Raw genomic sequence first — 57,671 nt, 5'->3', positions numbered from 1 at the left:
GGTTCCCTGCCGGAATGCGATCACTGAAAAATTCTTATCACTCATCTGTATAACTGCCTGCTCACCCTGCAGTTTAGATATTCCGTAGGGATAGTTAGAGACAGCCGGTGAAGATTCATCATACAATTCATTGACCGTATATCCATACACCGAGCAGGAACCTGCATAAATGAAACGCTTGACGCCCGCCCTCTTGGCGATATAGGCAAGATAAGCCGGAGAAGAAGCATTGCTTACAAAATTCCTTGCAGGCGAGAATTCAGCCATCGGGTCATTTGACAGACCGGCGAGAAACACCACCTGATCGTAACCTTCTAGCTCCTTTTCATGCAGATCAAAAATATCCTTCTGAATTACTTTCACCTCTTTAGGCAAATTGTTTCCAAACCAAAGCAAATCCACTACATCCACTTCGTAGCCTCTGTCAAGAACTTTCGGAATAAGCGCAGAGCCAATGTAACCGGCGCCTCCAGCAATGAGTATTTTCATTTTACTTGTTTTTTATGGGTTATCTGATATTGATTTATTGGTAATCTGTATCTTTCAGTTGCACCTCAATCGTCTTCACTAAACCTGCTGAAATGACCTTATCCAGGACATTCCTGTTAAGCCGGAGCTCATTTAATATTTGAAGAAATCGGATTCAGGGCGTGCATTCCATTCGGCCAATGTCTGTGCGATTTCATCCTTCTTCGACAGTATGGGGTTTTTCACCGGCCACTCAATGCCGATGGCCGGATCGTTCCAGCGGATGCCACTTTCAGCTTTGTTATTGTACATGCCGGTGCAGATGTATTGTATCTCAGCATAATCGCTCAAAACGGCAAAGCCACGGGCAAAGCTGGGCGGCGCATAGATCATCAGCTTATTCTCGGCTGAAACTTCGCGTCCATACCATTTGCCATAGGTAGGAGAACCTTTACGGATATCCACTGCTACGAGGAAAGCGGTGCCGACCGGAACACGCATGAGCTTGCCCATACCTGGTTCCCACTGAAAGTGAAGCCCACGAACCACATCTTTAACTGAGCCGCTGTGGTTATGTTGCACAAAATCGGTTGGTAACCCCATCTCTTTGAACTGATCCAAACGGAAAGTTTCCATAAAGAAACCCCGCTCATCCTTAAACACTTCAGGTTTTAAAACCACCACCCCATCACTGAGGTGTTTTGATTCAATTTCTATCTTCATGCGTATGTTATTAAGGGCTTTTTTTAAGACGGCGCAAAGATAAACGAATCGATAAGAAATCCGAATGACAGTATATTTTCGCAATGCCAAATTACAAACAGGCCGCTGTTAGCCGTATATGGCTGACAATGGAGACATGATTGCTTTGCAGTGGATGGTTGATTTTAGAAATATGGCGCCTGCATGCTGGTTCATTCAGTAGTTCGTAACAACTTAGTTACAGCCGAATGCTGGCATTCATCTGCTGATATATCGAAGGTGTCTTAATGCATTCCAATCGCTGACAGGTAGCGCTCTGCATCGAGTGCAGCCATGCAGCCTGATCCTGCCGCTGTTACTGCCTGGCGATAGATTTTATCCTGCACATCACCTGCAGCGAATACACCGGGAATATTTGTTTTTGTGCTTCCGGAAATTGTTTTGATATAACCCTGTTCATCTGTTTCCACGAAGTCTTTGAAAGAAGCAGAATTCGGCTGATGGCCAATGGCAACGAAGAATCCTTTAACCGGAATATCAAATATTTCACCGCTGGTTTTATTTTTCACTTTCACGCCCTCCACCATCTTTTCACCGAGAACTTCTACGGTTTCGGTGTTCCAGTAAACTTTTATTTTCGGGTTGATTAAGACCCGTTCCTGCATCACGGCAGAAGCACGCATTTTTTCGCTTCTCACCAGCATATGAACCATTGGCGAAAGATTAGCGAGGTACAATGCTTCTTCGCAAGCGGTATCGCCCGCACCAACAATGGCCAATTCCTGGCCTTTGTAAAAAAAACCATCACATACTGCGCAGGCAGAGACACCACTGCCATTGAGCCTTTGTTCTGATGGCAGTCCCAGCCACCTCGCAGTTGCGCCGGTTGCTATGATCACCGTGTACGCCTTTATCTCTTCACCTGAATCAAGATATAATTTATGCACAGGCCCTTTGAAATTCACGCTGCTGATGAAGCCAAACCGTATATCAGTTCCCATCCGCGCAGCCTGTTGCCTGAATTCCTCCATCATTTCCGGGCCTTGAATGCCTTTCGGATAGCCCGGATAGTTTTCAACTTCGGTGGTAAGCATTAACTGCCCGCCCGGTTCAATCCCCTGGTAAAGTACGGGATACAGGTTAGCACGTGAAGCATAAATAGCGGCTGTATAGCCGGCGGGGCCGGAACCTACAATCACGCAAGGGTGAATTTTTGAATCAATCATCTTCAGCCAATAGATTAGTCAACGATTAAAACCGGAATGAAGACAAAAATGCTTAAATAAAAGTTTCAATGCAGGATGCGCAAAGAAAAAGAATCCACATGTCATTGGCAGCTATACGCATTTTCAGTTATCGCCCCACAAATTGAATGGCTGCCGGCAACAATGAAGCTGTCCGTTCGCTTTACAATTTCCTACTTCGGCACAATGAGTGTTTTGAAGGAAGGAGAATAACCACCCCAAATACCTTGTCCACCGGATATGTTGGATTGAATAATTACCGGTGATGCGAACGGACTGCCCTGCCCGCCCAATTCAAATTCAACAGTGCGCCAGAAATTGTAATGAGCCTCATCAATTGCCGACCATTTTACGGTAATAGTATCACCTTTTCTGAACAGACCATAGTTATCATAGGAGCTGGTGTCGTTTCTGTTCACGCCCCTGTCGAGCGGGAAATCAAAAGTGGTACCATTGATAAATCCGTCTTCAAACACCGAATTATAGCCGGGGAAATAACCGCCACTATTAACGCTTGTGAAATACCTGATGTATTGCCCCAACTGAGGCGGATCTGAGTAGCGGCAGATGAGTTTTACCAGTGTATCATTGGAGGCATCAGCACCCGTTTCATACCATATAGAATCGAGCGGAAGTGGTTCGGGAATGGAGGTCACGGCCGTCAGGGTTTTCCCTCCCGCTTCAACCGTAAGCGTATAGGACTTGCCTGCTTCACCCACCATACCAAATCCTACATAAGCGGAAATAAGAGTGCCGGCAGTATCGATGGTGAATTCACTTAAAGTAATTGTCTTGTCGCCATCAGATACTTTTACAACTGCATCGTGTACAAACAGTGCGTTCAGTGAATCGAGATAAAAAGTGGAATAATAATCTGAAGTTTTTGTCAACAAAAGATATGGAGGCAGGCCAGTTTCAATGTAACCTTCTACAACCAGTTGCTCTTCAGAGGAGGGTAAATTGATATCAATATTCTGCTCGCAGGAAGTCATGAGCAATATGATGAAACTAAATGCGCACAACCACCACTGCCATGTGACAGCAGCTAAAACATTAAACATCTTGCAAGGTTTTTTTACGCTTGTATGTTGCTTTCCGCAGGACATATTTTGTCTTTTAAAAAATTTAAAATTTAAAATTCCAGGTGACGGAAGGAATAATGGGAAAGAGGCTGACCTGTTTGGCCTGCACCGTAATCTGAGGGTCCTGTAAAAAAGTACCCTCATATACCGTATAGATGAAATAGGGGTTTTTGCGGTTATAAACATTATAGATAGAAAAACTCCAGCCCGACTGAAACCTCCTGTCTTTCGTTCCTTCGTAGGTTGCTGCTATATCGAGCCGGTTATATGCCGGCAGACGGATGGAATTCAGATTGCCATAATGGGTGAGTATATTTCCTTCAATAAAATATTTTGAATCAGGCAGTGTGAATGCAATGCCGGTTTGAAATACGAAGGTGGCAGCCAGGGTCCAGCGTTCTGTAAGCTTATATGAACCAACCACCGAGACATTGTGCCTCCGGTCGTAACGGTACGGAAACGTAGCTCCGTTGTTCAGGTCGGGAAATGTACGATTGGTAAAGGCGAGTGTATATCCTATCCATCCTGTAAAGTCGCCGACTTTCTTATTAACAAAAAATTCGATACCATAGGAACTCCCTTTTCCAAAAACGAAGCTCTCCTCAATATTTTCATTGGGAGAAGGTGTATAGCCTTCTTTATATTCTATCTGGTTCTTCAGGTCCTTGTAATAAACCTCAACAGAGGTTTCGAACGTATTGTCTTTGAAGTTTTTAAAATAGCCCAGTGAATACTGATATCCGATCTGAGGCTTTACAAGCGCGGTGCTGGGCACCCAGATATCTGTAGGCAATGTGGTTCCGTTGTTGGAGACGAGGTGGACATACTGATTGTTGATGGTAAATGCCGCTTTCAGGGATGATGAGCCGGTGAGTGACATTCTTGCCATCAGACGCGGTTCTATGCCGCCATATGTTTTGATATGCTGACCGGATTTATATTCGATGCTGTCTTCCGGGAGTCCGGTAAAATCGTTATAGATAATCTTCTTGTATGGTCCGACCTGCTCAAAAAATGATAAGCGAAGGCCGCCAATAACCTGTATTTTTTCCGTGAGGTCATACTGATCCTGCACATAGGCAGCACCTTCATGTGCATACAGATGCTGAATGCCTTCCGGATTAAACTCGACGTCGCCGCTTCTTCCTGAAATACTGCTGGGCTGAAAGACATGATAGATATAATTCACACCAAATTTCACCTGGTGTCGGACGCTGGGAAAATAGTCGAAATCAATTTTGGTGTTGAAATCCTGAATGCCTGAAAAGAGTGAGAATTCATAGATATCCTGATTTGCGGACAACTCGAACTGATAGTCCTGGTAGATAGCGGAAGCATTCATGAACAGTTTGTTGCTGAAGAGGTGATTCCAGCGAAGGGTGGCCGTGGCGTTACCCCATGGTATGGAGAGGTTGATATCATCATTGTGGAAGGAGAAAACATCACGCCCGAAATAACCGCTCAGGTATAACCGGTCTTTGTCGGAAAAATTGTAGTTGACTTTGGCATTCAGGTCATAAAAATAATAGGCTGAACCGGCGAAGTCGCTGTTATTGATAAACGGTTTGGCAAGTACATCAATATAAGTTCTTCTTCCGGAAACAATGAATGAGCTTTTATTTTTTACGATAGGGCCTTCGAGTGTTAACCGTGAAGCGATAAGGCCAATTCCCCCTGAACCATGAAAGGACTGGTTGTTACCGTCTTTCATAGAAATATCGAGTACCGATGAAATACGGCCACCATATTCAGCAGGCATACCTTCCTTAAATAAAACAGTGTTGTGAATGGCATCAGCATTAAACACAGAGAAAAAACCAAAGAGGTGCGATGCATTGTAAACGGTAGCTTCATCGAGTAAAATCAGGTTTTGATCCGGACCGCCACCCCTTACATAAAAGCCTGAGGAGCCTTCGCCGCCACCCTGAATACCCGGCAATAATTGTATCGTCTTCAATATATCCTGCTCACCAAAAATGACGGGAAGCGTTTTGATTTTCTCCATGGACAGGTCAAATTTTCCCATCTGACTGCTGCGTATATTTTCATCCTTTGTATCGGCTGCTTCCACCGTGATCTCCTGAATCTCATTTACTGCGGTGGTCATATTGATATTTAACCGTACATCCTGCGATAGCACAAGTGCGGTGTCCACTTCCTTAAAACCAAGAAAGGAAAAAACCAAGGTATAGGTGCCGGGAACAACGGAGAGCGAGTAGAAGCCGTAATCGTTGCTGGAAGATCCGATAGTTGTTCCCTTCACTCCCACTGTAGCACCGATCATACTTTCGCCAGTGGCAGCTTCCTTAATAAAACCGCTTACGGTTATCTTTTGCTGTGCAATGGCTGCCTGAGAAAAAAGTAAGCAGAGAACAATCAGCAGCAAAAGGCCAGTTCCAACACGGATGAAAGGCAGATGGTAACGCACTACTGAAAACCTTACATCAGGCATAATTATAACAGGCTGACTGCTTTTAAATTGAGGATTGTGGTGATATATACAATAGAAAAACTGCAAATGTAATGCTGATATATTGATTGATAACGTGAGATTGTTTTAAGAAATTGTCATTCATATACTAAGATCAGTATTGTTTCAGTCGTGTTCAATCGTCGGGCAGGCTGAGCTGACATTCAACGCAAACCGTTGTTGAGGATTATGTTTAATGAGATAAATTTCAACATTGTACAGAAAGCTTTCTCTTAATAAAGTTCTCACTATCTGCATTTCAGACTAAAGAAAGTCCTTTTGATTCCTGCATAAATAGTGTCATTGCATTCTTCATTTCATCCGTCAGCCGGAATTGCACTTTGTTTTTGAGATAATCATACACATCGATACCCGGATAATAGTCTTTGTTCTGCGTGGCCACTTCCGGTATATGCTCCATGCCAAAGCTTAATGCTGCATTGAATGCATGAATAAATTCCTCTTTCAGCGGCTTATTGGCGACCCAGCAGGCAAAGATGAAAGGCAGCCCCGCATAATTTTTCCAGGCAAGCCCCAGGTCATAGCAAAATTTGAATTCCTTTTTCAGCTGCAATGCCCTGTCGCCAATAATAAGTCCGGCCGTGTTGTCCTTAATCGAAGACTCATAACCAGCGACCGATGATTTGAACTCCGGATTAGTTTTCCAGTAATTGCGGATTAAAATTTTTGCCAATTCCACTGAAGTGCGTGACTGATAGTCAAGCAGCAGCGTGGTTACTTGCTCGATAGGAACCGCTGCATAGATGCAAACGGAAGCTACTTCTCCGTAAGCCGCAATGCCAAAATCGCTGATGATGTGTGCATCAGACAATGCAGGAATTACCGCTACCGGAACAAGACCGATATCAGCATTGCCAGACAGCAGGCTTTCGGCGACGCCGGCAGGTATTTCCTTGAAAAGATTTATCTGGTGCCGGATGCTGCTGTGTTCCAATCCATAGAGGAAAGGCCTGGTGTTCAGATAAGAAACGGCCGTTACATTTATTTTTTCCATGCTTGCTGTTAACAAAATTTCACGTATTCAGTGATGATCAGTTAATGAATGCAAATGATCCATATTATTAAATAGTTCAATGGCGAAACGATTATTGCTGAGATTAAGCTTATAGAGCGTAAGATTGTGATGAGGAAACTGATCCATTGTCAGCAAGGATTGCTGCAGTAATGTGGGCAGGAAAATCCGCATTGCCCTTCCATGCATGCAGAGCAAAGTTTTCTTAGCCGGATGTTGTAGAAAAAACTCCAGGAAGCGAATTTGTCTTAGCTGAACTTCTTTTGGGCTTTCACCACCGGGCGCTTTCCTATCCATTTCACCTTTTAGCCAGTTTTCGAGTAAGGAACGGTAGAGCGCTTTAAAATCTGCGGAAGCACGCTTACCTTCAAAAATGCCCCAGCTTATTTCATCAAGCTCCTTAAATTGATGCCAGGGAATGCCATCCGCAATAAACCGGCTCACGGATTCGTGGGTGCGGCGCAGCGAAGAAGTGAACACAGCATCAAAGGACTCCGCTTTGTAATGCTCATAAAACAGGTCGGCCTGCTTTCTGCCGGTTTCGTTTAAGGAAGGATCGACTCCTCTTCCCTGCACTATGCCCTGCAGATTTAATTCAGTTTCTCCGTGCCGGATAATAAATAGCTGCCTGCTCAAATTGATAATATTTTTTCCTGCGATTTATTTACTGCTGAATGGCAGGCGATGGCTGATAGGGAGGTTTTTCCTCCGCGAACATGGTGTCCTGATAATCTTTAACGATGTTGTACAAGGTATCCCGTTCCACCGGATGCCTTCCTGCCTGTTTAATCAATTCCACCAACTGCTGTGTGGAAAGTGAAGGGTGCTGATCTTCCGCTCCGGCCATTGCGTAAATCTTTGTAGAGTCATCAATGGTACCATCCACATCATCCACTCCAAAGTTCAGGAGCAGTTGCGTGGTATTTCTGCCAATCATCGGCCAGTATGCTTTGAGATGTGGGATGTTATCCAAGAAGATACGGGCCACAGCGTAACATCGCAGATCTTCTATCACCGCAACTTCGCGGATATGCGACATCTCATTGTCTTTATTCCGGAATTTTAGTGGGATGAAAGTATTGAATCCATGTGTTTTGTCCTGTAATTCGCGCAACCGGTTCATGTGATCAATCCGGTGAGCGTAATTTTCAATATGTCCGTACAACATAGTGGCATTGGAAGGCAACCCAAGCCGGTGAGCAGTTTCATGAATGGAAAGCCAGGTGGCAGATGAGGCCTTGTCTTTACAGATAATGTTGCGGATCTCTTCATCAAAAATTTCAGCTCCGCCGCCGGGAATGGAATCCATTCCATGCGCTTTCAGCGTCTTCAATCCTTCTTCAGTACTCACTTTCGCCTTGCGGAACATATAGTCTAACTCAACAGCGGTGAATGCCTTTACATGAATATCAGGTCGAATTTCCTTGATCTTGCTGATTAATCCGGCGAAAAAATGCAGGTTCATTTTAGGGTGAACGCCACCTACAATATGCACTTCGGTAACAGGAATATCCTGGTACTTGCGAACGATATGCAGCATCTGCTCTTCACTCAATTCCCAGGCATCCTGTTCCTGCTGCACCAATCTTGAATACGAACAGAATTTGCAATCAAAAACACATTTGTTGGTTGGCTCTATATGAAAATTGCGGTTGAAATAGGTAAAGTCGCCGTTTTTCCTTTCCCGGACATAGTTGGCCAGCGTACCCAACAATCCGAGTTCCGCTTCTTCATATAAGGTCAACGCTTCCTCCGTGGAGATTCGTTCCAGTCTATCCACTTTGTCCACGATAATGCGCAGTTTCTCCGGCAGGTTTAACTGGTTCCGCAATAGTTCAGATGATACTTTTGATTCCATCCTGATTAAATTTTCAAACGCTGCTGAAATCACCCTGTCAACTTACAGCTTCTTCTATCTGCATCTCTAAACCAATTGCTTCCTCATAAATTTCTTTCCAGCTATCGATTGCACCCCAGTTTTGCTGATCAACAATCACAGACTGCGCAGTGACTTCGCCCAACAAATTAAAATCAACATGCAGTTGCATCAATTGTTCAATAAATTCATCCTGCTTCTCCGGAGCAACGGACACCACTACCCTGCTTTGCCGTTCGCCAAAGAGGAATGCATCCTTGCGAAAAGCAGTATCAGTGGAAATATCAAACCCCATATTTTCCGGCATTGCTGATTCCAGCAGCGTTACAAACAGTCCGCCATCAGAGCAATCGTGCGCTGATTCAATCAACCGGTGTTTGATCAGGATTTGAATAGCCTGCTGCACAGCCACTTCTTCATCAAGGTCAAAATACGGGGCCGGAGAATATTTGATACCACATATACCGGCAAGATATTCGGATGAGCCAATATCATCACCTGATTCGCCAAGCAGGTAAATCAGGTGACCACTTTCTTTGAATGAAAGGCTCATACGGTCATCGATATCATCGAGAATTCCAACCATCCCGATAGTGGGCGTTGGGAATACCGGACCGTCATCGGTTGATTGATTATAAAAGCTCACATTACCGCCGGTAACGGGTGTGTCCAGCTTTTTGCATGCTTCACCCATTCCTTTTATCGCATGCACAAACTGCCAGTACACCTCGGGGTTATACGGATTTCCAAAGTTGAGGCAGTTGGTTACTGCGACCGGCTTGCCGCCAGAGCACACAATGTTACGGGCCGATTCACACACTGCAATGGCAGCGCCTTTTTCAGGGTCAGCAAACAGATAACGTGCATTGCAATCTACCTTGAGTGCAAGTGCCTTGCGCGAATCGCTGATTCTTACAATGGCAGCGTCGGATGGTGCATTGGTGGAAGTATTGCCGATGCCCACCATGGAATCGTATTGATCGTAAATCCATTTTTTAGATGCAATGTTGGGGCGGGCAATCAATTGCCTGGCGATGGCCTCCATATCTTCCGGTACATCAATATCATCAGGGTTGAATGATGCTATTTCACCTAAGTAAGCGGGAGCAGCGTATGAACGGTTGTAGACGGGTGCCCCGCCGCCAAGCACCAGTGAATCTGCATTTACATCTGCCACCAGAGTGTCGTTCATGTAATAGTGCAACCGACTACCTGCAGTTACCTCACCAATCTGAACACAATGAAGATCCCATTTTTCATAAATACCGAAAACTTCTTCTTCGCGCCCTTTTTCCAATACGAGCAACATGCGTTCCTGTGATTCAGAGAGCAGTATTTCAAATGGCTTCATATTGGCCTGTCGCATAGGAACCTTGTCAAGCTGAATTTTCATTCCGTGCCTGCCCTTTGCCGACATCTCAGCCGTAGAACAGATAATTCCGGCTGCACCCATATCCTGCATACCAATAATGGCACCGGTTTGAATAGCTTCCAGTGTTGCTTCTAACAACAATTTCTCCTGGAACGGGTCACCGACCTGCACACTTGGAAGATCTTCATGCGAATCTTCAGTAATATCCTGTGAAGCGAAGCTTGCGCCGTGTATTCCGTCTTTGCCGGTAGCCGAACCGACAATGATTACCGGGTTGCCTGCACCATAAGCAATAGCGGAAACCGTTTGCCCTATGCGTACTATGCCTACGCTCATGGCATTCACCAGCGGATTAGTATTGTAACAGGCATCAAAAAACACTTCGCCGCCAACTGTCGCAACACCAAATGCATTTCCGTAATCACCGATTCCTTTTACTACACCGCGCAACAGGTGCTTTGTTTTTTCTTCTTTCAAGTCGCCAAATCTCAAGGAGTTTAAAGCAGCAACAGGCCTGGCACCCATGGTGAATATATCGCGGTGTATGCCGCCTACGCCGGTAGCTGCGCCCTGGTAAGGTTCAATAGCGGAAGGATGGTTATGTGATTCAATCTTAAATGCACAGGCCCAGCCATTGCCGATATCGATCAGGCCGGCATTTTCCTCGCCTGCTTTCGCAAGTAATCCGGAACCTTCCCGTGGCAGGGTTTTCAGCCATTTGATAGAGTTCTTGTATGAACAATGTTCGCTCCACATGACAGCGTAGATGCTTATCTCTGTAAAGTTGGGCGTACGCCCCAGAATTTCATTAATGCGTTCAAATTCTTCCGGAAGCAGCCCGAGCTCACTTGCTATTTCAACGGTTACCTCCGGATCTTTCGCTGTTACATTCATAACTTTAAATTGCGCAGCAAAATTAGGCAATGAACAGTTACCTGTTGTCTAAAAATGTACACATGCCAATACACGGAATTCGGGTTATGCCAGACGTATCGGTACGTCTGCTTGACTGCAGCCTTCCTGATGTCCGGGGAATTCATCTTTAGTGCTATTGCAGTATCTCCGCAAGGATGGTAAATCAAGGCGTTCTGAACAGATTACCTGTTGATCAATGATTAGCTATATTTTTTGACTGGCTCATGCTGCAGATAACATTAAAAAAACTGTTCCCGTATTGCGCGACCTGTCTGCCTATTTCTATTCCTTAAAAACTTTTATGCCAGGCTGCTATGATGGTAAAACCACTTATTTTCAACTAAATCTTCTCCGACAATATTTAGCTTTGGCCGGCATAAACAGTCATCACTTATAAACTATAGCAACTTATTTGAGCAACACTTTAATTCCCGGCCATCCTGCTGTGCAAACGTTGATTCCATTGGAAGACTTCTTTCGTAATCCGGAGCGTACCCGTTATCAGCTGTCTCCGGATGGCAACTTTCTCGCTTACATGGCGCCATGGAAAAGCAGGCTGAATATTTATACCTGTAACCTGGAAACCAATGAAACATTCCAGGTAACAATGGAAGAGGAAAGAAATGTGTCCGGTTACTTCTGGGGCAGCAGCAACAAAATTGTTTTCCTGAAAGATAAAGGCGGTGATGAAAATTTTCATCTTTTCTCCGTAAACATTGACGGAAGCGATGTAAAGGATCTTACTCCATTTGATGGAGTAACCGTGCAGGTGATCGATGATCTTCCTGAGAGCGATGATGAATTGGTGATTGGCCTTAACCGGCGCAACAAAGAAGTTTTTGATGCTTACCGGCTCAATATTCACAGCGGGCAGCTCACCCTCGAAGCGGAAAACCCCGGCAACATAACCGAGTGGGTTACTGATCATCAGGGGCACATCAGGCTGGCGCTCACTACCGATGGTGTAAGTCAGAGTTTGTTGTATCGTCAGCGTGCAGCGGATGACTTCCGCATTGTTCAAACCACAAGCTTCCGCGAAACACTGCAGCCCTTGTTTTTCACTTTCGACAATGAGGCAGTATATGCATTGTCGAATATCGGCCGCGACAGAATGGCCATCGTGATTTATGATCCGCTAACGGGAAAGGAAAAAGAAGAATTGTTTCTGCATGGAGCAATGGATTTAAGCGGATTGAATTATTCACCCCGGCGAAAAGTACTCACCAGCTATAGCTATACTGACTGGAAGCGGGTAACCATCTTTCTTGATCCGGATACTGAAACTGTTTACCGGCGCATAGAACGTGAAGTGGACAATGAAGAAATAGCCATCGTTTCCCATAGTAAAGCAGAAACGCGTTTCCTGGTGAGAACACACAGTGATAAAACGCTTGGTGCATATTATCTCTACGATACAACTACGGAAAAGGTAACCCTGCTTGCAGAAGTTAGTCCATGGCTTAATAAAGATGCGCTGGCGGCTATGAAACCGGTATCTTATCAATCCCGTGACGGGTTGACCATTCACGGTTATTTAACGCTTCCCATTGACTCAGTTGGCAAGAAAGTGCCTGTTGTAATAAATCCGCATGGAGGGCCCTGGGTACGTGATACCTGGGGGTTCAATCCTGAAGTACAGTTTCTTGCAAACCGCGGTTACGGCGTGCTGCAGGTGAATTACAGGGGATCAACAGGCTATGGCAGAAAATTCTGGGAAGCGTCCTTTAAGCAATGGGGCAGGAAAATGCAGGATGATCTTACTGATGGTGTTGACTGGCTGATTGCTGAAGGCATTGCCGATCCGCGGCGAATAGCTATTTATGGCGGCAGCTATGGCGGATATGCAACGCTTGCCGGACTTGCTTTTACGCCGGATAAGTATGCCTGCGGTATTGATTATGTCGGTGTTTCCAATCTTTTCACTTTCATGAATACCATTCCACCTTACTGGAAACCTTACCTGACGATGATGCATGAAATGGTCGGCAATCCCGGCACTGAGGAGCAATTATTGCATGATGCTTCGCCGGTCTTTCATGCGGATAAAATCAAAGTGCCTTTAATGGTTGTGCAGGGCAGAAATGATCCGCGTGTCAATATCAATGAATCCAATCAGATAGTGGCCGCATTGCGAAAAAAGGGAGTGACCGTCAATTACATAGTGAAGGATAATGAAGGCCATGGATTTCACAATGAAGAAAACCGGTTTGAGTTTTACCGCGCCATGGAAAATTTTCTCCGATTATACCTGCAGCAAGCTGAATAAAGGAAAGCGAATACGTTTCTTTTGCCGCGCGGCATCTTTGAAGCAGCGGGAGTTTAACCGGATGCCTGTTTGAAAATAGATTCTATTCAATAAAAAAGCGAACCGACAAACAGTTCGCTTTTTTATTGCAAAGGCAACGAAAATCAGCTGAGATGCTTGTTGATGAGTTTCGTCATTTCAAACATGTTAACGGTTTTCTTGCCGCCAAAAACTTTTTGCAGTGCTGCATCCGCATTGATGTTGCGCCTTTCTTTGGCATCCTGCAGATTGTTCTTCTTAATGTAAGCCCAAACTTTCTTGGTGACTTCAGTACGGGGAAGTGGTTTTCCGCCCACGATGGGCTGAAGTGCATCGCTGATGTTCATGGCTTTCATGAAGGCAGCATTAGGCGTTCTTTTCGCCTTTGACTTTGGAGCTGCTTTTTTAGCTGCTTTTTTAGGAGCTGCTTTTTTCTTGGGTGCTGCTTTTTTAGCAGCTTTCTTTTTTGTTGCCACTGTTAGGTAATTTTAGGTTAACAAATAAAATTTGAGAGTGAAAAATTAGGTACAGCACTGATACTTTAAGAGTAAAGCGCATAAAAGTTATCAACAGGCAATTGTAAATTTCATAGGAGAAATTGATAAAATGGCGTTTGCTGTTCAAAGGATAAACGGGATAACAGCCTTTCTTTCCGCAGGATATTCAGGAAATTTTTCGTGGTACCAGCGATGATGTGCAATTGCACGGGGCAGCAGGTTTGCCACTGTCCAGATAAAGAATGACCATGCAGGAAGATTGCGGCACATCAGCGCAAACCCAAGCCACTCAAGCATTTCACCAAGATGGTTCGGACAACTGATCCAGCGGAAAAGCATTCCATGCGGTATGCGGTAGCCGCTTTCGGCGACTTTTCGAAGTTGAATCAGCGAGGTGTCGGCAGTCAGATTAATGAAGGCACCGGTAACGAAAACAACAAGTCCCAAGATGAAGCCGGGATCTGTTAACCAGGTGTCCTCATAGTGTGCGAAATTCCGGAAAAAGTACCCGATAAAAAATCCATTGATGAGATTGAAAACGATGGCAGAGAGCATAATTACCACAGGCATACGCTTTCCCTTTGTATGTATCCGCAACGGGAAAATCAGGCTGCGGTGAATATAATGCGCGCAAAACAATCCGGACAACACCATCACTGGTAATGCCACACCGGCATTGTTCACGAATGTCAATGTAAAAACAATAAGCAAAACCGGGACTTCCATCAGGAACCATGCAAGCCGGTTGCTGATCATAGGCCCCCAGCTTGTTTTGCTGAAACGTCCATAGGGCGCATTAATTCTGAGCAAAAACAGGAACGTCAGGACGCCAAGTCCGATCCAGATAATGTTTAACAAACAAAACAAATCGAAACTGATTACCGGTAATTTCATAACACAAGAAACTTATTTTTTTATACAGTCATGATCAATAAACCACTTGTACAAATCCTGCAGTGTTACGAATAAAGGCCTTGGCATAAACCCGAGTTCAGTCTTTGCCTTAGCAGCATCAATCTGCCTGTTCCCTTCGCTAAGCGCATCAATGGATTCACTGGTATACAAGGGAGGTTTGCCAGACAGGAACGAGGCAACCTTCATGAACGGCAGGCCTGTTCTTGCCAGCCAGGCAGGAATCAGAGGCGGATGAATGCTGCGTCCGGAAATTTCACCCAGCATTCCGGTTATCTCCACTATGGAATGCCATTTCCCCGACAATAAATAACACTCGCCCCTCCTGCCCTTTTGCAACGCACCGGTAATTCCTTTTACAACATCGCGCACATCCACAAAGTCGAACCCTCCCGGAATCAGGGCAGGTACTTTGCCGTTGCATAAATCGATGATTGCTTTCCCCATTAGCGATGGCCGGATATCAGGAGGTCCTACTACACTCGTCGGATTTACAACAGTAACATTTAATCCCTTCTCAGCAAAGGCAAGTGCAAGCAACTGCCCGTCGCGCTTCGACTGATCATAAGCAGGCGACTGCGCCGAAGTAAGCGTGCGCGATTCATTCAATACCTTGTCTGAAGGACGCTGCTGAAAAGCATGAATGGAACTTACCTGCACAAATTTCTTAACCCGGTGGTGAAGTGCAGCTTCCAGCATCAGCCCAACGCCATCTACATTTACCCTCCGCATCCTTCCGTCTTTATCACCGCTGATAGAAATAACAGCCGCTGTGTGGATGACAGCATCTGCTCCCGCCATCAATTGATCAACCGATGCCCGGTCAAGCACATCACCAGTCACTATTCTTAACGGCAAATGATCATGCAGGATATTGTGATTGTGTTGCAAGGCTGTTACTTCATACCCTTGTTCCAGCAAATCATGCATCAGCACATTGCCGATGTGCCCGGATGCGCCGGTAATTGCGACTCTCATTATTGAAATAATTTTATGACCAGGTCAGACTGAAAAAAAGTAATTATTGAAATTGCATATCCTGCCGGTTGCACGGATTCTTCATCAAAAAAAAACTACGTGAAGCAGGATGCAACCAGTATAGACAAATGTAACAATCGGGATTTTCATCCGCGTTTCATAAAATTGTTGCATGAAAAAGAAGTGAACGCTATTTTTGAAAATCAAAATTGAATAAAAAACTTTCAAACATATGAAGCGCCTCATCCAAAAGAAAGACGGTCTAAAAATCAAATCATTGATCGTTTGCCTGCTGGCTCTTTTTCTTGCTACAGATACAAGCGCTCAGCCGGCGAAAAAGGAAAAAAATGCTGCTAACACGGAAGCAGTGCGTAAACTAATTGAAAGCCGGCATTATACCTGTACGATGCGATCGGTAACACCTTCAGGTGGAAGAATGAAACAGTTATCGCCCGGTTATTCGGTTACGGTTGCCGGCGATTCATTGATCAGTAACCTGCCTTATTTCGGAACCTCACACATTCCAAGCACATCTTCCGGTGATGGTTATATGTTTACATCGGCAGCTATTGAATACGAAATAAGCAACAGGAAGAAAGGCGGATGGGACGTACGCATCAAAACGAAAGATCAGCAGGAGAACCCTGAATTCAGGATGACCATTTTTGAGGGCGGAAGTGCCTCTGTTTATGTAACAAGCATCAGCCGCAGTTCCATCTCCTATTCAGGCGAAATAGTGGCAAAATAGCATATAGCCATTGCGTTAGCATGGCTGCATATTCAGTCTGGCATCTTAATCAGCACGGCAGGAATTTTAGCATCTTCCACCATCTTGTTGAATGCCGGAATTTTTTCATTAAAGACTGAATTCATCTTGTCAAGCTGAACATCAATACGCCGCGAGATATCCTGAAATGCTTCTACCGAAGATTTTGTAGGCCTTACGTCGGCCGCCGCCACACCGGATGCGATGCCGGCGAGTTTATCATTTAACATCAGCGGGTTGGCAAGAATGTCCTGCGGAGCGCTTGCTTTGTATTGATACAACTGGCCTTTGATGGCTGTCAGTGAATCCACCAACGGTGCAGTATACTTTTTGAACTTTGCCGCCAGTGCGGTATCCTTGACACTTTCTGTGTAGGAGTTGATACTCTTGATTGCCCCGTTTATTTTATTGATGGATTCATGCGTAACTGAAAGCTTTTTATTGATCTTCAGCAGCAAGGCGAGTTGTTCTTCATATTCGGCATCGGTGATGGTAAGCCTTGGATCTTTGATGATCGAAAATGCCTGTTCACTCACCATGGAATCACCGATAAGCATCTTCACTGTATAGTTTCCCGGAATTGCCATTGGTCCGATCACACTGCCCGCCCACATCACATTCGTTCCTTCCACTTTGGTGGCATCAGGATAGCGCATATCCCAGGTAAACAGGTTCATACCGGAGTCAACCGGTAATACACCGGGACGCTTGATTTTCTTATCAGGAAAAAATTCCTTCGATATCCTGATAGGTTCACCTGATTTGTCTTTGGTGCTCGAATAGGTAATGATACTGTCGCCTGCCGCAGTGGTAAACTGCAACTTCAATTCCTTCGAAGGTTTATTCTTAAGATAATAATGTATCATCACGCCGGTCGGCGCGTTTTCACCGGTTTGCATATCGGCGGCATAGTAGCTTCCGCCTCCCACTTTGTACGTATCGCGCGGCTTAAGGAGCATTGCAGTTTTTTGTTTCACTTCATCATTCAACTGGTAAAGCGGTGAAAGATCATCCAGGATCCAGAATGACCTTCCATGTGTAGCCACCACAAGGTCTTTATCGCGTTTCTGCACCTGTATATCATGCACCGGTGAGTTGGGCAGATTGAGTTGCAGCGATTGCCAGTGATCACCATTGTCAAATGAAACATAAATTCCTGTTTCCGTACCGGCATAGAGTAATCCCTGCCTGTTCGGATCTTCGCGTATACATCTTGTATAACTGTGCTCGGCGATGCCCTGCACAATCAGTTTCCAGGTTTTCCCGTAGTCTGTGGTCCTGAAAAGATATGGATGTGTATCATCACTCTTGTATCTTGTTGCAGCTACAAAAGCAGTTGCCGCATCAAAATGCGAGGGTTCAATAATTGAGATCAATGCCCAGTCTGCCAGTTGTGACGATGGAACAGTTACATTGTTCCAATGCTGTCCGTCATCCGTAGAAACATGTATCAGCCCGTCATCGCTTCCTGCCCACAGCACCCCTTGCTTCATATACGATTCGGCAAAGGCAAAAATATCGGCATACACTTCGGCGCCGGTATTATCTTTGGTAATAGGCCCACCGCTCAGTGCAATGGTATGAGGGGCATGCCTTGTTAGATCAGGTGATATGATTTCCCAGCTATGGCCTGCATCAAAACTGCGATGCACATATTGCGAGGTTACAAATAATTCCTGTGGATTATGCGGTGAAGCGGTGATGGGGAACGTCCAGTTAAACCGGTATTGTTTGCTGGCGGCACTGCTGCCAATCCATGCTTCAGGATAAACAGAGATCACCTGGTACTGGTTGTTTTTTTTGTTATAGCGGCTCAGCTGTCCGTCATACTCACCGCCGTAGGTTATATCAGGATTTAAAGGATCAGGAACAATATAACCTGCTTCACCACCTGCAACCGGATACCAGTCGCTTTCACTGATACTATAATCATCTGACCTGCTCTTGATTTTAATGGAAGAGTTATCCTGCTGCGCGCCGTAAACGCCATATGGAAAATCATTGTCCAGGTTAACATGATAAAATTGTGCAGTAGGAAAATCAAGTTCCGAGAATGATTGTCCGCCATCGAATGTCACTTCGCCTCCACCATCATCGGCCTGTATCCAGTTGTTGCTGTTCTTCGGGTTCCACCACAGTTCATGATTATCTCCATGATGATTGCTGATCTGTGAAAACGTCACTCCCCCATCCTTCGATATCCACGCACTCACATTCAGTACGATTATGCCATCCGGGTTCAGCGGATCGGCATAGATCTGCGAAAAATACCAGGGTCTTTGACGGAGATTCTTGTCTTTGTTTATCAGCGACCAGTGTTCACCGGCATCGTCGCTTCTGAATAAACCTCCGTTTTCATTTTCCACCATGGCATACACCCGGTTCGGGTTGGTGGGAGATACAGCCACCGTAATCTTACCGAGCAGTCCTACCGGCATGCCCGGATTTTCTGAAATCAGGGTCCAGTGATCGCCGCCGTCATATGATTTGTACAATCCACTGCCTTTACCACCGCTGCTCAGTGAGTACGGTGTGCGGTGAGCCTGCCACAGTGAAGCATAAACAATGAGCGGATTAGACGGATCAAATTTTACATCATTACAACCGGTACTGTCATCTTTGGAGAGGATCTGCTGCCACGTGGCGCCACCATCCTTTGAGCGGTAAACGCCACGTTCCTTATTGGCGCCGAAAATTTTACCCATACAGGAAGCATACAACAGCTCCGGATGCTGCGGATGCACAATAATATTCTGGATAGCTCCTGATTTTTCAAGCCCAGAGTGCTTCCAGGTTTTGCCCGCATCCGTTGATTTATATATGCCATCTCCGAATGAGATATTTCCACGCATTTCCGCTTCTCCCATGCCGACATAAATAATATTGGGATCAGAAGGAGCCACGGCAATCGCTCCGACGGAACTTGATTTAAAAGTAGTGTCTGAAATACAAAGCCAGGTTTGTCCGCCGTCGGTGGTTTTCCAAACGCCTCCGCCTACTGCTCCAAAATAATAAAGCTGCGGATTATCAGCAACACCACAGACAGCCAGCGAACGTCCGCCACGCCATGGCCCAATCGACCGCCAGCGCATGCCTTGCATCATTATGGGATCGTAACCTCCCGGGTATTTGTCAGTAATCGCAGCAGATTTTCCTTTGGATTTTTGCGCAGTAAGGCGCGAGGAAATGAAGGTTAAAGACAACAACACTGCAAAAAAAATCAGCATTCTGGTCATACGGCGAAAGTATTTTATCGTAAATGTAGGAATGAAATGGAAAGACACAACGGTTATAGACCAAATAAGGAATTGCTGCGACAAAACAATATCAGATCTATGCCATAGTCATTCATATCTCCATGAATTCTATCATGAAAAGAATTGTCCGGCACAAAAAAATCAACAGACCGCTAAAACTATGCTGCTGAAGTTCATGATATGGCATAAGATTCGCGACAACTGATTTTTTCTCAGCCGGAGTAATAGCAGATCCGGCAATAAACATGACAATGGGATCATTATGTTGCAAATGAAGCGCTGCCTCCTTGCCTCCTTCCTGCTGTTGATCTGCACGCTGAAAGGAGTATCCGGGCCTCATAACGTCACTCAACTTTCCGCTTTTTACCGAAGCGGACAGGTATTCATCACCTGGCAGAATCTTCCGGATACACTTAATTATTATAATGTTTACCGGTCGGAATATGCCATCACTTCACCGCAACAGCTTAGCAAAGCAGAATACCTGGGTTACACCGGTTTTGCATCGGCCAAAGACCATCAGTTATCGCATCATGATGGTTATGATGAATATCTTTCTATTGACTCGGGAATGTCAACACTTGCGCCGGGCACCGGACTTTTTGTTGCCACCACATTAAAGGAAGGGAAATACTTCTATGCCGTCACCGTGATGAAAAACGGCATGGAAGAAAACCTGATTATTCCTGGGGTGAACAGTCTTAGTTCTGCCGTTACAGAAAAAGTTGCCAGCGCCCGGCCTGTTTACCAGCAATCACGCGCGATGCCTTATGGTACGGTGGAGATCTATACGCTCTTCACCAGTATGAAATACAGTGTAGACCAACCGCCAATGAACCGAGCCGGTTATTTTACCACCGACATTGCAGTAAACAGGAATCCGCATGCCGGACTTCAGCCGCTTCGCATAAAATTTCATGCAGGTGGCAGCGACTTCCTGACCACCGGGCTGGTGCCTGCTGCGGATGAGATTGTATTAAGTCCTGAAGACTTCTTTCCTTCCGTCAATAATGCTGCGTGGTGGGGCAGCAATGAAAATTTTGATCTGTTCAACGATGCAAATAATCAACTGCCTCCGCAATCCGGAGTCGATTACAACTATATGCAACAAAGCATAAACATCATACTGGATTGGGTGGAAATGACAATGCCTGTTGATACCAACAGGATATATCTTGAGGGGACATCCTTCGGCGCAATCGGTGCCTTCTTCTTTGCCATGACCTATCCTGAACGCATTGCAGCAGTGAAACTGACAGTAGGTTGTTTTAACCTTGCCTTTCAAAATGATTCAAACAAAGTATGCACCCTGAATACCGGCAATGGCAACCGGACTACAGGCGATAACCGCATGGGAACAGTGAGTGCCGGCCTGATGAGCAACCTTGGCTATCCTGTGTACAATTTGCTCGACGGCGGCTGGCTGGCGCATAATTTTGAGGCAAAAAGCTTTCCCGTCATTTATAGTATTAATGGAAAGCGTGATACGATGGTGGGCTGGACAGAAAAAACAATGTTTTACGATTCCGTGAATGCCTATCACCTGGGCGGCTACTTTTTTTTTGATAACCGGACCCATAGCGGGAACGGCTCAACCTGGAATGACAGCAACTTTGATATTTTCAGATATAGAAAAAACGCATCTTATCCCGCGTTCTCCGATTGCAGTATCAATGAAGACGCTGGAAATGGCAGCGCAGCAAGTGGTGCATTATTCGGCTCGGTGAACGGTTTTCTTGATTGGAAGGATGCAGTCACGGAATCTGCTACACAATGGTCTGCTACTGTATTTATTCGGGACCTGAAAAAATCTTCGGGTGAGATAGTGAAAGCGCCATCGTCCTGTAACGTCGGAATCACTCCGAGGAGGCTTCAGTTATTTTCACCCGAAGCAGGAGATGAAATCGCCTGGACTGTTTCGCATGGAGAACAGATTATCCAATCAGGGATGTTGTATTATGCAGGTGGATCAATTACTATTCCTGATGTAACGGTCTTTAAGGATTCGGTAAAAATTTCCATCGTCAATCTTACTCAGCAGGATGCAATCGGGTTTGACACAGCATCAATGCTGATTTATCCTAATCCGTTTTCCAGCACAACCAGCATTCGCTGGGAACAGACAACAGCAGGCAAATGCACCATCCGTATTTTTGATATCGGAGGCCGGTGGGTAAGTACTTTAGTGGATCAGGAAGTAGATACCGGTGCACACCAGGTTAATTGGAATGGTTATGACTATAGTAGCCGCATAATAGCCAACGGTATCTATTTTGTAAAAATGGAAACACAGGGTGTATCGCTTGTCAGGAAACTTATTGTACAACGGTAATAAAAAGTCTCATGCTGCAGGGATCAGCGTAACGTTACTGCGATGCACTATAAAGAATTCGCAGCAAGGTCTTAATTATATTGTTTATTCCATGGTAATTCCGGCCAGCTTCATTACATCCAATGCATGTTTTTTTTCTGTCTCTCCATGTTGCAGCCATCCCGGCAAAAGGATTGGCCTTTTACGTTCCCTGCCGTCTGCAGCAGTAAAAGTTACCAGGAAATAGGCCCTGGTAATAGCAGGTAATGAATTGATGAATCGGACTTTCAGAATATTCTTCCGCAGAATTACCGTATCGGAGACATAGCCATAACTTCGGATAAAGCTGAGCATAAGTAATATTGCGAGGGCAAGGTATATGACGGCTGTAATCGTATTGTTTCTTTCATATTCAAGATAGATGAGCCATAAGAAAAGTCCGATAAACAATAATGACCGGATACGATACATCAGGTTATTCAGGTTACCGAGAATAGACAGCAGCACAAAACTGACAGGAACAGCATATATCCAGAGATACTGCAAGCTTAAAAGCCCGGAAATAAATTGCTGGTAGAGAAAAAAGGCAGCAATGGCAAACAGCAATGCTATGCGGATGATAAAGGATCCTGATACCAGAAAGGTTCCTGTTTCACTTAAACTCCTGATCAGTTCAATTTTATCCTCACTGATCCTGCAGAGACCGTTTGTCGTTCGGAATGTAAGATAGCTGGGAGTTATGCCTGTGTCCAGAATTTCATCATGATCATTCATGCACCGGCAATATTCGGGAATTTGATGCGCTCCGCATACATCCGAGAACAGATTGCATAATGTGATTTCCTCCGGAATGCATCTTCCTGTTGCATTAACACAATTAAAATGGAAGAGCAGTGATGTTATTCCTGCTCTTCCATGGCGCCTCTTCAGGCTGTTGCATTGCTTTGCCGTGAACGGTTATCGTTGCTTTAATTGTTCACCTTTTCCGATTTGCGGAATTTCCTGCCATGTCTCGTTCATGGAATAGCCTTCCGGCAGAACGAACCTGATCAGCTCATCATCTGCAGCTCTGTGTTGCTTTTTTTTCAACTCATAGTCGTTTTTGATGGGAGCAGCTGTTACTTGCCATGCAGGCAGTGAATCGACCAGCAAGGATGCAGTTCCAAAAGGTTTAATATCTGTTTCCTTACTGCAGGAAGCAATTATCAGCACTGCACTTAACAAACAGGCAAAACCGAAATAATTCATTTTTGTTTTCATGGTATTTTTTTTAATACGATGTAAAAGTATGCTCATGGAAACGCCATATCAATCCCATAAAAGTGGCTAATCAGCATACAGGTTGCGTTGATGTTACATCATCGCGATAAGTTCATTTATTGGAACGTAGCCTGCAGGAAGAACGCCGGCTGGCTCATAATTCAGCCTTTCAATGCTCAGAACCGGACATTCAGCTTGAGGTTCAACCTTCGACCAGTGAGGTAGTTTGGTACTGCATAAACCGTATTGGTGATATCTTTCACCCACGTATAAGAAACTTCGTTGGATACGCCTAAGAGGTTAAACACCTCCAGCGATATCCAGATATTCTCAAAATTACCCAGCACTTTGCTGTCAATATTTTTTTGCTTCTTGCCATTGAGCAAAAGATAAGAAAACCCGATGTCAACCCGGCGATACGGTGATAGCCGCAAGGTATCACGGGCTCTTACATGATCAGGAGGACCAGTGGGAAGCCCTGTGCCGAACAGGAAATTAAGGTGCACTTTGAAATTTTCATTGCCCGGCAGATAATCCTGGAAGAACATACCAAAGTTCAGGAACTGATCGGTAGGCCGCGGAATGTAACCAGGGTAAACAATGGTACTGTCGAGTGTATACAAGCCTTGCCCCGGATCAGTGAATATGGTGTCAACCGCATACACAAAATCGTTGTTGATGTTTTCCTTGGTTGATAACAATGACAAAGAAATCCAGGATTCAGCATCCTTCACAAACTCTCCGTTGAGCCTGAAGTCAATACCTGCGGCATAACCGGTGGCGCTGTTCTCTCCAAAATACCGGATCCTCACATTATCGAGTTCATAGGGATTAAGGTCATACAATTGTTTATAGTATATCTCTGAAACAAACTTGAACGGACGATCCCACCATTTGAAATTATAGTCGCCTCCTATAACATAGTGAATCGATCGCTGTGCCAGCACTGCCGGATGAAGATTGCCTTCCAAGTCACGTAATTCACGATAGAATGGCGGTTGATCATAGGCTCCGATGGCTCCCCTGAAAACAATATCCCTGTCCCATTTCGGCTGATAGGCCAGCTGCACCCGCGGACTGATCAGCAACTGTCTGTCGTAATCCCAGTAACTGATCCGGCTCCCATAGGTAAGGGTAAAATTCCGGTCTTCATTGATGGTCCAGCTATCCTGCAGGTAAGCGCTATACCGCATGCTTGAAAAAGTGTGCTGTGTGCGGATGATGTCCTGTAAATTAATCTGTGACGATGAATACGGAAGTGTATAGCCGGCAGAATCCAATCTCGTCCATTCGCTGAGATTGTCATCAATATGTTCACGGTTTACATCAAAACCCCATTGGAGATAGTGATGATGCTGCAGTAATGAGCCCTTGTGTGAAAACTTGATGATATAAGCATCAAGGTAATCTCTTCCCCAAACCTGGTTTGTTCCTGTGCCGAAATAATATAGTGTTTGTCCAAAATCCTGTGCCCCCAGATTATTATTTACTTCTCCCAGATAATATTCACCGATCACATCAAATGTTTCATCCTCGCGATCGCCGTAGATGGAACCAAGAAATTTCAGGTTCAGGTTTTTCCTTGGTTTATAGGTGAGTGAGAGACCTGCCATTGCCGTACTGTAAGCATCCACTTCCCTGCCATCGAAATATACGGTGAGCCGAAGGGTTTGCTGTACGGTGCCGAAGGTAGTTACCCGGTCTTCGGGCACAAACGTGTAGTTGTTTTTGGAATAGTTGCCGATGGCTTCCAGTGAAACCTTATCGGACACTTCAAAAGTAAGATCAGCCTGTAGATCAATGAATGAAGGTTGATACTCCCCTGTTGTTTCCAGTGTATTCAACAGGTATTGATTGGTTTTATAGCGTCCGCCGAAAAGAAAACGGGTACGGTGATTTTTTGAACTGCCTTCCAGGCTCAGTCCGCCGCCTAATAAGCTGATAGTTGCATTGCCGCCGAATTTTTCCGGTTTTTTATATTCAATATCGAGCACGCTCGACATTTTATCTCCGTACTTGGCGGCAAAACCTCCGGCAGAAAATAAAAGTGATCCAACGAGATCGGGATTAATAAAACTCAGGCCCTCCTGCTGGCCCGATCGGATGAGGAACGGGCGGTAGATTTCAAAGTCATTTACATACACAAGGTTCTCATCGTAGTTTCCACCCCGCACTGAGTATTGCGATGATAATTCATTGTTGGAGGAAGCGCCAAGCACTTTCAGAATTGCCTCCACACCACCAGACGTAGTAGGCAAAGCATCAAACAGTTTGGGATCAATCCGCACCATACTCGGCTGATCGCGCAACTCCTTATCTTCAATGGTGATACTGTCAATGACATAGGTCTGCTGAATCAGAACCACGTACAATGGAAACCGCTGCCCCATCTTGAGGTTTACCTTTCGTTCGTAATTCTCATAGCCAACGGAAGAGAAGGTAAGCGTTACCTCTTTGTCGGCCGCTATCGAAATCTCATAATTTCCCGCCGCATCAGAAAACCTTACTCCACCACCGGAAGAAATCTTTATGGATACAGAGGGCAATGTCTGATTGGCTTCATTGCGTACATTGCCATACACCGTTGCGTTTTGTGCATAAGAAACCCTCGGAAAAAAAGCTGCCAGCAAAAACACAAGTAGGTATCTCATCATTGTCAGGGAAACGACGGTCAGGCCGCAGAAGTATTTATGACAGTGTTTTTCAGCGCAGTAATAGTAGCCTTTGGGTCGGCTGAGCTGAATACCGTGTTACCTGCCACCAGGATTGAAGCACCTGCCCGCAGCAGCAATGCGGCATTCTGTAAATCAACACCACCATCAATTTCAATTTTTGCATTCGAGCGGCTGTCGGCGATCAGGCTCTTGAGCTGTTGTATTTTTTTATAAGTATGCTGAATAAACTGCTGCCCGCCGAAACCGGGATTTACACTCATCAGGCAAACCACATCTATGTCCGCAATAATATCTTCCAGCTGTGCAACGGCAGTATGAGGATTGATGGCCACGCCGGCCTGCATACCAGCTTCCCTGATTTGTTGAATAGTACGGTGCAGATGCGGAGATGCTTCAATGTGAATGCTCAGTATATCCGCCCCCGCTTTCCTGAATGCATCAATATACTTTTCCGGTTCCAGTATCATGAGGTGTACATCAAGTGGTTTCCTCGCTGATTTTTTTACAGCTCTCAAAACCGGAAATCCAAAGGAGATGTTGGGCACAAACCGTCCGTCCATCACATCACAATGGATCCAGTCTGCTGCGCTATTGTTGATCATTTCAATCTCATCCTTCAGCCGGCCAAAATCAGCTGACAGTATAGAAGGTGCTATGATGGGTTGCATGCGGCGAAGATAATCTGATTTTGGGATTAGCAGATTTGCGTTGCGCACACTGAAAATTACCCCAACCGAATTGCAACAGTGATTAAATCAGCAAGATCTTTCATATGAAATACAAGCTGATTGCAGCTTAATATTTTTCGTATTCCCTTTTTGTTCTGCCAAACAAAATATAAATTGCAGACAGCAATTCACCCTTCAAAATCTTACCACGATGAAACAACTCTTTACACTGATCTTTTGCCTTTTAAGTGCTGCAGGCACTTTTGCCGGACAAGGTGGTCCTGATAACTGGGGTTATACCTGGAAAGACAGTAATGAGCCGGATGGCCCTGTGTATAACTGGATTGATATTGAGAACGAAGGAGGCGTGGAAGTGAAATTGCTGGCAGACGATAATTCACGCGGACCGTTCGCCATGAATTTTGATTTTCCTTATTACTGGTACGATGTAAATACTTTCTGGGTGGGTTCCAACGGATACCTGCTTTTTCAAAATGGCAATATCGCCTCTCCTTTTCCATGGGGTGCATCTACGGTGCTGCCGAATGATGTAGTGGGTGTTTTCTTAAATGATCTTACTTTCGGCGGACTCAATGATTCTGCTGAATGCTACTATAAAATAAATGCCGCAAAAGACACCCTCATTGTGAGCTGGATTAATGTGCCATACTTCGACACCAACTCCAACGGTCAGTCCGGCAACAATACTTTCCAGGTGATACTGAGTGCAGTTGACAAGTCAATAACTTTTCAATATAAAATTGTTACGGCCGTCTCTCCCTACTCAGGTGCGAGTTCTGTTGGCATTGAGAATTATTCCGGCAGTATAGGATTGTGGTATAACAGCAGCACGTTTGTCAGTCCGCCGCAGTCATTTGCCATCAAATATTATTTTCCTGAGAATCCGACACTGGAAGTAAAGGATGCGGCAACCATCTATCTTGATAATCCGGAAACAGGCGCTTTATTTTTAACCAATAACAGCAGTACTGCGCATAACCTTGTCGCCAATGTGAAGAATTTTGGAACCATTACCACTGCGCCATTTAATGTGCAAGGTGTCGTTAAAGATCCGATGGGAACACAGGTTGTAGCCAACTTCTTTCTCACCGATACACTGGAAGCGCAGGAGTCACAGACATTTACTTTTGGTCAGCAGCTGAATCCCGTGCTGCCAGGTACTTATAAATATTTTACTGTAACACAACTGCCCGGTGACTATCCGCAGACGAACAATTCAAAAACACAAGAGCTCGTGGTGGTAGATCCCACACTTGATGAGGTGCGCCTTGGCTATGATGCCGGCCAAACCAATCAGCTTACTTCCATCAATTGGATTGGCGGCGAAGGCGGCATCGGTACGTATATGATCCCTCCGTTTTACCCGGCTGTTATTACCAAACTGCATTACTGGAATACTTCCAATGCCGGTTCCGATTTCTCTGCAAGAATTTTTGATGATGACGGAATAAGCGGATTGCCCTACAGCATGTTTGACTCCGTATATGTCTCATCGGGTGATATCGTGATCAACGGCTGGACCGATATAATTCTTGATAACCCTGTAACCATTACGAGCGGAGGATTCTATCTATCCTGGGATATGCATGGAGAAAGCATTGCCCTCGGAATGACCCTTGCGGCGCCATTTTCAAACCGGAGTTTTGAAGTATTTAACAACGGATGGGGCATCTACCGGTCGCGGGAAACGCAGGATCCGATGATTAATGCTACTATCATACAAGGCTTCCCGACCGGTATTTCAACTCCTGGCAATACGGCCATTCAGTTGCAGTTGTCGCCTAACCCCGCATCCGATGAAGCTACCATACAATATCTTGTTCCACCAACGAATGAAAAAGTATGGCTGGTTATCAGAGACCTGCAGGGTAAACTGATTAGCCGCCGGAATATTGGAACGGCTACGGAAGGTAATCATGCATATACACTGGATACCCGCAACTATGCTGCAGGCATGTATCTGGTGGAATTGTATGCCGGTAAAAACAAAAAGACTGATAAGCTGGTGATCGGGAATTAACTGCTTAGCATAAATTCCTGAACAGGAAGAATGGGCTTGTTTCATTCTTCCTGTTCTGTTTTTCAGGTATAACTGTCCTGCGTATTGTATGCCTTATACTTTCAAACGGTAATGTCAGGAGCTTTTGCAACATAGCATGCAATTTCAAAAGAGTGGCTGGTCAGCTATATGATTCTTTCCCAAGTAACATCGGCCAGGTGCTCCTGTAGTCAACGTTTTCCGCCGTTGCAATTATACCATGCACGAACTATCTGTCAGATGAACCATGTAGTCTTCATAAAAAAATTACCTTTGCCCGCACTATGACCATTGAGCAACTTAAAGATATAAAGAGCCGCACTGAGGCCCTGAGGAGGTTTCTTTGACTACGAAAACAGAGTAGAGAAAATCAAAGAAGACGAACAACTCACCACTGCCGCTGAATTCTGGAACGACCCTAAGAAAGCCGAGTCGGTGATGAAACAGATTCAGACCAATAAAAAATGGGTTGAACAATTCAGGGAAGCCCTGTCAAAAGTCGAAGCATCAGAAGTGCTTTTCGATTTTTACCAGCAAGGGGAAGGAAGCATGGAAGATGTGGAAAGCCAGTATCAGCAGGCCATGCTTGCTGTTGATGAGCTTGAATTCAAATCCACATTCACTTCCCAGGAAGATCAGCTTGGCGCCATCCTCGAAATAAATGCAGGTGCCGGAGGCACGGAAAGCTGCGATTGGGCTGCCATGCTGATGCGCATGTATATTATGTGGGGCGAGAAGAATGGTTACAGGATTCATGAGATGGATGTACAGTATGGTGAGGTGGCCGGTATTAAATCCTGTTCGCTCGAATTAGAAGGTGACTTTGCTTATGGCTACCTCAAAGCTGAATCCGGCGTACACCGGCTGGTGCGTATTTCCCCATTCGACTCCAATGCCCGAAGGCATACTTCATTCGCCTCCGTATTTGTTTATCCGCTGATCGATGACAGCATTAATATAGAGATCAACCTGAATGATATCACCTGGGAGACCTTCCGTTCCGGCGGTGCCGGCGGACAGAATGTAAACAAGGTGGAAACAGCAGTGCGTTTACGGCATAAGCCATCCGGTATCGTGATTGCCTGCCAGGAAGACCGCACCCAAATGGGCAATAAGGAGAAAGCGCTGAAGATGCTGAAGTCGAAGCTATACGAAGAAGAACTCCGCAAACGCAATGAAGAACGTGATAAAATAGAAGCCGGCAAGAAAAAAATCGAATGGGGCTCTCAAATCCGGAACTATGTTTTGCATCCTTATAAACTTGTAAAGGATGCACGCACGGGATACGAAACCAGTAATCCGCAGGCCGTATTGGATGGAGGACTGGATGAATTCATCAAGGCATTCCTGATGGCCGATAAAAATTAGGCATATGCAATGAGGCCGTGGGTTACATGGTAACAGAGGGTGATGAAAATACCTGCTTTGCAGGTGCCTCAGTTCAGTAACAAATTGAATCCCGGCAACGAAACTTCGGGAATTACCATTATCTTTGTCGCCCTTCCGGGAAAAGACACCGGATATTTTTCCTAACCCCATAAAACTTTTTCTAAAGTACAATGGCCGTAAAAATCAGATTACAAAGAATGGGAAGAAAGCAAAAGCCTTTCTATCACATTATTATCGCAGACTCACGTTCACCAAGAGATGGTAAGTTCATCGAACAGATCGGCACCTACGATCCTACCACCATCCCTGCTTCTGTTGACATTAACAAAGACAAAGCGCTCGACTGGCTGCAAAAAGGTGCACAGCCGACAGACACTGTGCACAAAATTTTATCTTTTAAAGGCATTCTTTATCATAAGCACCTTTTACGCGGGGTAAAGAAAGGCGTGGTTCCGCAGGAAGTGGCTGATCAGAGATGGCAACAATGGGAAGATGCACACCGGACTGCCATCCTGGATGCCAAAGAAAAAGGACGCAAAGGCATTAAGAAGAAAAAAGGCAAAGGCGGTGCCGCTGCAGCCACAACTGCTTCTTAAATAAGGCAGCAATATATTTGGAAAGCTACTTCCGATGGAGTAGCTTTCTTTTTTTGAGCAACGTTCAGTCAGGAACATGGATAAATCCACTTACATAAAAGCTGGAAAGCTGAATAAAACATTTGGATTGAAAGGTCATATTCGCGCCTACCTCGAGCCATCTATTGTAGCCCGGATAAAAAAGCTGCCGGTAGTTTACCTGCTCTCAAAAAATACTTATCTCCCCTATTTTCCTGATGAAGCCGATTTGCAGGAATCTGGGCATTGCATGTTTCATTTTGAAGAAGCGGCAGACAAGACTGCGGCGGATAAATTAGTGGGGAAAGATATTTACCTGGATGAAGCAATTTTAAAGAAAGTAAAACCATTCACCCTGCTTGCAGATTTTGCCGGATTCCGGCTTATTGATGAAACATTTGGGCAACTGGCGCCATTGGATAATATTATCGAATTGCCGGGACATGCAGTCGGGCAGTTTATTTATACAGGCCAGGAAGTATTATTTCCGTGGAACGAGCAGGTTATTCTGAATATAGATAAGCGCAGAAAGGAAATACTGCTGCGGTTGCCCGAAGGCCTGATGGATATCTACTTAGGCAAGCGTTGATTTCCGCATTTACCCCTGAACCTTTACTGTAATACTGAATTGATCTGAGTAAGGAAGTCATTTTTTTTGACGAATGCCCTGAACTGTACTATTCACCTGGATACTTTGTTAACGCATGCAAGTTGTATAAAATATTTATTCATAAATTCCGTTCATGGCTGCGATGAAGAAATTAACATTCTGCATTTTTCCACTGCTTCTTTTTTCCTGCCAAAAGGAAGAGATCAATACTTATGATGTGGTGACCGGCCTTGTCGCATCTGTTCCATTAGATGGTTCAGGATACGAAGAAGTGAATGGGCTGAATGGTACAAATGTAAAGGCCGTTCCGGTTAATAACCGTCATGGCGAAGCCGGCAAAGCCATGTTCTTTAACAGCAATGATTCATCCTTCATTGATTTTGGTGACATAGCATCACTATCATTTACCAATAATCAGTTTACCATCTGTTGCTGGGTGAATGTGTCTGATAGCACAAAACCAATAAGTATTCTCAGCAAACGCGGTGAAACAGGTCCATGGGAATTCAGCCTCGATAATCATTTCAGCCATAAGGTGTTCACCCTGGATAACTGGGTGGAAGGCGGCAGCACAACTGTTTATGGAACGGATCCTTTAAATGCCGCTGTAGGTATCCGAACCGGAGTATGGTCGCATCTTGCCTTTGTGGCGGATGGTATCACCTTGCAAGCATATCAGGACGGAATCTTACAGGCCGGATCAGATTCAATCAGGAGCGGATCATTCTTCAGTAACACAGTTGCCCATTTCATCATAGGCAATGGCGGCGGCTATGGCAAAAATTATTTTTTCAATGGCTGCATTGACGATGTGCTGATCTACAACCGGCCGCTGGACAAGGAAAGCATTCAATATCTGTCGTTGAAGTAACCGTGTCACGATTTATGTTCGGCGGCAGCAATTTCAATCTTCCTGAAATTCCGCATGGCCCTGAACAAAATGATGTTGTTTTTTTTGATCTTTTTCACTCCTCTTACCACCTTCCCGTCTGCAGTAACTTTTCCAATCGCGAATGGAATACCATACACTTTAATTCTGTAGTACGCATAGTTTGGTGAATAGATGCCGGCCATCGCCTGTTCGATCAGTAATGCCTGCAGACTGCCATGCACATCAAACTTCTTTTCAGCATAAATAGACTGCTCATAGCCGAGTGTATCGCCATGGTCTTCGTACAAAAATGACTTTACATGATGGCCGGCATAATAAACATTCAGCTTCATCTCATCAATATCCTGTTCGCCCGTATACTGCATTACCGGATATTCCGGTATTACGGATCCGGCCTTAACGAATATCGGCAAGCGGTCAAGCGGTGCAGCTATTTCATATGTCTCTCCACCTGTGAAAACAGAGAAATCCCAGAAGTTATACCAGGTGCCTTTCGGTAAATATACCGGTCTTGAAAGCGCTCCTTTCTCTGTCACCGGTGCTACCAGCAGTTTATCGCCAAAGGTAAATGCATCATCGCGCGCATAGTTTTCCTCGACGTCCTGTTCCGTCAATGCCAATGGCCGCAACATGGGCAGATGATATCGGTGATTTTCCCAAAATACCGAATAGATATAAGGCAGCAGCTTATACCGTAATTCAATATACTTCTTCGCGATCTTTTCGATGTTGACACCAAAAGTCCACGGTTCCCTGTCACGCGTATCGCCTGATGAATGCACCCTCATCAGCGGAGAAAAAACACCCACCTGTATCCATCGCGCAAACAGCTCTCCTTCCGGTTCACCGGTAAATCCGCCGATGTCCGATCCGCTGAATGAAATGCCTGACATACTCAAGCGCTGCAACATCTGGATGGCCAGTTTGAGATGATCCCAGGTAGCACTGTTATCGCCCGTCCAGGTGCTGGAATATCTTTGCACACCTGCATACCCTGAGCGTGTGATGGTGAAGGGCCGCTTTGTTTTTTGCAGCTTTTTTAATCCGTCATAGGTGGCACGCACCATCTGCATACCATATACATTGTGCGCTTTCCTGTGTGAACCCTGGTGACCGTCAAAATCGTGACGCACATCCGCAGGAAAAGTGCCATTGCCAAAAACAGCCGGTTCATTCATATCATTCCAGACACCGGCAATACCCTGGTCAACGAGTTCCCTGAATAAACCTCCCCACCAGTCCCTAACTTTTGGGTCGGTAAAATCCGGAAACCGGCAACGTCCGGGCCAGACCGCGCCTTCCATAAAATAATCATCGCCGCGGCGGCAGAAATAATTATTGTCCTTTCCTTCCTTATATACCCAGTACTGATCATCCACTTTTATTCCCGGATCAATGATGACTATGGTTTTGAAACCATCATCCGACAACTCAGCAATCATTTTTTCGGGATCCGGAAAATGATTCTTGTTCCATGTAAAGCAACGATAACCATCCATGTAATCAATATCGAGATGGATGGCATCACAGGGTATTTTTTTATCACGAAAAGTTTTCGCCAGCTCTTTCACATTTGCTTCCGGGTAATAACTCCAGCGGCTTTGATGAAATCCCAGCGCCCATAACGGCGGCATGGGATGAGCGCCTGTGAGCATCGTGTACCGCTTCACCACGTCAAGCATATGAGGGCCGTGAATATAATAGTACTGCATCTCGCCGCCATCCGACCAAAAACTAACCGTATCCTTTACCTCGCCGGCGAAATCAAAAAAGCTGCGGAAAGTATTGTCGAAGAACAAACCATAACTCACATTTTTATGAATCCCGATGTAAAAAGGGATGTTCTTGTATAGAGGATCCCGTTCGCGTTCATAGGCATACGCATCAGTGCCCCACATGGAGTAGCGTTTGCCGAGCATATCAAGATCGGCCGGTTTATCACCAAGCCCGAAAAAATGCTCGCCTTCCTGGTATTTCTTCGAACAATAGACATAATAGCCGCCATACGCTGCATGTTCTTCCCAATGCATGGCTATTGCATCTTCATTCACCACCAATCCGTGTACGTCTGCAAATGAAATGAGGAAGTCGGTCTTCCTGATACGGCATGATACAGTAGCAGTGGCAATTATGTAAAAATCATCTGTCTCCGAATTTTCTATTCTCGAAATGCGAAAAGCATGATCAGTAATCGCATATGAAAACTCTTCGAGGAATTCTCCCACCGGAGCCACACGCACCCGGATAATTTCATCACTCACCACTTTCACCTCCACTTTCGATACACCATCGGAAAAGCAGAATATGTTGCCGTTTATGACCAGGGAGTTTACCTCCTTAAGATATTGCTTTGCGATGGGTTGAACGGAGATATCAGGTATATCGCTGTGCACGACAACATCCTGAGCAACCGGCGCATCTTTACCGATGATACTGTCTTCCGGCTTGTCTGCTATTTCTTTGTTCTTCATAAATCGGCGCAATTATAGCAGATTTTGCAGACATCATCTGCTGTATGCGCAGATTTAAACCCAGTTCTTCGTGCAACTGTTAGTGGTAACACTTGCATTAGAAAGCAGTCAGACAACGATTGTTGCGATGTATGCTTGTTCCAATGTTCAGCATTGAAAGAGAGTGACACGGCGGGAAATAATATAAATGCCCACTGAAAACAGATAAAGTATAAATACCCGCGTTCACAACTGATGTGATAAATTATTTTATCCCGCGCAATAAAATTACGGAATATTAGTTTTTACTTTGCATTACAAAGCACTTTTAACATGGCAAATTCATCCGCTGACCGGCACCTGGAAGATCTGCAGGAAATTCGCTCGCTCATGGAGCGTTCTTCCCGCTTCATTTCATTGAGTGGCCTTTCGGGAATCTGCGCCGGCACTTTTGCATTAGCAGGTGCCTTTATCACCTGGCAATATGTGCACCATGACTATGCAGGGTTTATCTGGAATATTGTTGACCAGGTTCCTGCACTCTGGTTCCTGGCGGCTGTGGCATGCGGTGTTTTACTGATGTCAGTGGTTACAGGCATATTTTTTACCACCAGGAATGCAAAGCGCAAAGGTCAGAAGATATGGGACGCTTCCAGCCGGAATCTTTTGATAAACCTTGCCATTCCACTGATAGCAGGTGGATTATTTTGCCTGGTACTACTCTACCATGCACCTGCACTGATGGCACCGGCCACCCTTGTTTTTTATGGCCTTGCACTGATTAATGCCAGCAAGTACACGCTGTCTGATATTCGCTACCTGGGCTTTTGCGAGATTATTACCGGTTTGCTCGCTTCCGTTTCTCCGGGTTACGGCCTTCTCTTCTGGGCATTCGGTTTTGGCGTGTTGCATATTATTTACGGTGCGATGATGTATTTCAAATACGAACGATGAAAGAGATTATCACACTCATCAATAAGGCATTTGAAAGCAGACAGCGGTTGGGAATCATGTCGCTGCTGATGGTGCATGACAAGATTGATTTTAATACCATGAAAGAACTGCTGCAACTGACCGACGGCAACCTGGCAACGCATATTGCGGCACTTGAAAAATGCAATTACCTCGCGGTGAAAAAGAGTTTTCTTGGCAGAAAAACCAATACATCCTACAGTGCAACGGCAGCCGGGAAAAAGGCATTTAAGGATCACCTCGGCGCATTGGAAAAACTGATCAAAAGCAACAGATAATTTTTTTGCAATCATACTTTGTAATAAAAAGTACTTTTTTATGAAACCACATGCAACTTTATACCTGCCGGCCGTCGGAATGGCTATCGTATTTTATTTTCTTTTTAAAAATGAATGGCCAGGCATCAATATGCCGCTTTTTTTACTGCTGTCGTCTGCTGTGCTGTCCATTATTCATCCTGGCGCTTTCCGCAGAGCAACTGTAATAGCTTCGTTTGCCGCTGTCCTGCTTTGTGCAATTGCTGTCCTGATTTTCAATACCGACATCAGTATCATTGCCTATTGGTTGTTATTTGGCGTGATGGTTGGATTTATTCATCAGCGCGATTTACGTTCTTCCGGTGGCGCACTGTTGACGTCATGGCTGGGACTGATTGCCTCACCGCTGTCGTGGTGGAATGCGCTGGAACATTTCGGCAAGAACAATAAGCCATTGTCATCCTTACTCAAATTGCTGCGCCTCAGTATATTGCCCCTGGCCGTACTGCTTTTCTTTTTCATTTTATACGTTAATGCCGATCAGCAGTTTGAATCGGTTTCAGGTCAGGTGATGACATTTCTGTATGACCAGATCAAAATACTGTTTGACTATATTTCTCCGTCAACCATAACTTTTTTTGTTTTTTCACTACTGATCGCCGCCGGTATTTTCCTGAAACGTGATCTTCAGCTGATCGTGAAGATGGAATTACAGCAAGGCGATTTTCTGCAGCGGAAACGGCTGAAGCCAACGGGAAAGCCCGGTGAAATTGATTGGTGGCAGCTGTTCTTCAGGAAATCCATGCGCAGCCTGAGCAATGAATATAACCGGGCAATATTGCTGCTGTTGATGGTGAACGGATTGCTGTTATTTGTAAACGTGGTTGATATCAAGATGGTATGGTTTGAAAATACCAGTCTCGCATCGCCTCACACACGATCACAGGCAGTGCATGAAAGTACCTATCTCCTGCTGTTCAGTATTGCCGTTGCCATGGCCATCCTGCTGTTTTTCTTCAGGGGCAATCTGAATTTCCTTAAAAATAACCGTCGCCTTTTGCAACTGTCCTGCCTCTGGATTGCACAAAATGGCATTCTTGCTTTTACAGCGGCTATCAGAAATTATTACTACATCCGTGATTATGGACTGGCCTATAAAAGAATCGGTGTCCTGTTTTTTCTATTGCTTATTCTTTTTTCCCTGTCGATTTTATTTCTTAAAATAAGGGACAAAAGATCATTCTTCTACCTCTTCCGGATGGAAGGCTGGGCCATTTGTATTTTACTAGTATTGATGAGTTGCTTTAGCTGGGATCCGATGATTGCCACTTACAACCTTACGCATTTCGATGATGAGCACATCGACCGTAATTTCCTGATGACGTTGTCGCATCGTGCATTGCCAGTTATCCTGGAATACGACCATCCCTTTGAAAATACAACCAATACCACTCCATTAACCGGCTATCAGCAGTGGATTATACAGAAGGGCAAAAGTTTTTTACAATCCTATGAAGCGACTTCCTGGCCATCCTGGAACCTCCAAGATGCCCGCGTTTATGATTACCTGAAATCACAATCTCAGTTTTATGAGTGAACAAATATCAAGACACAGGATCAGGTTGCTGATGGTGATCATGATGGCTGGATTGATAGTGAGTGGTATCACGGCATTTCCGCTACACGCCGAGTTGCAACTGCTGGATCAATGGCTGGCTGCCAACAACTTCCACAACCGGTTCTGTTTATGGATTCATCGCGTGACAATTGGCTTGACGGATGTGCATGACAATTATCCGTTTATTGCCTACGGAACTGATTGGCTGGCCTTTGCACATTTTGTTATTGCCATTGCTTTTCTCGGGCCTTATCGTGATCCTGTAAAAAACAGCTGGGTAATAGATTGGGGAATTATCGCCTGCATCATGGTCATTCCAATGGCACTGGTGGCAGGGCCCTTACGAGGCATTCCCTTTTTTCATCAGTTGATTGATTGCTTATTCGGCGTTACCGCATTTACACTGCTCTTCACCTGTCGAAGGCTCATTTCAGCTATAAAATTTTCAGCTTATTCAACCCATAAAAACCCATGAAAATCATCCTGTATTTGTTTCATCGTCAGCCCAACAGATTCAATATCATCATCATGCCAATACTCCTGACCTTCTTAATGATGGTGATGTACGGCGTAAGGGTTTTTTATACACAAGACACCTATTATGGCTTTCTGTTATGGAACCTCTTTCTGGCCTGGCTGCCGGTTGTTTTTGCCTTTTGGGCTTACCGTAATTATCACAGCGGCTATAATACTATCGGCATTTTAGCGCCGGCCCTTTTGTGGCTGTTGTTTTTCCCCAATGCCCCATACCTTATTACTGACCTCATACATATGCGCTCCCGCGCTGGTATCCCGACATGGTATGACGCTGTATTGGTTTTTGGTTATGCTTTTACTGGCTTCATGACAGGACTTGTTTCATTAAATCTGATCCACAGTATACTGCAGCAAGTGCTGTCATCATGGCTTTCGTGGCTGATGATTACCTTGCTGATGGTGATGAGCAGTTATGGGATTTACCTTGGCAGAGTACTAAGGTGGAACAGCTGGGATAGATTCCTTTCACCTGTACCGATTATAAATGATGTGCAGGACACATTGTTCACGCCTGCTTCGTTTGCCATGACCATGTTGTTTTCTGCATTGATGGGAATCACCTATCCGTTTCTCTTTTATTTTGCACGCACCGCTCAAAAAAATAATGCATCATGAACTTGCTGAAAATGATCCGCAGTTTTCGCCCCGCGCTGTCGGGCATGAGATCCGCTTTTATTACTGAAAATAATATCCGTATTCATTTGCTCGCTGCCTTTGCAGCCGTGAGTGCAGGCATATACTTCCACTTGCCCCGCAGTGAATGGCTTTGGCTTGTAGCTGCCATTGGTTGTGTATTGGCGGTAGAATACCTCAATACAGCCATCGAGAAACTGACGGATATAGTAGCACCCCAATTCAATGAAAATGCAGGTAACGTCAAGGATATCTCGGCTGCATCTGTTTTGATTACTTCCATCACAGCAGTCATAATAGGCGCTGTGATATTCTTACCCTACCTGGTAAAATAAGTTGCAGTCGGTATTTGCTCAGGATAAAGTACGTTTCTTCAATGCAGAACCTGAAATTTTTCAGCAGCAACATAATCCTGTGTCCTGATAGTGATGAAATAACATCCATCCGGCAAATCAGCGATTGACATACTGAGGGTATTATGCCCTTTTTTTATCACAGTTTTCTCATACTTCATAACCCTGCCGGATATATCCGTCACTGAATAGTCGGCCGTAGAATTTAAAGGCGAAGTGAATGGTATAAACAACTCTTCATCAGAAGGGTTCGGATAAAATGCTCCCATATTCCAGGTTAAAGGAGCAGCATCAGCAACACCGGTAGCAAATTGCACATCGAGGAAATAAAAATCAATGGTATCAGGAAAACCGCCGACGGGTGTCCCGAAAGTATCCGATACATACGTCGTTACATAAACATTCAATGGATGATATCCGGCCTCATCATCCGTTGCCGTACCGGTTATAGCTGCACAACCGTTCTGTCCGCCAAGCAAGGTGCACGACGGCGAATTGCAGGCTAATGAAAAGGAAGGCGGCAATCCGGTATAACTGTCGATCACCAGTGAGTCGATAATCAAAGCGACCGTAAACGGTCCAAATTGGACAGAGGTGTCTAATGGGAGTTTAAAATAAATAATCTGCTCATAGGGCACACCCACATAAGCCGTAGAAAGTGTATCCGGCTCAATGCCAGCCACCGTGTCGTTATTGGGAATGCATTGTGCAGAAGTATTTGTTGTAAAACATGCAGACAATGCTGCGATTAGCAGGAATTGTAAAAGTGTATTTTTCATAAGCGTATTTTCAACTGCTAACTTAATCTTTCTGCGCAATATAGGTTCCAGCGGACAACATCGTATTAACCTTCCTATGTAACGCATTCAACAGAACAGATCAGCCGAAAAACGTATTTTCTTTTCGCGCATAGCGAAAATTCCGATGTTGATTTTCATGGTGTAAAATAAAAATTTACATTTACTCATTCAACACCCAAACTCTTCAACCATGAAAAAATCAGCCATTCTCTTTTTTGCTTTAGCCATCTGTTCGCTGTCTGTTTCAGCTACCATCCGCACCACTGCCATGTCAGGCGACTGGAATAATACTGCAGTTTGGGGAGGCACTGTACCCTTGGCAAATGATGAAGTGGTAATCAGTTCCGGACATACGGTCAGCATCAACGTCAATCCGAATAATATCACCAATGTGACCGTCAGCGGCACCCTGCAATGGGATGCCACCGGTACTGGCCGCACCTGGACGGTGACCGGCAATTTTACCATTAACGGAAGCGGTTCTTTTATTTGTGCAGCGCCAGGTACTGCTACCTTGCACACATTTAATTACAACGGAACGAGTTTCACCAACAACGGGAATATGAATCTGGTCAATGGCACGAATAAATGTAATATGGTCATTGGTAATTCAGTCACCCAATCCATCGGCGGAACCAGTACCATCAACCTCAATAAACTTACGCTGAACAATACCGGCGGAAAATTTGTGATTGATTACGGCGGCGGAACCTTCACACCATCAGAAACAGCGCCCACTAAACTGAATGTCAGCATCACCACTGCGGATAGCATGGTGATCAAACAGGGATTGTTAATCGGCTGCGCTACCAATAATGCAACAATCACTCACAACTTTGCAAGTTTCAAACTCGGAGGCAGTGGCGCTAAAATCACCTCGAGCGTAAATATTTTCACTTCGGTTACCACCCTCACCGTGAATGCTGCCATGATATTAAATGATGCCACCAACGCAAATGTTACCATGAATGTGAATGGCGCGTTTATCTCTCCTTCCATGTCGCAATCGAATGCTGCTACTGCATTTGGCGTATTGGGCCCAAACTGTTTTGGCGGAGCCGGAAATGCTACTTCCCTCAGCATTAGCGGAGAATGGAACATGACCGATATTTTTGTTTTTGTGGGAAACACCAAGGTGTTTGGAGGAACGGAACCTAACAATCCTGTCATCACGCTGGGCGGAAGCATGACCTGGGCAAGCAGTGAAACGCATACGATTGATGTTCCGTTTACGGCTGAAGATTTCCTGGTAAGAACCTGTTTCTTCGGACTCTTTGATGCACAGGGCGCTTTCCCGCAGATGAATCTTAACGGTGGTTCCGTGGGAACACCCAATACACTGAATGTTGCGTTCAGGGTATTTGACGCAGATGTGCAATCATCAAGTCCGCTTGGTGATCTCACACTGGCACAGATCTCCGAATCTATGGCTAACTGGACGGTGAACGGAAACTGGAAAGTCACCAATGGATCAGCACTTGCCGTTCATTCAGACAATACCCTTTCGGTGAATGGATCACTTCGAATTGAAAATGGTGGTGAAGTGGCCGGGTCGGAAACGGAAACGGAAGACATTGGTTATGTGCCCACCGGCGGACCCAGTGTTGTGATGGGTAGCAATGGTGTAATTTATGTTGAAAATTCCGGCGGACTTGGCAAAGGCCTGCTTTCAGAATCCGCCGCTGCAGTGGCCTTCAAAAACAGAACAGCTGACCTTGACTGGAACATGAATGGCATCAGTAATGCAGGAACCGTTGACTATGCTGCCGGCGGCGCACAAACAGTTACCGACCGCACCTATTATCAGTTAGCATGCAGCAACAGCGGCATTAAGACGATGGCCAATGCCATTACGGTGAACAGTACTCTCAGCATTGGAACGGGAACAACGCTTGCGAATGGCGGCTTCGATGCAACAGCCAAGGGAACCGTACTGAACAATGGCATTCATTCCGGTGCAGGTAAATTGATTTTGGGCGGCACTGTTAATCAGTCGCTGAGTGGTACCGGCAGCGAATGGGGAAATCTGCTGATGAACAATGCAGCAGGCGCCACCTGCAATTCTACATTGAATACTACCGGAAATGTTACGCTGACGTCAGGCATTCTTACAACTTCCTCCGGCGCCAAACTTGTATTTGGCACTTCCGGCGGTTTCATTGGTGGCAGCGCTGTCAGTTGTGTTTACGGACCTGTTTCAAAAACCACGGCATCAACCGCTGAATTTACTTTCCAGGTTGGCAAAGGTTTGAATTACCGCCCGGTGAGTGTAACACCTGTTGCAACCACGGCTACGACCTGGACAGCCGAATATTTCGCATCTGGATACGTAAACACCTCGAGTGTGCTGGCACCGGTTACTTCCGTGAATACACATTCTTACTGGACTGTTGACCGAATCTCCGGCGCTGACGGAACTGTAAAACTTCAATGGAATACCACCGAAGCGCTGGCCGATCTGAATGGATTGACCGTTGCCCGCTGGGATGGCACTCAATGGACAGATGCCGGCGTTACGGCCACCACCGGTGGCATCTCTTCCGGAACCGTTACCTCCGCGACGGTGAGCTCTTTCTCACCCTTTACTCTCGGTGAGGCTAATACCATTGCTACCGGTGTAATCACGGGTTCACCTTTTTGCCCCGGCACCGCAGTGAGTGTACCTTTCACGTCCACCGGCACCTTTGGTGGCAGCAATGTTTACACAGCACAGATCTCCGATAAAATGGGTTCGTTTGATGCAGCCGTTGCCATGGGTACTTTAACAAGCTCGGCCAATACAGGAACAATCAATGCTGTTATCCCTTCTAAAACTGCAGGGGGAACAAAGTTCAGAATACGTGTTATCAGCAGCTCACCGGCAGTAACCGGCAGCAACAACGGCAGCAACCTGAAGGTTACATCGTGCGATGCGCCAACAGGTATCACAGTGAGCCCGATAAACTCGACAAACGCCACCATCAACTGGACAGCCGTACCATGCGCTTACACTTACACGATCCAGTATCGGGTACAGGGCACTTCCAAATGGACGAAGAAAAAAGATCTCACCGGCACTTCGAAAAAATTGACAAGCCTTCTTGCCAATACCGTGTATGAATATAAAATGCAAACTGTTTGCACTGCGGATAATAAATCGAAGTCCAGCTTTACCGATGTTCAGACATTCACCACACTATTAAAACTGGAAGCACCATCAGCTCCGGATTTGCAGGCAGTACAGCTTTATCCGAATCCCGGATCAAATACTGTTGTGATTTCCTTTGAATCGAAAAATACAGGCGATGCGGAGATAAAGATCTTCAATACTGTTGGGCAGCAACTCCTTTCATTTCCGGCCATAGCTGTTGAAGGGCTCAATGAAGTATCCATTGACATCCGCTCGCTTCCTGCAGGTGTTTACATTGTGAAACTGATAAACGGCAATGAAAGCGCATTGCAGAAATTAGTGAAAGAATAATGTTCTTTTACTTACCGACGATTGCATGAAATTGTTGATTGAGCCCTGGCGGATTCCTGGAATCTGCCAGGGTTTTTTAGTAGTGAATGTTTTTAAACAAAGAGTAAGTAAGCTGTTTAAACATTTATTATTACTCGCCTAATATCGCCGGCAAATAATTTGAATGATCAAAAAAATAATCACATTGAATTCCTGCGTGTCCCGCTGGCTCCCCGCACAGAGCTGCGGGCGGAATACACGACGGCAGTATAAATTTTCCTTCTCAATTTTTAACATGACGAAAGATCATTCAAAAACCAAACAACGCATTGCTTGAATGATCCTGATCGGATTCATATTGCCGGTTATCATTAACATCCTTCCATGATAGTCTTCCTGCCCGACTACAGCAAGAGTATACCCGTTTATTCAGATGGCATGCTACTGATGACTGAACCTGGCGAAGCGTTTTTGATTGCCGCACTTACCTTAATGGGATTGAAACTTGCTGATGATCGTGAAGTAATTCCTGCAGCCGGTTTTGCCATGTCTGCAATTGCCATGGGCATCGTAATGGTTACTACGTATGAATTAATCGGCGACCGGCATGCAAAGGAAAATCTTGAGAAAACTTATCAGATGTATGTAGGATCAAATTTTCTTTTCGCCATTGGCATCATCATGATTGCCACATACTCAGGTTTCCCAAAATGGCTGCATTACTTAACCATCTCTTCCATTTTCCCTTACCTGTATGTGTCATTCATCTTTCTTGCGGGCAACCGCAACTGGACTTTCCTTGATGAAATCAGCGGCATTTCATTCTTCATGTTTTCAATCGTTCAGATTCTCCGGGGTATAATGGTGTGGAAAAAAAGGAATGAATAGGAAAGCACATTGTGAAGGAATAAATACGGATTCTCTTTACTTCGTGAATACAGAAAGGTAAAAACCGGCAGGCTGGAAAACCTGCCGGATTTTTTACAAACGTTACTCTTCTACAAGATAATTCACTAAATAAACCGGCTGACTGATTCCATTGCTCACCCCATAATCGTGATTGTTCAGCACCCTGATCCTGTCTGCCGCAATTGACTTTATGGTGGTCAGGTAACTGATCACCTGCTCATTTCTTTGATTCATTATTGCTTTCACCTGCTGCTCTGCAACCGCCGCTCCTATCAGTTGAAGGCATTTTTCCTGCGTCGGCAGCAGGTCAGCGGCCGAAAGCTGCAGTTGCTGATTGAGGTAGGCATTAAACAGCGAATCCTTATTCGCTATACTGTTAATTTGCACAATATCTTCTTCAGACAGGCTGTCCTTCAAAGTTCCACTCATTTTTGATTCGTAATATTTCCGCTTCGCTTCAAACAAGCTCCACTGTTCGCGTTCAGCAAAAGTATCCGTCACCTGTTTCAACTCCACCATCATTTCCGTTTTTGCAGTCAATACGTCCGCCACCTGATCGAGCTTCTTAAACTGATTATTATCCAACTCCTTTTGCAGGTAATTAAAAGGAATTTGTTTCATGTCTTCTTCGCTGCCGCCAAACATGTTTGCCAGCAGCCGGAACGGAGCCGTAGCCGCTTTTACAATGATATTCTCTACAATTTGCCAGATCACTTTTCCGATTTTGTATTCAGGGTCGTTCAGATCACCTTCTACCGGAATATCGAGATTAATATTTCCATGCACGTCTTTCAGCAGCGAGACGGCGAGCCGGACAGGCACATTATACAATGGTTTGTCGCTTATCTTCCTGCCTGCTGTAAGTTGCACCACGGAAATTTTGTTGCTGCTGTTCAGCATACCATCGGTAATGGTAGTCTGACTTGTATAATCAAGCGTTCCATCGAGAAATGGTGTAGCTACATAAAAACGGGAATATGGATTCATGTCCGACACCTTCATGTTCCTGATGTCAAAATTCATCCGGAAGTTCTTAAAATCTGGCGTGGCGGCAAGATAGGCTGTCAGCTTGCCGCTTTGATTAAATGTGGCGGCAGACCTGATGATTATGCTGTCATTCTGCGAGTTAATTTTTCCGGATACGAAATTGGCATTTTCAATATCGTAGCTGAAACGGTCTTCCAGCGTATAATCATTGTAAAGAAAATGTCCTTCCCGCAGAATAATACTGTCTGCGCTGTAGTTACTGATGAGGTAATCTTTGGAAATTAACTTAACGTACGATCCCATCAGTGTAAAGATGTTGGTGTAATCCAGTTCATCTGTTGCTGCGACAGTGGAATCAGGTGCTGTTGCCGTTTCGGCAGCGGAAGCCACCAGCATCTTTGAAATATTATTGCCGTTATCATACAAGTCAAACTTAAAGTAGGGCCGGTCCAGCAGAATCCTGTGAAAATCATATCGGCTTTCTTTCACATTCAGGCTATCCACCTGAATCTGAAACTGATTGAACGATACGAAATCCGTACCTGTGGTATCCCTGATGAAAACACGGTCCAGCGACAGCATCCCTGAGGCGGCAAGGTTTTCCAATTCATTAAAATTGCCCCTGAATCTGAGCGTTGCATTTACCAGGCCATCGAGGCCGCCAATGTGCATCATCGAATTCAGTGACTTGTAATATTTTTTTACGTCAAGGTCTTTTGAGTTTAGCGAAACAACATAATCAAGTGAATCCGTATCCAGTTGCATGCTGCAATCAATATCACCGCCGCTGCCAAAAGTGAAAGCTGCAGACAGCAACAGTTCAGGATTGTCCCAGGCATAGGAAGGACACATGAACCGGAGATTCATTATTTCAGTAGTGTCTTTGTACGCAACGTTGATGTGTTTAATATAACCGCTGTCAATCTGAATATTCCGCAGCCAGACTTTAACCGGTGGAGCTGCTGCCGTGTTCTTTTTTGTTGTATCAGCAGTTAATAAGTGGGCGACTATATCATCATAACTGAAATTATTGCCATCCTGGTAAACGATCACTTCCGGGTTCACAAATTTCATTTCATTTATCTCGTATTCACCCTGCAGCATTTTTTTCACCGTGATGTTGGATGAAATTTTATGGCAGTAGAAAAACACATCCTTATCGTTGGGCTCATACACTTTCAAGTCAGTGATGCTCATGCTGCCTGAAAAGAAATTCAGGAACAGCCCTTCCATTGAAACCTGCCGCCCGATTACAGGTTTACTGTATTTCTCGATAAGGTATTTGGTGATGGGAGAAATAAATACAGCGGCGAGCACGACAGCGGCAACAAGCAGCGCTGCAAGAAAAATCCCTGTTCTTTTGAGCCATTTCATAGCTCAAACATAAATTACCTTTTTAGTTTAAAGGGATTTTTTTTAAATCCTGCGCATACGGTGTGCTATCAAGTTACAGATGAAAAAGTGCAGGTGAACAGAAAAAAATTTACAAGGTCATTTATGCCCCTCTGGCCGATATAGGGTTAATACATTCAGGCATAGCAATGAACGGAATTACATCCAGGCAGTGAATTATTATACACCATCTCATTTTTGCACCACCACCATTTTTGAAATTTTATTCTTGCCTTGTTCCAATTCTATTCTGTAAATACCATCGCTCAATTGTTGAGTGGATACGGACAGCGCTTTTGTTCCTGCTGCAACTTCAAAGTAATATGTGCCGACGGGCTGGTTCACCAGGTTATACAAAATCAGTTTGATTGGTCTGTGATCCGGTGCAGTGATTTTAATACTCAGCTGACCGGCACATGGGTTGGGATAAACGTATGCCTGTAATAATTCAGGTTGACTAAATGACATATCTTTTTCATGTTTGAAGTTCCAGGGAGATATGCTGGTCATGGTTTTGATTTTGTAACAGGCATGCGAATCAAAATCCGCGGCACTGTGTGCAATCTCTAAGCGGTAACTCGCCTTTGGTGCATTATTGTATATGATAGTTTCATCTGTTGTTCCCGGGTTTGCGGATGAAAACAGCAACAAGCCATTGGCTTTATATAGTTTCAGGTCATAGTCGGCTACAAGATCCGTTAGTACAATCTTTAAATTACTGGTTGCCGTAGTCTTTAAATTAAACCAATCTTCATCTGCACTGTCAGCAATGGCGCCGGTGTAACCATATAAAAGGGTGTCGGAATAAGCGGAAATCTTAACCGCCGTAGCAATCGTGTTATTAGATTCATAGCTATCGTAACACTCCTCTGCCACATTAAATTTAACAATCACCGTTTCCAGTCCGCCGTTTGATTTTAACTGATATGCACCCGGAGTAGCGGAGGAATTCATATCTGACCTGAGATACAGGTAAAGGAATCCTTTACCATCAAATGCTATGCTGTGAATGTCCTGCGCTCCAGATGCACCAATATAGGTTCCCCAGTTCATCGCTCCATCTGCGGTGAATGCAGCTAAACAGCCATCAGTTGCACCGGTATACTGCGGGAGAAAAGATCCGGGCGTTGCTATTTGTACGGAACTCAGCGTTCTTCCGCCTGCGTAAATCAAATTTTTTGTCCGGTCGATGGCGATAGACCATAGCTGATCTTCGCTGTTGCCACCATAATAGGTACTCCACCCGATTGAACCATCAGGGTGGAATTTCGCAATATAACCATCATACAGCCGGAGGTTGCCAATGTAGGCCTCGTACCAATCTGCCTGATTGGCATCATCTGTAGCGATGTTTGTTTTACTGGAGGTCATGCCAACTGCATACACATTGCCATCATTATCCGTTACAACTTCCCTTCCGCGTTCATCATCTTCGCCTCCCAAATAGCTGCACCATAAAAAATTCCCGTTAGTGTCCCATTTGGAAAGGAACCCGTCATTAATGCCGCCACCGTATAATCCCTGATGTGCACCATTGGTTGCTAATCCTGAAGTGCTGGTGGTTGTTCCCTGCATGAACAAATCACCATTATTGCCAAGCGCTATTCCATGCCCTCTGTCATTGCCTGTTGCGCCGAAATAAGTACACCATAAGACATTCCCGTCCGGGTTGATTTTTCCAATGAATGCATCTCCTTCTGCTCCCGCCTTAATTTCCTGATAAACCCCGGGTGTGGAAACCTGGTTGTAACTCAGTGTGTATCCCGTGAAATACAGGTACCCATGATCATCGCACAGCAGGCCAAAAACTTCATCCACATAGGAGCCGCCGTAATACGTGCACCATTGCCTGATGCCTGCTTCATCAAATTTTACAATAAAAATATCTTCGGCTCCGCCAAATACAGGTTGGTGCGAGTCGGGTGTGGCAATGCCTGACGGACTCTTTGTCCAGCCCGCCAGGTAAATATCATTCGATGGTGATGCAGCCACCTGTATTCCTTTATCAGACAAATCAGATCCATAGTAGGTTGCCCAATTAAGTTTGCCGGTGGCTCCGAATTTTGCAACATACGCATCATATGGGGCACCGCCATAGGTGGTTTGATAAGAACCGTTACTGGCAAGGAATTGCGTGCTGCTGGTCGCGCCGGTAATGATCACTTTATTCTTGGCATCCGTCGTCAGTTTCCCATACACGTTGTCTTCATCACTGTTGCCTCCAAAATAGCCTGACCAAAGTATATTTGGGTCAATCACAATAGTTCTGTTCTTATCCGGAACTACATTGTAAGTTATCACATTACCGGCGATATGACAGGAAGATTCAATCAATGAATGATCATCTTCCCGGAATGCAATCACCTTGCTTTCTGCAATGATTCCGGCAGTGGTTGTTAGCGTGAATCCTTCACCTGCTGCTTCCACGGGTAACGCGGCACCGCTGTAACGCAGTTTGATTTTTTTATAATCGGCACCAGGATGCAATATCCATTCATATTTCAGGGAGATTCCTGAATCAGGATTCGGTACAGTAAAAACCAGGTCAATGCCATCATAGATATCTTTATACATTACCTGTTTATAACTCTGCACTCCGGTAATACCATTCGCCGGAGTATTCGTTGTGTAGTAATTTAAAACACAACCGGCAGGATCGCTTGCCACTTTCTCAGCATCTGAATGTGCACCTATCACTTCAATATCTATGCGACAGGAACGCATTGGAGGATATTCCTGGGCAATATCGCTTCTGCCATCACGCATCCAGCCCGGTTCACCTGATTCATACACTTTTCCATCGCCGTGAATTGGTTCAAATAGCTCATAGCTGAACCCGTGATTTCTTAATTGCAGATTAAACTGACCTGATGAAAAGAGAAAACAAACTGCAGTGTTAGTACTTCCAGACTGATCTTTTATTTGTCCTTTATTCTCAATGAATCCATTTATCCCGTTGGCGAAAGTGAAAGTGTTTTGCGGGAATACCTGAGCCGACAAAGAGACAGTCGAAAACAGCATAAAACAATACAGGGAAAAACATTTCATAGGAATCTTCTTTAACCAATACCTGATACCGAATTTCTTACGTGTTATTCCGGGTGGTTTGCAACATATCCCCGCAAAAACTCACATGATAATTTTATTTACGACGGATAAGTGTTTTTGTTGCTGAAATTTCTTAGAAGTGAGAAACATATTCCGAATAAGCATAAGAATCGGAATGCATGCTCCTCTCATCGGTAAAAATATATTGCCCATAGTGGCTGGCAGGAAGGGTTACAGACAATAGTCGAGTCACATGATCAGCCACAATGTCATCATTGTGTATAGCGGGAATGAAAGAGGCCGTCTCGGTTTCTGAGACGGCCTCTTTATTTGTATGCGGTCCGGATGGGACTCGAACCCACGACCTCTGCCGTGACAGGGCAGCATTCTAACCAACTAAACTACCGGACCAATAATATTTTACTGAAGAACTACATTAACTTAAAATCAATCAGATACTTATGTTTCTTAGTTTCAGGCTCGCAAAAGTAAACTTTTCTTCTTTTCAAAAAAACTATTCACTTCATTTCCTTCATATTTTGATAATTTTGTTTCTCACAAAAAAAACTGAATGACCTATCTCGATTTTGAAAAGCCGATCGAAGAGCTGCAGGAGCAATTGGACAAGCTGAAGAAGATTGGGGAGAACGGCAAGGTTGATATGGCATCTGCTCTTAAAGAGCTGGATGACAAAATGCTGGAAACAAGGAAGGCTATCTATACAAATCTCAGCGGCTGGCAGCGCGTACAGCTCTCACGGCATCCGGAGAGGCCCTATACACTTTATTATCTTTCGCAGATGTGCAGTAAATTTATTGAGCTGCATGGCGACAGGAATATGGGTGACGACAAGGCGATGGTGGGCGGTTTTGGCAGACTCGATAATGAAACAATTCTGTTTGTCGGACAGCAAAAGGGCGTTAATACCAAGCAACGGCAGTACCGGAATTTCGGCATGGCTAATCCCGAAGGCTATCGTAAGGCATTGCGTTTAATGAAACTGGCCGAGAAATTCAATATCCCTATCGTTACGCTCATTGATACGCCCGGAGCCTATCCCGGGCTGGAAGCTGAAGAACGCGGGCAGGCTGAAGCCATTGCGAGGAACCTGTACGAGATGACCTTGCTGAAAGTACCCGTGATTTGTATTGTGATCGGTGAAGGTGCTTCAGGTGGTGCACTCGGCATTGGCATCGGCGATCGTGTGCTGATGATGGAGAATACGTGGTATTCCGTGATATCACCCGAGTCATGCTCATCCATATTATGGCACAGCTGGAACTATAAAGAACAGGCAGCCGAACAACTGAAGCTCGATGCAAAAAACATGTACGATTTTAAACTGGTTGATGGCGTAATTAAAGAGCCACTTGGCGGTGCACATAACAATCCCGAAGAGATGGCAAAAATCCTTAAGAGGGAAATCAAGAAACACCTGATCGACTTAAAAGACCTCACTCCCAAAGAGCGTATCGAGGCAAGAATTAAGAAATTTTCATCCATGGGCTTTTTTGAAGAATAAGGGTTATGCAAATGCTGATGAACCTGCGACGGGTGGCCCATTTCTATTTCCTGAAAAAGGAGCTGAAGTTTCATGAAGTGCCACGAAAGGTAGTTAACCTTTCCAATGCCCGTGATATCGGAATCCTTTTCGATGCATCGGACACCGACAGGACAGCCATCGTAAATACATTTGCTGATTCGCTGAGAAAAGAACGGAAAAAAGTGGTGCTGCTTGGTTTCTACAATTTTCCGAAACCTGCCATTAATTTCAACTTTCCCTATTTCAACCGGAAAAGCCTCAACTGGCATTTTGAACCGCATGGTGTGCTGGTAGAGGAATTCATCGCGCGGAAGTTTGACATCCTGATCAATGCATATATTGAAGAAACGCTTCCGCTGGAATATGTTTCTGCCTTTTCACAGGCATCATTCAGAGTAGGTCATTATGACAAACAAAAGACCTACGCTTACGATTTTATGATTGATCTGAAAGGCGAAAATGATTTACGCAAGCTGATGGAACAGGTGCGTTACTATATAGAAATGGTCTGATAAATTACAATGGGCATTACAGTGCTCGCCATACATTCTTCAAATTATGCAATAAAGGTAAAATGAATAAAAACAAATTCCGTGGAACAGGTGTCGCACTGATTACTCCTTTCAAATCAGATCACAGCATTGATTTTGATGCGCTGGAGCGGTTGATTCATTTCAATATCGACAATGGTATTGATTATTTTGTCTCATTAGGTACAACAGGTGAAACGGCTACCCTCAGTAAGGAGGAAAGAAATAAAGTTTGGGCTTTTACCGCAAAATCGGTTAAAGGAAAGGTACCGCTTGTGGCCGGTATTGGCGGTAACAACACAGCCGAAATTGTTGAAACAGCCAGGCAGTTCCGGCAGGATGGTTTTGAAGCTATACTATCGGTAAGTCCGTATTACAACAAACCTGCACAGGAAGGTATCTACCGTCATTTCATGCAAATAGCGGAAGCGTCGCCGCTGCCAATTATTTTGTATAACGTACCCGGAAGAACAGGTTCCAATATTGCTGCATCAACCACCATCCGTCTAGCAAAGGCAAGTGAACAGTTTATTGGCATTAAAGAAGCTTCCGGAAATTTTGCGCAATGCATGCATATCATGAAAGAGAAGCCCGGCAACTTCCTGGTCATTTCCGGTGACGACATCATCACCTTGCCATTGGTAAGTTTAGGAATTGATGGCGTGATCTCCGTAGTCGCACAGGCCTTCCCCAAAGATTTTTCCGGCATGGTGCATGAAGCTCTGCAGGGAAATTTTGCAGCCGCGCAACAACTGCACCTGAAGCTGCTCGATTATATGGAATGGTTCTTTGAAGAAGGAAGTCCGGGAGGCGTGAAAGCTGCACTGCATGTGCTTGGCATCTGCGAACAGGTGCTGCGTTTACCACTCGTTCCTGTAAGTGATACGCTTTATCAACGTATCGCCGCTTCGGTGAGGAAATACAATCAATGATTCCTGATTTTGCAACCTGATGACGTTGTTATCTTCGGCTGCATACCGCTTAACACTGAATTACAAACTTCTTGCGGCTTATCTGTTTTCGGCATTTGCTTACTACAAAAAAAATTGGCTGCGAATTTCCATTCACAGCCAATCAAACTTAATTCAGTAACTCCATTATCTTAATCAGCAACTATACCACGCCAACCAGCTTCTGCGTCTGATAGGTTCCTGCTTTCAGTTTTTCGGCCACTTCGCTGAAACATTTGAGTGTTTCATCAATATCCTGCAGGGTATGCACGGCTGTAGGCGTCAATCGAAGCAGCATCACACCTTTCGGAACAACAGGATAAACAACGATAGAAAGGAAAATATTGTAGTTCTCCCTGATATCCATAATCATGTTTGCCGCTTCAGAGGGTGATCCCTTCAGGTAAACCGGTGTAACAGGCGTATTGGATTGACCGATATCAAATCCCCGTTCCTTCAACCCGCTTTGCAAGGCACGTACATTTTCCCAAAGTCTGTCTTTGAGCTGCGGCTGCGTTTGCAGCAACTCGAGTCTTTTAAGATTGCCCACCACGAAAGGCATAGGCAGCGCTTTGGCAAAAATCTGCGATCGTGTATTGTAACGCAGATATTCAATCACCTGTTCATCGCCGGCCATAAAGGCACCGATGCTGGCCATCGATTTCGCGAAGGTGGAAAAGTAAAGGTCAATTTCATCCTGAACACCTTGTTCTTCGCCGGTTCCGGCGCCTGTTTTGCCCATCGTACCGAACCCATGTGCATCATCCACCATCAGGCGGAAACTATACTTCTTTTTCAGCGCAACGATCTCTTTCAGTTTGCCCTGATCGCCGCCCATACCAAAAACACCTTCCGTGATAACCATTATCGCTCCGCCGGAGTCATTAGCGAGTTCAGTGGCGCGTTGTAATTGCTTTTCACAACTGTCGATATCGTTATGCGCATAAACAAATCGTTTTCCCAGGTGCATCCTTAAGCCATCAATGATACAGGCATGTGATTCGGCATCATACACGATGATATCACGCCGGTCAACCAGGCAATCAATGGCAGACATAATGCCCTGGTATCCGTAGTTGAACAGGATGGCATCCTTCTTCCCTTCAAAATTCGCAAGCTCTTTTTCCAGTTGCTCATGAAGATCAGAGTTGCCCGACATCATACGCGCGCCCATCGGGTAAGCGAGGCCCCATCTTGTCGCAGCCTCGGCGTCCGCCTTGCGGACTTCGGGGTGATTGGCAAGCCCGAGATAGTTGTTGAGGCTCCAGATGATGCGTTCCTTACCTCTGAAGATCATACGGTTGCTTATCTCGCCTTCGAGCTTCGGAAATGAGAAGTACCCATGAGCAATTTTTGAATATTGCCCAATTGGACCCCTGTTTTTTAGCAGTTTTTCAAATAAATCCATGGTAGTGCGTGAATGTTGTTGAAGAATAAATGTGAAGGTAAATGAATGTATGCTGTAACGAACAGCATGGCAAAAATAGTTATTCACGGCAAATTGTTGGGCAACATGCAGGCAGGATGATCGTGACAGCACTCATAAATGCAATAGTCAGCTCCCGTGAGCCATATCAGCCAATTTAGGTTTGGGGAAAATATATCTGACTAAGCATTCATGCGCAATGATCCTTCCAATGACAAAACAACTCCTTTATCAACATTTCTCTGTGAATAACAGCCAAAAAAGTTAATGTCTTTACCGGTGATCCTTCTACATAAATATGGTTACACCCAAATTGGGTATGAATCTTACTGATTTGTAACATTTATGAGTAGCCCGTCGTAGTGAAAAGCAATTTTAATTTAATCACCGGACATGATAAGATTTCTACCCCGTTACAGCAGATTTGCTTTTATCATCAGCTTTCTAATATTATCATTACCTGCAAAAGCCTATTTAGTAACAGAACTACAGGCCACCTACAGCAATGGACAGGTTTTTCTGACCTGGAAGAATCCAGCTGCCACGAACCTCCGGTATAATGTCTACCGTTCCACAACTCCGCTGAATGCATCAAATATCAACAGTTCAACTTACCTCGGCTATGTGCGGGATAATTCCGCAAAAAACACCCGGAAGTCACAACTCTACGGATCTACCTACTACTTTAAAATTAATGCCTCGGCTCCCCCACTCGCAAGTGACCGCGGACTCTATGTAGCTACGTCTACAGACGCCGGTTCCTACTACTATGCGGTAATGGTGGTTAACCTGAGCACCGGTGAGGAAGATAAATCTGCAATTAATGCATCTAACTCACTTGCAGTTCCGGTGTCGGAAATGGTGGCCAACCCTCAACCTGTGCTGCAGTTGCAGGGAACTGAAACAGATGGTACGCAGCGTTTTGAATACGCCATGTGGGGAAATAATCAGAACACAAGCCATTTTCCGGCTTTTAATAATGCCGGTTCCTATGCACACAATTTCACGGTTTTTAAAATTGGCAACAGCACGAATAAATCTATTTATGTGCTGTTCAAAGATGACAGCCCGTTTAATACTAACGGGATTTACCTCTGTAATGATTGTAACGTACTGAAAATTGATGACCGGCTGCCAAATGGAGTTGACAGTTACTGGAGCGGATGGAATGAAAATTATGATATGTATTCCACTACCAATCCGGTAGCTACCACCGGCGATGTGCATATGTACACACAGGTAAGGCTGAAGGAAACATTTGAATGGGTCAGAAAAAATATCGCTGCCGACAGTAACAAACTATATGTTACCGGTATTTCCCACAATGGTTTTGGCGCATTGCTCACTTCAGAGATGTGGCCTAACCTGGTAGCCGCAACCTATGCCAACAAGGCTCCTATAATTGTTAAACCGATAAATAATTCACCGCGTGAGCAGCAATGGAGTGACAATTCCACCAACCCGAATTCAGATTACATCGATCCCAATACGGGAATTGTAGTTCCACTCTGGAAATTATTTGATTTTGGCCATATGAACTATGTGAACAGGATCAATGGCCTGCCTTACATGAGCGGAATCAACGGCAAGCAGGATGTGACGGTAGGTTGGATTCAGAAGTATTTCTGGTATGATTCGGTAGAATACTATAATCAGGGTGGCGCCTGGTACTGGGATAATCGCACGCATACCGGCACAGGAGAAACTTTTACAGATACAGAAGTAACGCCTGACTATGAGCGGTTTTCACTTGCTCATTCCTATCCTGCATTCTCTTATTGCTCTATCAATCAGAATCCCGGAAATGGGACGCCTTCCAATGGTGACATGATTGGTGCCCTCAACGGCTACCTTGACTGGAACAATGAAGGTATCGTAGATATCAGCACCAACTACGATATCACCTGCTTTGTGAAGGATATGTATGCCGGCGGAGTATTGATGGCTAATCAATACGACTCCTGTACTACCAATATCACATTCAGAAGGCTACAGCAGTTTAAGCCGCAGGTGGGGCAGGTTGTTACGTGGACGGTCAGAAAGAACAATGGAAATGTTGTTCAACAGGGAACATTTACTTACAATGGTGGTCCCATCACACTTACCGGTATAAAAATTTACAGGGTGGGAAGCAAAATAAGCTTGTCGGTACCAGGCTGCACTACGAGGTATTATGCTGATGCAGATTATGACACGTACGGTTCTTCTTCCGATGCCGGTACGATTTACTGTTCTGCCCCTGTCGGACTTGTCACCAATAATCTTGATTGCAACGATAACAATGTGGCCATCAATCCGCTGGCACAGGAAATTTGCGATGCCAATGATGTAGATGAAGACTGTGATGGCTTATCCGATGATGCCGATAATTCAACTTTAGGGAAAACTATTTATTACGCAGATACTGATCATGATGGTTACGGCGCTGTTACGGCAAGCGGCACCTTGTATTGCAATCCGCCTGCATGGTATGTCACCAATAAAACAGACTGCAATGATGCAAACAGCGCCATTCGCCCGAATGCGCAGGAAATTTGTGACGCCAATGATATTGATGAAGACTGTGACGGATACGCCGATGATGCGGATCCTTCTGTAACCGGCCAATCAGTGTATTATGCCGATGCCGACCATGATGGCTTTGGCACGGCTGCAGGTGCCGGCACATCTTATTGTAACCCACCCGCATGGACAACCACTTCTCACACAGATTGTAATGATGCCAGCGCGGCCATCAATCCATCTGCTTCAGAAATTTGCGATGGGAACCTCGTGGATGAGGATTGTGACGGACTTGCTGATGCCTCCGATCCTTCTGCCACAGGTGTTCTCGCCTATTATGCAGATGCTGATCAGGATGGGTATGGCACGATGAACGGTTCCGGAACACTTTTCTGTTCTCCTCAAGCCGGATACGTAACAACCCACGATGATTGCAATGATGCCAATGCAGCTATTAACCCCGCAGCAACAGAAATCTGCGATGCAAATAACATTGATGAAAACTGTAACGGTGTGGCTGATGATACAGATGCCGGCGCAACAGGTAAATCAACTTACTACAGTGATATTGACCTAGATGGCTTCGGTGATATAGCTGATGCCGGAAATTTATTTTGTGATCAACCTTCGGGCAAAGTCACCAATCATTCCGATTGTAATGATGCCAATAGTGCAGTCAATCCCTCTGCTACAGAGGTCTGTGATGCCAATCAGGTGGATGAAGATTGCAATGGGCTTTCAGACAGTGCTGACCCTTCTGCCACGGGGCAATTAACCTATTACCTGGATGCTGACAATGACGGTTATGGCTCTCCGGCCGATCCTGGAACAGTGTACTGCTCACCTCCTGCCGGCTATGCACCTAACAATACAGATTGCAACGATGACAATAGTTCGATTCGTCCCGGTGCGCAGGAAATCTGCGATGCCAACTCCATCGATGAAAACTGCAATGGACTCAATGATGATACCGATCCTTCGGCAACCGGAA

The 57,671-nt window shown here is 45.0% G+C and carries 42 protein-coding genes and 1 tRNA gene (1 of these 43 running past the window's edge); 20 read left to right on the top strand and 23 right to left on the bottom strand.

Annotated features, from left to right (window positions below; all coding sequences use genetic code 11):
• From K1X61_15595 to purL, 9 genes are all read right to left on the bottom strand, one after another.
• On the bottom strand, window positions 1-489 hold the 5' portion of the coding sequence (locus K1X61_15595) for an SDR family oxidoreductase (protein MBX7110073.1). It extends 462 nt beyond the left edge of the window; the window shows 489 of its 951 coding nt (coding positions 1-489); it begins with the start codon at window positions 487-489; its stop codon lies off the left edge, out of view.
• 132 nt (window positions 490-621) lie between these two features.
• Window positions 622-1,191, bottom strand: a complete 570-nt coding sequence (gene rfbC / locus K1X61_15590; GenBank protein ID MBX7110072.1) for a dTDP-4-dehydrorhamnose 3,5-epimerase — start codon at window positions 1,189-1,191, stop codon at window positions 622-624.
• A gap of 263 nt (window positions 1,192-1,454) precedes the next feature.
• Window positions 1,455-2,396 carry a thioredoxin-disulfide reductase gene (gene trxB, locus K1X61_15585; GenBank protein ID MBX7110071.1) on the bottom strand — a complete coding sequence of 314 codons (942 nt, stop codon included), beginning with the start codon at window positions 2,394-2,396 and terminating at the stop codon, window positions 1,455-1,457.
• A gap of 191 nt (window positions 2,397-2,587) precedes the next feature.
• Complete coding sequence (locus tag K1X61_15580; protein ID MBX7110070.1) at window positions 2,588-3,475, bottom strand: DUF4249 domain-containing protein; 888 nt, start codon at window positions 3,473-3,475, stop codon at window positions 2,588-2,590.
• A gap of 64 nt (window positions 3,476-3,539) precedes the next feature.
• The gene (locus K1X61_15575) at window positions 3,540-5,948 is read right to left on the bottom strand and encodes a TonB-dependent receptor (GenBank protein MBX7110069.1); all 2,409 of its coding nucleotides are present in this window, start codon (window positions 5,946-5,948) and stop codon (window positions 3,540-3,542) included.
• A gap of 277 nt (window positions 5,949-6,225) precedes the next feature.
• Window positions 6,226-6,981 carry a menaquinone biosynthesis protein gene (locus K1X61_15570; GenBank protein MBX7110068.1) on the bottom strand — a complete coding sequence of 252 codons (756 nt, stop codon included), beginning with the start codon at window positions 6,979-6,981 and terminating at the stop codon, window positions 6,226-6,228.
• Between the two features lie 27 nt (window positions 6,982-7,008).
• Window positions 7,009-7,635 (bottom strand): histidine phosphatase family protein, encoded by a 627-nt coding sequence (locus K1X61_15565; protein ID MBX7110067.1) that lies wholly within the window; start codon window positions 7,633-7,635, stop codon window positions 7,009-7,011.
• A 28-nt stretch (window positions 7,636-7,663) separates the two neighbouring features.
• Window positions 7,664-8,857 carry an aminofutalosine synthase MqnE gene (mqnE, locus tag K1X61_15560; protein ID MBX7110066.1) on the bottom strand — a complete coding sequence of 398 codons (1,194 nt, stop codon included), beginning with the start codon at window positions 8,855-8,857 and terminating at the stop codon, window positions 7,664-7,666.
• Window positions 8,858-8,894: 37 nt separating this feature from the next.
• On the bottom strand, window positions 8,895-11,141 hold the full coding sequence (gene purL, locus K1X61_15555) for a phosphoribosylformylglycinamidine synthase subunit PurL (GenBank protein MBX7110065.1): 2,247 nt from the start codon (window positions 11,139-11,141) through the stop codon (window positions 8,895-8,897).
• 433 nt (window positions 11,142-11,574) lie between these two features.
• On the opposite strand from purL, the gene K1X61_15550 reads away from it, so the two are divergent.
• Window positions 11,575-13,428, top strand: a complete 1,854-nt coding sequence (locus K1X61_15550) for a S9 family peptidase (GenBank protein ID MBX7110064.1) — start codon at window positions 11,575-11,577, stop codon at window positions 13,426-13,428.
• 143 nt (window positions 13,429-13,571) lie between these two features.
• On the opposite strand, the gene K1X61_15545 is transcribed toward K1X61_15550, so the two are convergent.
• The 3 genes from K1X61_15545 to K1X61_15535 all read right to left on the bottom strand — a co-directional run bounded on the left by K1X61_15545 (window position 13,572) and on the right by K1X61_15535 (window position 15,833).
• Complete coding sequence (locus K1X61_15545) at window positions 13,572-13,922, bottom strand: SWIB/MDM2 domain-containing protein (protein MBX7110063.1); 351 nt, start codon at window positions 13,920-13,922, stop codon at window positions 13,572-13,574.
• Between the two features lie 144 nt (window positions 13,923-14,066).
• Window positions 14,067-14,837, bottom strand: coding sequence for a DUF1295 domain-containing protein (locus K1X61_15540; protein ID MBX7110062.1), 771 nt, complete (start codon window positions 14,835-14,837; stop codon window positions 14,067-14,069).
• A gap of 12 nt (window positions 14,838-14,849) precedes the next feature.
• A complete protein-coding gene (locus tag K1X61_15535) occupies window positions 14,850-15,833 on the bottom strand; it encodes an NAD-dependent epimerase/dehydratase family protein (GenBank protein ID MBX7110061.1) in 984 nt (327 codons plus the stop codon).
• Window positions 15,834-16,065: 232 nt separating this feature from the next.
• On the opposite strand from K1X61_15535, the gene K1X61_15530 reads away from it, so the two are divergent.
• Window positions 16,066-16,581, top strand: coding sequence for a DUF4251 domain-containing protein (locus K1X61_15530; protein MBX7110060.1), 516 nt, complete (start codon window positions 16,066-16,068; stop codon window positions 16,579-16,581).
• Window positions 16,582-16,613: 32 nt separating this feature from the next.
• On the opposite strand, the gene K1X61_15525 is transcribed toward K1X61_15530, so the two are convergent.
• Window positions 16,614-19,835, bottom strand: coding sequence for a hypothetical protein (locus tag K1X61_15525; GenBank protein MBX7110059.1), 3,222 nt, complete (start codon window positions 19,833-19,835; stop codon window positions 16,614-16,616).
• A 292-nt stretch (window positions 19,836-20,127) separates the two neighbouring features.
• On the opposite strand from K1X61_15525, the gene K1X61_15520 reads away from it, so the two are divergent.
• Window positions 20,128-22,188 (top strand): T9SS type A sorting domain-containing protein, encoded by a 2,061-nt coding sequence (locus tag K1X61_15520; protein MBX7110058.1) that lies wholly within the window; start codon window positions 20,128-20,130, stop codon window positions 22,186-22,188.
• An 84-nt stretch (window positions 22,189-22,272) separates the two neighbouring features.
• Here the strand turns inward: K1X61_15520 and K1X61_15515 are convergent, their stop codons facing one another.
• From K1X61_15515 to rpe, 4 genes are all read right to left on the bottom strand, one after another.
• The gene (locus tag K1X61_15515) at window positions 22,273-22,941 is read right to left on the bottom strand and encodes a hypothetical protein (protein MBX7110057.1); all 669 of its coding nucleotides are present in this window, start codon (window positions 22,939-22,941) and stop codon (window positions 22,273-22,275) included.
• A 183-nt stretch (window positions 22,942-23,124) separates the two neighbouring features.
• On the bottom strand, window positions 23,125-23,427 hold the full coding sequence (locus tag K1X61_15510; GenBank protein MBX7110056.1) for a hypothetical protein: 303 nt from the start codon (window positions 23,425-23,427) through the stop codon (window positions 23,125-23,127).
• A gap of 176 nt (window positions 23,428-23,603) precedes the next feature.
• The gene (locus tag K1X61_15505; GenBank protein MBX7110055.1) at window positions 23,604-26,078 is read right to left on the bottom strand and encodes a carboxypeptidase-like regulatory domain-containing protein; all 2,475 of its coding nucleotides are present in this window, start codon (window positions 26,076-26,078) and stop codon (window positions 23,604-23,606) included.
• Window positions 26,079-26,098: 20 nt separating this feature from the next.
• Entirely contained in the window at window positions 26,099-26,770 is a 672-nt protein-coding gene (rpe, locus tag K1X61_15500) for a ribulose-phosphate 3-epimerase (GenBank protein MBX7110054.1), read from the bottom strand.
• Between the two features lie 211 nt (window positions 26,771-26,981).
• Between rpe and K1X61_15495 the strand changes: the two genes are divergently transcribed.
• The 5 genes from K1X61_15495 (at window position 26,982) to K1X61_15475 (ending at window position 32,313) form a co-directional block, all read left to right on the top strand.
• On the top strand, window positions 26,982-28,811 hold the full coding sequence (locus K1X61_15495) for a T9SS type A sorting domain-containing protein (GenBank protein ID MBX7110053.1): 1,830 nt from the start codon (window positions 26,982-26,984) through the stop codon (window positions 28,809-28,811).
• A gap of 302 nt (window positions 28,812-29,113) precedes the next feature.
• A protein-coding gene (gene prfB / locus K1X61_15490) for a peptide chain release factor 2 (protein ID MBX7110052.1) occupies window positions 29,114-30,197 on the top strand; the annotation gives its coding sequence in 2 pieces (ribosomal slippage) (window positions 29,114-29,173 and window positions 29,175-30,197; 1,083 coding nt in all).
• 191 nt (window positions 30,198-30,388) lie between these two features.
• On the top strand, window positions 30,389-30,814 hold the full coding sequence (gene rpsP / locus K1X61_15485; GenBank protein ID MBX7110051.1) for a 30S ribosomal protein S16: 426 nt from the start codon (window positions 30,389-30,391) through the stop codon (window positions 30,812-30,814).
• 76 nt (window positions 30,815-30,890) lie between these two features.
• Window positions 30,891-31,421: a hypothetical protein gene (locus tag K1X61_15480; GenBank protein MBX7110050.1), complete on the top strand. Its 531-nt coding sequence runs from the start codon at window positions 30,891-30,893 to the stop codon at window positions 31,419-31,421.
• A 154-nt stretch (window positions 31,422-31,575) separates the two neighbouring features.
• Complete coding sequence (locus tag K1X61_15475) at window positions 31,576-32,313, top strand: LamG domain-containing protein (GenBank protein MBX7110049.1); 738 nt, start codon at window positions 31,576-31,578, stop codon at window positions 32,311-32,313.
• A 5-nt stretch (window positions 32,314-32,318) separates the two neighbouring features.
• Here K1X61_15475 and K1X61_15470 read toward each other — a convergent pair whose 3' ends face one another.
• Window positions 32,319-34,805, bottom strand: a complete 2,487-nt coding sequence (locus K1X61_15470) for a glycoside hydrolase family 31 protein (GenBank protein MBX7110048.1) — start codon at window positions 34,803-34,805, stop codon at window positions 32,319-32,321.
• Window positions 34,806-35,117: 312 nt separating this feature from the next.
• Here K1X61_15470 and K1X61_15465 point away from each other — a divergent pair, with 312 nt between their 5' ends.
• Genes K1X61_15465 through K1X61_15440 form a run of 6 tightly spaced genes read left to right on the top strand, consistent with a single transcriptional unit; the run spans window position 35,118 to window position 39,136 of the window.
• On the top strand, window positions 35,118-35,738 hold the full coding sequence (locus K1X61_15465) for a hypothetical protein (protein ID MBX7110047.1): 621 nt from the start codon (window positions 35,118-35,120) through the stop codon (window positions 35,736-35,738).
• Window positions 35,735-36,034, top strand: a complete 300-nt coding sequence (locus tag K1X61_15460) for a transcriptional regulator (protein MBX7110046.1) — start codon at window positions 35,735-35,737, stop codon at window positions 36,032-36,034. The genes K1X61_15465 and K1X61_15460 overlap by 4 nt, the downstream gene beginning before the upstream one ends.
• Before the next feature lie 40 nt (window positions 36,035-36,074).
• Window positions 36,075-37,610, top strand: a complete 1,536-nt coding sequence (locus K1X61_15455) for a DUF4173 domain-containing protein (protein MBX7110045.1) — start codon at window positions 36,075-36,077, stop codon at window positions 37,608-37,610.
• Window positions 37,603-38,106 (top strand): hypothetical protein, encoded by a 504-nt coding sequence (locus K1X61_15450; protein MBX7110044.1) that lies wholly within the window; start codon window positions 37,603-37,605, stop codon window positions 38,104-38,106. The genes K1X61_15455 and K1X61_15450 overlap by 8 nt, the downstream gene beginning before the upstream one ends.
• Window positions 38,103-38,783 (top strand): DUF1361 domain-containing protein, encoded by a 681-nt coding sequence (locus K1X61_15445; GenBank protein MBX7110043.1) that lies wholly within the window; start codon window positions 38,103-38,105, stop codon window positions 38,781-38,783. Before K1X61_15450 ends, K1X61_15445 begins: the two co-directional genes overlap by 4 nt.
• Window positions 38,780-39,136, top strand: a complete 357-nt coding sequence (locus tag K1X61_15440; protein MBX7110042.1) for a diacylglycerol kinase family protein — start codon at window positions 38,780-38,782, stop codon at window positions 39,134-39,136. The genes K1X61_15445 and K1X61_15440 overlap by 4 nt, the downstream gene beginning before the upstream one ends.
• Before the next feature lie 38 nt (window positions 39,137-39,174).
• On the opposite strand, the gene K1X61_15435 is transcribed toward K1X61_15440, so the two are convergent.
• Window positions 39,175-39,933 carry a T9SS type A sorting domain-containing protein gene (locus K1X61_15435; GenBank protein ID MBX7110041.1) on the bottom strand — a complete coding sequence of 253 codons (759 nt, stop codon included), beginning with the start codon at window positions 39,931-39,933 and terminating at the stop codon, window positions 39,175-39,177.
• A 211-nt stretch (window positions 39,934-40,144) separates the two neighbouring features.
• On the opposite strand from K1X61_15435, the gene K1X61_15430 reads away from it, so the two are divergent.
• Window positions 40,145-43,414: a T9SS type A sorting domain-containing protein gene (locus K1X61_15430; protein MBX7110040.1), complete on the top strand. Its 3,270-nt coding sequence runs from the start codon at window positions 40,145-40,147 to the stop codon at window positions 43,412-43,414.
• Window positions 43,415-43,777: 363 nt separating this feature from the next.
• Window positions 43,778-44,281: a hypothetical protein gene (locus K1X61_15425; protein MBX7110039.1), complete on the top strand. Its 504-nt coding sequence runs from the start codon at window positions 43,778-43,780 to the stop codon at window positions 44,279-44,281.
• A 102-nt stretch (window positions 44,282-44,383) separates the two neighbouring features.
• Here the strand turns inward: K1X61_15425 and K1X61_15420 are convergent, their stop codons facing one another.
• The 3 genes from K1X61_15420 to K1X61_15410 all read right to left on the bottom strand — a co-directional run bounded on the left by K1X61_15420 (window position 44,384) and on the right by K1X61_15410 (window position 50,140).
• Window positions 44,384-46,663: a DUF748 domain-containing protein gene (locus K1X61_15420; protein MBX7110038.1), complete on the bottom strand. Its 2,280-nt coding sequence runs from the start codon at window positions 46,661-46,663 to the stop codon at window positions 44,384-44,386.
• A 210-nt stretch (window positions 46,664-46,873) separates the two neighbouring features.
• Window positions 46,874-49,729, bottom strand: a complete 2,856-nt coding sequence (locus K1X61_15415) for a T9SS type A sorting domain-containing protein (GenBank protein ID MBX7110037.1) — start codon at window positions 49,727-49,729, stop codon at window positions 46,874-46,876.
• Between the two features lie 337 nt (window positions 49,730-50,066).
• A tRNA-Asp gene (locus K1X61_15410) sits at window positions 50,067-50,140 on the bottom strand.
• Between the two features lie 160 nt (window positions 50,141-50,300).
• On the opposite strand from K1X61_15410, the gene K1X61_15405 reads away from it, so the two are divergent.
• The 3 genes from K1X61_15405 (at window position 50,301) to dapA (ending at window position 52,734) form a co-directional block, all read left to right on the top strand.
• A complete protein-coding gene (locus K1X61_15405) occupies window positions 50,301-51,251 on the top strand; it encodes an acetyl-CoA carboxylase carboxyltransferase subunit alpha (GenBank protein ID MBX7110036.1) in 951 nt (316 codons plus the stop codon).
• 17 nt (window positions 51,252-51,268) lie between these two features.
• On the top strand, window positions 51,269-51,784 hold the full coding sequence (locus tag K1X61_15400; GenBank protein MBX7110035.1) for a hypothetical protein: 516 nt from the start codon (window positions 51,269-51,271) through the stop codon (window positions 51,782-51,784).
• A 62-nt stretch (window positions 51,785-51,846) separates the two neighbouring features.
• Window positions 51,847-52,734 (top strand): 4-hydroxy-tetrahydrodipicolinate synthase, encoded by an 888-nt coding sequence (dapA, locus tag K1X61_15395; protein ID MBX7110034.1) that lies wholly within the window; start codon window positions 51,847-51,849, stop codon window positions 52,732-52,734.
• A gap of 181 nt (window positions 52,735-52,915) precedes the next feature.
• On the opposite strand, the gene K1X61_15390 is transcribed toward dapA, so the two are convergent.
• The gene (locus tag K1X61_15390) at window positions 52,916-54,160 is read right to left on the bottom strand and encodes an aminotransferase class I/II-fold pyridoxal phosphate-dependent enzyme (GenBank protein ID MBX7110033.1); all 1,245 of its coding nucleotides are present in this window, start codon (window positions 54,158-54,160) and stop codon (window positions 52,916-52,918) included.
• Window positions 54,161-54,571: 411 nt separating this feature from the next.
• Between K1X61_15390 and K1X61_15385 the strand changes: the two genes are divergently transcribed.
• Window positions 54,572-57,671: putative metal-binding motif-containing protein (locus tag K1X61_15385; GenBank protein MBX7110032.1), on the top strand; the 3,100-nt coding region annotated here is incomplete at its 3' end.

The organism is Chitinophagales bacterium (genome assembly GCA_019694975.1).
Classification (GTDB): Bacteria; Bacteroidota; Bacteroidia; order Chitinophagales; family UBA10324; genus JACCZZ01.
The sequence above is the reverse complement of the archived record's forward strand: the minus strand, read 5'-3'. Positions and strand labels throughout refer to the sequence as shown.

What these genes read in the sequence shown, in the direction of transcription:
- rfbC (MBX7110072.1), bottom strand. Translation starts at nt 1,191, where the DNA reads ATGAAGATAGAAATTGAATCAAAACACCTCAGTGATGGGGTGGTGGTT.
- trxB (MBX7110071.1), bottom strand. Translation starts at nt 2,396, where the DNA reads ATGATTGATTCAAAAATTCACCCTTGCGTGATTGTAGGTTCCGGCCCC.
- K1X61_15580 (MBX7110070.1), bottom strand. Translation starts at nt 3,475, where the DNA reads ATGTTTAATGTTTTAGCTGCTGTCACATGGCAGTGGTGGTTGTGCGCA.
- K1X61_15575 (MBX7110069.1), bottom strand. Translation starts at nt 5,948, where the DNA reads ATGCCTGATGTAAGGTTTTCAGTAGTGCGTTACCATCTGCCTTTCATC.
- K1X61_15570 (MBX7110068.1), bottom strand. Translation starts at nt 6,981, where the DNA reads ATGGAAAAAATAAATGTAACGGCCGTTTCTTATCTGAACACCAGGCCT.
- mqnE (MBX7110066.1), bottom strand. Translation starts at nt 8,857, where the DNA reads ATGGAATCAAAAGTATCATCTGAACTATTGCGGAACCAGTTAAACCTG.
- purL (MBX7110065.1), bottom strand. Translation starts at nt 11,141, where the DNA reads ATGAATGTAACAGCGAAAGATCCGGAGGTAACCGTTGAAATAGCAAGT.
- K1X61_15540 (MBX7110062.1), bottom strand. Translation starts at nt 14,837, where the DNA reads ATGAAATTACCGGTAATCAGTTTCGATTTGTTTTGTTTGTTAAACATT.
- K1X61_15535 (MBX7110061.1), bottom strand. Translation starts at nt 15,833, where the DNA reads ATGAGAGTCGCAATTACCGGCGCATCCGGGCACATCGGCAATGTGCTG.
- K1X61_15530 (MBX7110060.1), top strand. Translation starts at nt 16,066, where the DNA reads ATGAAGCGCCTCATCCAAAAGAAAGACGGTCTAAAAATCAAATCATTG.
- K1X61_15525 (MBX7110059.1), bottom strand. Translation starts at nt 19,835, where the DNA reads ATGACCAGAATGCTGATTTTTTTTGCAGTGTTGTTGTCTTTAACCTTC.
- K1X61_15520 (MBX7110058.1), top strand. Translation starts at nt 20,128, where the DNA reads ATGAAGCGCTGCCTCCTTGCCTCCTTCCTGCTGTTGATCTGCACGCTG.
- K1X61_15515 (MBX7110057.1), bottom strand. Translation starts at nt 22,941, where the DNA reads ATGAATGATCATGATGAAATTCTGGACACAGGCATAACTCCCAGCTAT.
- K1X61_15510 (MBX7110056.1), bottom strand. Translation starts at nt 23,427, where the DNA reads ATGAAAACAAAAATGAATTATTTCGGTTTTGCCTGTTTGTTAAGTGCA.
- K1X61_15505 (MBX7110055.1), bottom strand. Translation starts at nt 26,078, where the DNA reads ATGAGATACCTACTTGTGTTTTTGCTGGCAGCTTTTTTTCCGAGGGTT.
- rpe (MBX7110054.1), bottom strand. Translation starts at nt 26,770, where the DNA reads ATGCAACCCATCATAGCACCTTCTATACTGTCAGCTGATTTTGGCCGG.
- K1X61_15495 (MBX7110053.1), top strand. Translation starts at nt 26,982, where the DNA reads ATGAAACAACTCTTTACACTGATCTTTTGCCTTTTAAGTGCTGCAGGC.
- rpsP (MBX7110051.1), top strand. Translation starts at nt 30,389, where the DNA reads ATGGCCGTAAAAATCAGATTACAAAGAATGGGAAGAAAGCAAAAGCCT.
- K1X61_15480 (MBX7110050.1), top strand. Translation starts at nt 30,891, where the DNA reads ATGGATAAATCCACTTACATAAAAGCTGGAAAGCTGAATAAAACATTT.
- K1X61_15475 (MBX7110049.1), top strand. Translation starts at nt 31,576, where the DNA reads ATGGCTGCGATGAAGAAATTAACATTCTGCATTTTTCCACTGCTTCTT.
- K1X61_15470 (MBX7110048.1), bottom strand. Translation starts at nt 34,805, where the DNA reads ATGAAGAACAAAGAAATAGCAGACAAGCCGGAAGACAGTATCATCGGT.
- K1X61_15465 (MBX7110047.1), top strand. Translation starts at nt 35,118, where the DNA reads ATGGCAAATTCATCCGCTGACCGGCACCTGGAAGATCTGCAGGAAATT.
- K1X61_15460 (MBX7110046.1), top strand. Translation starts at nt 35,735, where the DNA reads ATGAAAGAGATTATCACACTCATCAATAAGGCATTTGAAAGCAGACAG.
- K1X61_15455 (MBX7110045.1), top strand. Translation starts at nt 36,075, where the DNA reads ATGAAACCACATGCAACTTTATACCTGCCGGCCGTCGGAATGGCTATC.
- K1X61_15450 (MBX7110044.1), top strand. Translation starts at nt 37,603, where the DNA reads ATGAGTGAACAAATATCAAGACACAGGATCAGGTTGCTGATGGTGATC.
- K1X61_15445 (MBX7110043.1), top strand. Translation starts at nt 38,103, where the DNA reads ATGAAAATCATCCTGTATTTGTTTCATCGTCAGCCCAACAGATTCAAT.
- K1X61_15440 (MBX7110042.1), top strand. Translation starts at nt 38,780, where the DNA reads ATGAACTTGCTGAAAATGATCCGCAGTTTTCGCCCCGCGCTGTCGGGC.
- K1X61_15435 (MBX7110041.1), bottom strand. Translation starts at nt 39,933, where the DNA reads ATGAAAAATACACTTTTACAATTCCTGCTAATCGCAGCATTGTCTGCA.
- K1X61_15430 (MBX7110040.1), top strand. Translation starts at nt 40,145, where the DNA reads ATGAAAAAATCAGCCATTCTCTTTTTTGCTTTAGCCATCTGTTCGCTG.
- K1X61_15425 (MBX7110039.1), top strand. Translation starts at nt 43,778, where the DNA reads ATGATAGTCTTCCTGCCCGACTACAGCAAGAGTATACCCGTTTATTCA.
- K1X61_15420 (MBX7110038.1), bottom strand. Translation starts at nt 46,663, where the DNA reads ATGAAATGGCTCAAAAGAACAGGGATTTTTCTTGCAGCGCTGCTTGTT.
- K1X61_15415 (MBX7110037.1), bottom strand. Translation starts at nt 49,729, where the DNA reads ATGAAATGTTTTTCCCTGTATTGTTTTATGCTGTTTTCGACTGTCTCT.
- K1X61_15405 (MBX7110036.1), top strand. Translation starts at nt 50,301, where the DNA reads ATGACCTATCTCGATTTTGAAAAGCCGATCGAAGAGCTGCAGGAGCAA.
- K1X61_15400 (MBX7110035.1), top strand. Translation starts at nt 51,269, where the DNA reads ATGAACCTGCGACGGGTGGCCCATTTCTATTTCCTGAAAAAGGAGCTG.
- dapA (MBX7110034.1), top strand. Translation starts at nt 51,847, where the DNA reads ATGAATAAAAACAAATTCCGTGGAACAGGTGTCGCACTGATTACTCCT.
- K1X61_15390 (MBX7110033.1), bottom strand. Translation starts at nt 54,160, where the DNA reads ATGGATTTATTTGAAAAACTGCTAAAAAACAGGGGTCCAATTGGGCAA.